The sequence below is a fragment of the Sphingopyxis sp. OAS728 genome, from assembly GCF_014873485.1.
GTDB lineage: Bacteria > Pseudomonadota > Alphaproteobacteria > Sphingomonadales > Sphingomonadaceae > Sphingopyxis.
On sequence record NZ_JADBDT010000001.1, the window covers coordinates 4,529,493 to 4,583,531 of the forward strand.

At 65.2% G+C, this 54,039-nt stretch carries 67 protein-coding genes and 1 pseudogene (2 of these 68 running past the window's edge); 50 read left to right on the plus strand and 18 right to left on the minus strand.

Going from position 1 to position 54,039, the window contains the following annotated elements:
- The 4 genes from GGC65_RS21425 to GGC65_RS21440 form a co-directional block, all read left to right on the plus strand.
- On the plus strand, positions 1-526 hold the end of the coding sequence (locus GGC65_RS21425) for an MFS transporter (protein WP_192649001.1). 971 nt of this gene lie to the left of the window's left edge; 526 of the gene's 1,497 nt are visible here — the last part of the coding sequence; the start codon falls outside the window, past its left edge; its stop codon occupies positions 524-526.
- A gap of 424 nt (positions 527-950) precedes the next feature.
- Positions 951-1,775, plus strand: coding sequence for an oxidoreductase (locus tag GGC65_RS21430; RefSeq protein ID WP_192649002.1), 825 nt, complete (start codon positions 951-953; stop codon positions 1,773-1,775).
- A gap of 51 nt (positions 1,776-1,826) precedes the next feature.
- Positions 1,827-2,675: an alpha/beta fold hydrolase gene (locus GGC65_RS21435; RefSeq protein WP_192649003.1), complete on the plus strand. Its 849-nt coding sequence runs from the start codon at positions 1,827-1,829 to the stop codon at positions 2,673-2,675.
- 63 nt (positions 2,676-2,738) lie between these two features.
- Positions 2,739-3,269 (plus strand): VOC family protein, encoded by a 531-nt coding sequence (locus tag GGC65_RS21440; protein WP_192649671.1) that lies wholly within the window; start codon positions 2,739-2,741, stop codon positions 3,267-3,269.
- Positions 3,270-3,327: 58 nt separating this feature from the next.
- On the opposite strand, the gene GGC65_RS21445 is transcribed toward GGC65_RS21440, so the two are convergent.
- Both GGC65_RS21445 and GGC65_RS21450 read right to left on the minus strand, forming a co-directional pair.
- The gene (locus GGC65_RS21445) at positions 3,328-4,188 is read right to left on the minus strand and encodes a LysR family transcriptional regulator (protein ID WP_192649004.1); all 861 of its coding nucleotides are present in this window, start codon (positions 4,186-4,188) and stop codon (positions 3,328-3,330) included.
- Positions 4,189-4,260: 72 nt separating this feature from the next.
- Positions 4,261-4,875 carry a TetR/AcrR family transcriptional regulator gene (locus GGC65_RS21450; protein ID WP_192649005.1) on the minus strand — a complete coding sequence of 205 codons (615 nt, stop codon included), beginning with the start codon at positions 4,873-4,875 and terminating at the stop codon, positions 4,261-4,263.
- A gap of 53 nt (positions 4,876-4,928) precedes the next feature.
- Between GGC65_RS21450 and GGC65_RS21455 the strand changes: the two genes are divergently transcribed.
- The 11 genes from GGC65_RS21455 to GGC65_RS21505 all read left to right on the plus strand — a co-directional run bounded on the left by GGC65_RS21455 (position 4,929) and on the right by GGC65_RS21505 (position 11,284).
- Positions 4,929-5,780 (plus strand): oxidoreductase, encoded by an 852-nt coding sequence (locus GGC65_RS21455; RefSeq protein WP_192649006.1) that lies wholly within the window; start codon positions 4,929-4,931, stop codon positions 5,778-5,780.
- Positions 5,735-6,493, plus strand: a complete 759-nt coding sequence (locus tag GGC65_RS21460; protein ID WP_225940950.1) for a DUF308 domain-containing protein — start codon at positions 5,735-5,737, stop codon at positions 6,491-6,493. The genes GGC65_RS21455 and GGC65_RS21460 overlap by 46 nt, the downstream gene beginning before the upstream one ends.
- A 659-nt stretch (positions 6,494-7,152) precedes the next feature.
- Positions 7,153-7,476: a DUF736 domain-containing protein gene (locus GGC65_RS21465; RefSeq protein ID WP_192649007.1), complete on the plus strand. Its 324-nt coding sequence runs from the start codon at positions 7,153-7,155 to the stop codon at positions 7,474-7,476.
- An 86-nt stretch (positions 7,477-7,562) separates the two neighbouring features.
- Positions 7,563-8,492, plus strand: coding sequence for a HEPN domain-containing protein (locus GGC65_RS21470; protein ID WP_192649008.1), 930 nt, complete (start codon positions 7,563-7,565; stop codon positions 8,490-8,492).
- A complete protein-coding gene (locus GGC65_RS21475) occupies positions 8,492-8,656 on the plus strand; it encodes a hypothetical protein (protein ID WP_192649009.1) in 165 nt (54 codons plus the stop codon). Before GGC65_RS21470 ends, GGC65_RS21475 begins: the two co-directional genes overlap by 1 nt.
- Before the next feature lie 80 nt (positions 8,657-8,736).
- Positions 8,737-9,012: an HU family DNA-binding protein gene (locus GGC65_RS21480; protein ID WP_192649010.1), complete on the plus strand. Its 276-nt coding sequence runs from the start codon at positions 8,737-8,739 to the stop codon at positions 9,010-9,012.
- A 626-nt stretch (positions 9,013-9,638) separates the two neighbouring features.
- Entirely contained in the window at positions 9,639-9,818 is a 180-nt protein-coding gene (locus tag GGC65_RS21485; protein WP_192649011.1) for a DUF3606 domain-containing protein, read from the plus strand.
- On the plus strand, positions 9,818-10,087 hold the full coding sequence (locus GGC65_RS21490) for a hypothetical protein (RefSeq protein ID WP_192649012.1): 270 nt from the start codon (positions 9,818-9,820) through the stop codon (positions 10,085-10,087). Before GGC65_RS21485 ends, GGC65_RS21490 begins: the two co-directional genes overlap by 1 nt.
- Positions 10,088-10,126: 39 nt before the next feature.
- Complete coding sequence (locus tag GGC65_RS21495; RefSeq protein WP_192649013.1) at positions 10,127-10,390, plus strand: DksA/TraR family C4-type zinc finger protein; 264 nt, start codon at positions 10,127-10,129, stop codon at positions 10,388-10,390.
- 45 nt (positions 10,391-10,435) lie between these two features.
- Entirely contained in the window at positions 10,436-10,693 is a 258-nt protein-coding gene (locus GGC65_RS21500) for a hypothetical protein (RefSeq protein WP_192649014.1), read from the plus strand.
- 135 nt (positions 10,694-10,828) lie between these two features.
- Positions 10,829-11,284, plus strand: a complete 456-nt coding sequence (locus GGC65_RS21505) for a PA2169 family four-helix-bundle protein (protein ID WP_192649015.1) — start codon at positions 10,829-10,831, stop codon at positions 11,282-11,284.
- A 53-nt stretch (positions 11,285-11,337) separates the two neighbouring features.
- On the opposite strand, the gene GGC65_RS21510 is transcribed toward GGC65_RS21505, so the two are convergent.
- The 9 genes from GGC65_RS21510 to GGC65_RS21550 all read right to left on the minus strand — a co-directional run bounded on the left by GGC65_RS21510 (position 11,338) and on the right by GGC65_RS21550 (position 20,570).
- Entirely contained in the window at positions 11,338-11,784 is a 447-nt protein-coding gene (locus GGC65_RS21510) for a DUF1810 domain-containing protein (protein ID WP_192649016.1), read from the minus strand.
- Between the two features lie 345 nt (positions 11,785-12,129).
- Positions 12,130-12,726 (minus strand): alpha-ketoglutarate-dependent dioxygenase AlkB, encoded by a 597-nt coding sequence (locus GGC65_RS21515; RefSeq protein WP_192649017.1) that lies wholly within the window; start codon positions 12,724-12,726, stop codon positions 12,130-12,132.
- Complete coding sequence (locus GGC65_RS21520) at positions 12,723-12,905, minus strand: DUF6961 family protein (protein WP_192649018.1); 183 nt, start codon at positions 12,903-12,905, stop codon at positions 12,723-12,725. Before GGC65_RS21520 ends, GGC65_RS21515 begins: the two co-directional genes overlap by 4 nt.
- A 9-nt stretch (positions 12,906-12,914) precedes the next feature.
- Positions 12,915-13,568: an SOS response-associated peptidase gene (locus GGC65_RS21525; protein WP_192649019.1), complete on the minus strand. Its 654-nt coding sequence runs from the start codon at positions 13,566-13,568 to the stop codon at positions 12,915-12,917.
- Positions 13,569-13,607: 39 nt separating this feature from the next.
- A complete protein-coding gene (locus tag GGC65_RS21530; protein ID WP_192649020.1) occupies positions 13,608-14,267 on the minus strand; it encodes an SOS response-associated peptidase family protein in 660 nt (219 codons plus the stop codon).
- Between the two features lie 6 nt (positions 14,268-14,273).
- Positions 14,274-14,699 carry a hypothetical protein gene (locus tag GGC65_RS21535; RefSeq protein WP_192649021.1) on the minus strand — a complete coding sequence of 142 codons (426 nt, stop codon included), beginning with the start codon at positions 14,697-14,699 and terminating at the stop codon, positions 14,274-14,276.
- Positions 14,700-15,041: 342 nt separating this feature from the next.
- Positions 15,042-18,371 carry an error-prone DNA polymerase gene (locus GGC65_RS21540; RefSeq protein WP_192649022.1) on the minus strand — a complete coding sequence of 1,110 codons (3,330 nt, stop codon included), beginning with the start codon at positions 18,369-18,371 and terminating at the stop codon, positions 15,042-15,044.
- Positions 18,368-19,918, minus strand: a complete 1,551-nt coding sequence (locus GGC65_RS21545; protein WP_192649023.1) for a Y-family DNA polymerase — start codon at positions 19,916-19,918, stop codon at positions 18,368-18,370. The genes GGC65_RS21540 and GGC65_RS21545 overlap by 4 nt, the downstream gene beginning before the upstream one ends.
- Entirely contained in the window at positions 19,839-20,570 is a 732-nt protein-coding gene (locus GGC65_RS21550; protein ID WP_192649024.1) for an ImuA family protein, read from the minus strand. The genes GGC65_RS21545 and GGC65_RS21550 overlap by 80 nt, the downstream gene beginning before the upstream one ends.
- A 346-nt stretch (positions 20,571-20,916) precedes the next feature.
- On the opposite strand from GGC65_RS21550, the gene GGC65_RS21555 reads away from it, so the two are divergent.
- From GGC65_RS21555 to GGC65_RS21625, 16 genes are all read left to right on the plus strand, one after another.
- Positions 20,917-21,237 carry a DUF736 domain-containing protein gene (locus GGC65_RS21555; RefSeq protein ID WP_192649025.1) on the plus strand — a complete coding sequence of 107 codons (321 nt, stop codon included), beginning with the start codon at positions 20,917-20,919 and terminating at the stop codon, positions 21,235-21,237.
- A 125-nt stretch (positions 21,238-21,362) separates the two neighbouring features.
- Positions 21,363-22,046 carry a DMT family transporter gene (locus GGC65_RS21560; RefSeq protein ID WP_318780208.1) on the plus strand — a complete coding sequence of 228 codons (684 nt, stop codon included), beginning with the start codon at positions 21,363-21,365 and terminating at the stop codon, positions 22,044-22,046.
- 41 nt (positions 22,047-22,087) lie between these two features.
- Entirely contained in the window at positions 22,088-22,249 is a 162-nt protein-coding gene (locus GGC65_RS23515) for a hypothetical protein (protein WP_225940951.1), read from the plus strand.
- 261 nt (positions 22,250-22,510) lie between these two features.
- The gene (locus GGC65_RS21565) at positions 22,511-22,675 is read left to right on the plus strand and encodes a hypothetical protein (RefSeq protein WP_192649026.1); all 165 of its coding nucleotides are present in this window, start codon (positions 22,511-22,513) and stop codon (positions 22,673-22,675) included.
- Between the two features lie 120 nt (positions 22,676-22,795).
- Positions 22,796-23,230 carry a hypothetical protein gene (locus tag GGC65_RS21570; RefSeq protein ID WP_192649027.1) on the plus strand — a complete coding sequence of 145 codons (435 nt, stop codon included), beginning with the start codon at positions 22,796-22,798 and terminating at the stop codon, positions 23,228-23,230.
- Between the two features lie 325 nt (positions 23,231-23,555).
- Positions 23,556-23,873, plus strand: a complete 318-nt coding sequence (locus GGC65_RS21575; protein ID WP_192649028.1) for a DUF736 domain-containing protein — start codon at positions 23,556-23,558, stop codon at positions 23,871-23,873.
- A gap of 182 nt (positions 23,874-24,055) precedes the next feature.
- Positions 24,056-24,265, plus strand: coding sequence for a transcriptional regulator domain-containing protein (locus tag GGC65_RS21580; protein ID WP_192649029.1), 210 nt, complete (start codon positions 24,056-24,058; stop codon positions 24,263-24,265).
- Positions 24,266-24,278: 13 nt separating this feature from the next.
- Entirely contained in the window at positions 24,279-24,836 is a 558-nt protein-coding gene (locus tag GGC65_RS23520) for a DUF2285 domain-containing protein (RefSeq protein ID WP_318780209.1), read from the plus strand.
- A gap of 117 nt (positions 24,837-24,953) precedes the next feature.
- Positions 24,954-25,205 carry a helix-turn-helix transcriptional regulator gene (locus tag GGC65_RS21590; RefSeq protein ID WP_192649031.1) on the plus strand — a complete coding sequence of 84 codons (252 nt, stop codon included), beginning with the start codon at positions 24,954-24,956 and terminating at the stop codon, positions 25,203-25,205.
- A complete protein-coding gene (locus tag GGC65_RS21595) occupies positions 25,205-25,747 on the plus strand; it encodes a DUF2840 domain-containing protein (RefSeq protein ID WP_192649032.1) in 543 nt (180 codons plus the stop codon). Before GGC65_RS21590 ends, GGC65_RS21595 begins: the two co-directional genes overlap by 1 nt.
- On the plus strand, positions 25,744-26,331 hold the full coding sequence (locus GGC65_RS21600; protein ID WP_192649033.1) for a S26 family signal peptidase: 588 nt from the start codon (positions 25,744-25,746) through the stop codon (positions 26,329-26,331). The genes GGC65_RS21595 and GGC65_RS21600 overlap by 4 nt, the downstream gene beginning before the upstream one ends.
- Positions 26,331-26,663, plus strand: a complete 333-nt coding sequence (locus tag GGC65_RS21605) for a DUF736 domain-containing protein (protein WP_192649034.1) — start codon at positions 26,331-26,333, stop codon at positions 26,661-26,663. Before GGC65_RS21600 ends, GGC65_RS21605 begins: the two co-directional genes overlap by 1 nt.
- A gap of 3 nt (positions 26,664-26,666) precedes the next feature.
- Positions 26,667-27,392: a lytic transglycosylase domain-containing protein gene (locus GGC65_RS21610; RefSeq protein WP_192649035.1), complete on the plus strand. Its 726-nt coding sequence runs from the start codon at positions 26,667-26,669 to the stop codon at positions 27,390-27,392.
- Positions 27,393-27,615: 223 nt separating this feature from the next.
- The gene (locus tag GGC65_RS21615) at positions 27,616-29,358 is read left to right on the plus strand and encodes a relaxase/mobilization nuclease domain-containing protein (protein WP_192649036.1); all 1,743 of its coding nucleotides are present in this window, start codon (positions 27,616-27,618) and stop codon (positions 29,356-29,358) included.
- A gap of 15 nt (positions 29,359-29,373) precedes the next feature.
- The gene (locus tag GGC65_RS21620; protein WP_192649037.1) at positions 29,374-31,347 is read left to right on the plus strand and encodes a conjugal transfer protein TraG; all 1,974 of its coding nucleotides are present in this window, start codon (positions 29,374-29,376) and stop codon (positions 31,345-31,347) included.
- Positions 31,344-31,784, plus strand: coding sequence for a ribbon-helix-helix protein, CopG family (locus GGC65_RS21625; protein ID WP_192649038.1), 441 nt, complete (start codon positions 31,344-31,346; stop codon positions 31,782-31,784). The genes GGC65_RS21620 and GGC65_RS21625 overlap by 4 nt, the downstream gene beginning before the upstream one ends.
- Here GGC65_RS21625 and GGC65_RS21630 read toward each other — a convergent pair.
- From GGC65_RS21630 to GGC65_RS21645, 4 genes are read right to left on the minus strand one after another with little or no spacing between them, the layout of a single operon-like run.
- The gene (locus GGC65_RS21630; RefSeq protein ID WP_192649039.1) at positions 31,760-32,785 is read right to left on the minus strand and encodes a JAB domain-containing protein; all 1,026 of its coding nucleotides are present in this window, start codon (positions 32,783-32,785) and stop codon (positions 31,760-31,762) included. The genes GGC65_RS21625 and GGC65_RS21630 overlap by 25 nt on opposite strands.
- Complete coding sequence (locus tag GGC65_RS21635; protein ID WP_192649040.1) at positions 32,692-33,165, minus strand: hypothetical protein; 474 nt, start codon at positions 33,163-33,165, stop codon at positions 32,692-32,694. The genes GGC65_RS21630 and GGC65_RS21635 overlap by 94 nt, the downstream gene beginning before the upstream one ends.
- 41 nt (positions 33,166-33,206) lie before the next feature.
- Positions 33,207-33,536: a hypothetical protein gene (locus tag GGC65_RS21640; protein WP_192649041.1), complete on the minus strand. Its 330-nt coding sequence runs from the start codon at positions 33,534-33,536 to the stop codon at positions 33,207-33,209.
- A gap of 60 nt (positions 33,537-33,596) precedes the next feature.
- Positions 33,597-34,115: a helix-turn-helix transcriptional regulator gene (locus GGC65_RS21645; protein ID WP_192649042.1), complete on the minus strand. Its 519-nt coding sequence runs from the start codon at positions 34,113-34,115 to the stop codon at positions 33,597-33,599.
- Positions 34,116-34,382: 267 nt separating this feature from the next.
- On the opposite strand from GGC65_RS21645, the gene trbB reads away from it, so the two are divergent.
- The 15 genes and pseudogenes from trbB to GGC65_RS21720 all read left to right on the plus strand — a co-directional run bounded on the left by trbB (position 34,383) and on the right by GGC65_RS21720 (position 47,009).
- A complete protein-coding gene (gene trbB / locus GGC65_RS21650) occupies positions 34,383-35,318 on the plus strand; it encodes a P-type conjugative transfer ATPase TrbB (protein ID WP_413052745.1) in 936 nt (311 codons plus the stop codon).
- The gene (locus GGC65_RS21655; protein WP_192649044.1) at positions 35,315-35,647 is read left to right on the plus strand and encodes a TrbC/VirB2 family protein; all 333 of its coding nucleotides are present in this window, start codon (positions 35,315-35,317) and stop codon (positions 35,645-35,647) included. The genes trbB and GGC65_RS21655 overlap by 4 nt, the downstream gene beginning before the upstream one ends.
- Positions 35,647-35,916, plus strand: coding sequence for a VirB3 family type IV secretion system protein (locus GGC65_RS21660; RefSeq protein ID WP_192649045.1), 270 nt, complete (start codon positions 35,647-35,649; stop codon positions 35,914-35,916). The genes GGC65_RS21655 and GGC65_RS21660 overlap by 1 nt, the downstream gene beginning before the upstream one ends.
- Positions 35,913-38,354, plus strand: coding sequence for a conjugal transfer protein TrbE (gene trbE / locus GGC65_RS21665; RefSeq protein WP_192649046.1), 2,442 nt, complete (start codon positions 35,913-35,915; stop codon positions 38,352-38,354). The genes GGC65_RS21660 and trbE overlap by 4 nt, the downstream gene beginning before the upstream one ends.
- A complete protein-coding gene (trbJ, locus tag GGC65_RS21670) occupies positions 38,351-39,067 on the plus strand; it encodes a P-type conjugative transfer protein TrbJ (RefSeq protein ID WP_192649047.1) in 717 nt (238 codons plus the stop codon). The genes trbE and trbJ overlap by 4 nt, the downstream gene beginning before the upstream one ends.
- A 25-nt stretch (positions 39,068-39,092) precedes the next feature.
- Positions 39,093-39,320 carry a putative entry exclusion protein TrbK-alt gene (gene trbK-alt, locus GGC65_RS23790; RefSeq protein WP_192649048.1) on the plus strand — a complete coding sequence of 76 codons (228 nt, stop codon included), beginning with the start codon at positions 39,093-39,095 and terminating at the stop codon, positions 39,318-39,320.
- Positions 39,317-40,608: pseudogene (gene trbL, locus GGC65_RS21680) on the plus strand (P-type conjugative transfer protein TrbL). Before trbK-alt ends, trbL begins: the two are co-directional and overlap by 4 nt.
- Positions 40,609-40,612: 4 nt before the next feature.
- A complete protein-coding gene (gene trbF / locus GGC65_RS21685) occupies positions 40,613-41,296 on the plus strand; it encodes a conjugal transfer protein TrbF (RefSeq protein ID WP_192649049.1) in 684 nt (227 codons plus the stop codon).
- Positions 41,293-42,129 carry a P-type conjugative transfer protein TrbG gene (trbG, locus tag GGC65_RS21690; protein ID WP_318780210.1) on the plus strand — a complete coding sequence of 279 codons (837 nt, stop codon included), beginning with the start codon at positions 41,293-41,295 and terminating at the stop codon, positions 42,127-42,129. The genes trbF and trbG overlap by 4 nt, the downstream gene beginning before the upstream one ends.
- The gene (locus GGC65_RS21695) at positions 42,126-43,355 is read left to right on the plus strand and encodes a TrbI/VirB10 family protein (RefSeq protein WP_318780211.1); all 1,230 of its coding nucleotides are present in this window, start codon (positions 42,126-42,128) and stop codon (positions 43,353-43,355) included. Before trbG ends, GGC65_RS21695 begins: the two co-directional genes overlap by 4 nt.
- Positions 43,352-43,573, plus strand: a complete 222-nt coding sequence (locus tag GGC65_RS21700) for a DUF2274 domain-containing protein (protein ID WP_192649051.1) — start codon at positions 43,352-43,354, stop codon at positions 43,571-43,573. The genes GGC65_RS21695 and GGC65_RS21700 overlap by 4 nt, the downstream gene beginning before the upstream one ends.
- Before the next feature lie 26 nt (positions 43,574-43,599).
- Positions 43,600-43,827 carry a helix-turn-helix domain-containing protein gene (locus GGC65_RS21705; RefSeq protein WP_192649052.1) on the plus strand — a complete coding sequence of 76 codons (228 nt, stop codon included), beginning with the start codon at positions 43,600-43,602 and terminating at the stop codon, positions 43,825-43,827.
- 170 nt (positions 43,828-43,997) lie between these two features.
- Entirely contained in the window at positions 43,998-45,500 is a 1,503-nt protein-coding gene (locus tag GGC65_RS21710; protein ID WP_192649053.1) for a sensor histidine kinase, read from the plus strand.
- Positions 45,493-45,939, plus strand: coding sequence for a response regulator (locus tag GGC65_RS21715; RefSeq protein WP_192649054.1), 447 nt, complete (start codon positions 45,493-45,495; stop codon positions 45,937-45,939). Before GGC65_RS21710 ends, GGC65_RS21715 begins: the two co-directional genes overlap by 8 nt.
- The gene (locus GGC65_RS21720) at positions 45,936-47,009 is read left to right on the plus strand and encodes a sensor histidine kinase (protein ID WP_225940952.1); all 1,074 of its coding nucleotides are present in this window, start codon (positions 45,936-45,938) and stop codon (positions 47,007-47,009) included. Before GGC65_RS21715 ends, GGC65_RS21720 begins: the two co-directional genes overlap by 4 nt.
- On the opposite strand, the gene GGC65_RS21725 is transcribed toward GGC65_RS21720, so the two are convergent.
- Genes GGC65_RS21725 through GGC65_RS21735 form a run of 3 tightly spaced genes read right to left on the minus strand, consistent with a single transcriptional unit; the run spans position 46,999 to position 49,519 of the window.
- Positions 46,999-48,018, minus strand: coding sequence for a cation diffusion facilitator family transporter (locus GGC65_RS21725; RefSeq protein ID WP_192649055.1), 1,020 nt, complete (start codon positions 48,016-48,018; stop codon positions 46,999-47,001). The genes GGC65_RS21720 and GGC65_RS21725 overlap by 11 nt on opposite strands.
- The gene (locus GGC65_RS21730) at positions 48,018-48,974 is read right to left on the minus strand and encodes a cation transporter (protein WP_192649056.1); all 957 of its coding nucleotides are present in this window, start codon (positions 48,972-48,974) and stop codon (positions 48,018-48,020) included. The genes GGC65_RS21725 and GGC65_RS21730 overlap by 1 nt, the downstream gene beginning before the upstream one ends.
- Positions 48,971-49,519: a hypothetical protein gene (locus tag GGC65_RS21735; RefSeq protein ID WP_192649057.1), complete on the minus strand. Its 549-nt coding sequence runs from the start codon at positions 49,517-49,519 to the stop codon at positions 48,971-48,973. Before GGC65_RS21735 ends, GGC65_RS21730 begins: the two co-directional genes overlap by 4 nt.
- Before the next feature lie 183 nt (positions 49,520-49,702).
- On the opposite strand from GGC65_RS21735, the gene GGC65_RS21740 reads away from it, so the two are divergent.
- The 4 genes from GGC65_RS21740 to GGC65_RS21755 form a co-directional block, all read left to right on the plus strand.
- Positions 49,703-50,821, plus strand: a complete 1,119-nt coding sequence (locus GGC65_RS21740; RefSeq protein WP_192649058.1) for a glycosidase — start codon at positions 49,703-49,705, stop codon at positions 50,819-50,821.
- Between the two features lie 340 nt (positions 50,822-51,161).
- The gene (locus tag GGC65_RS21745) at positions 51,162-52,358 is read left to right on the plus strand and encodes a glycoside hydrolase family 130 protein (RefSeq protein ID WP_318780212.1); all 1,197 of its coding nucleotides are present in this window, start codon (positions 51,162-51,164) and stop codon (positions 52,356-52,358) included.
- A 229-nt stretch (positions 52,359-52,587) separates the two neighbouring features.
- On the plus strand, positions 52,588-53,178 hold the full coding sequence (locus GGC65_RS21750; RefSeq protein WP_192649060.1) for a DUF4142 domain-containing protein: 591 nt from the start codon (positions 52,588-52,590) through the stop codon (positions 53,176-53,178).
- A gap of 470 nt (positions 53,179-53,648) precedes the next feature.
- A protein-coding gene (locus GGC65_RS21755) for a DUF72 domain-containing protein (protein ID WP_318780213.1) crosses the window boundary here: on the plus strand, positions 53,649-54,039 show its 5' portion. The gene runs 332 nt beyond the window's last position; 391 of the gene's 723 nt are visible here — the first part of the coding sequence; it begins with the start codon at positions 53,649-53,651; its stop codon lies beyond the right edge, outside the window.

Here is a 54,039-nt window from a genome sequence, read left to right on the forward strand (position 1 = left end):
ATACGGGCCGGGCGTAGTCATCCCGTCCGGCCTTGTCGCGATCGGCCTCGGTTTTATCGCAATGAAGGTCGGGAGCGTCGCGGCACAGCCGGGCTGGCTGACGATGTTGCCCGGCCTGCTGCTCGCCGGCATCGGGATCGGCATCACCAATACGCCGGTGACCAACACCACGACGGCGTCGGTCCCGCCGAGCCGGGCGGGAATGGCGTCGGGCATCGACATGAGCGCGCGGCTGATCACCCTGGCGGTGAATATCGCGCTCATGGGCATATTGCTGGTCGAGGGAACCGTCGACGCGCTGCGAGGCGTCGCCTCCGCGGGCGTCGGGCTCACGGAGTTGCGCGCTGCGGCCGAAGCGGTCGCCGCCGGGCATGTGGCGATCGACAAGCTGCCGGAGGGAGCCGTGCAGCATGGGCTCGTCTCCGGCTCAGGATTTATTATGATCTATGGTGGGTTAGGGGCGCTAGCCCTTGCGGCGGCGAGCCGCGCCCTGTTTCGGCTGGGCCAAGACATGACAAAGACTTGAGGTCCATCTCTGCTTCTCCATCCTGATACCACAAAGCTGCCCGTCTGCTACCGGCCAGAACCGGCAGCCTTGGCAATGCTACCCGTCCCCGAGTGACTTCTGCTGGTCACGGCTGCTCCGAGTTCACGACCCTGCGGACGTGAAAGCTGCCGAGCGCGGCGCTTACAAAATTGAACGGCGAGAATTCGATCTTGTGAGTTTGCGATCGTTGTTGATCGGTCCAAAAGCTTGGACCGACGCCGCTACGAGCTTGGCGCTCCATCTTGCCGAACCACGGTCCTCAGGATCGTGGGCGCAACGCAAATGATCGACCGCCGCTTCGCCGCTCGGATTTTGGGGGGAAGAGATGGCTGATTATTGCCGATGTGACGGCTCGTCGCGCTGACCGCTTTGCGTCGGCCGCACGGATTGAGGAGACGAAGAAATGAAAACCTGGCTCATTACAGGCTGCTCGAGCGGTTTCGGCCAGCGGCTCGCGGTCGCTGCAGCCCGGCGCGGCGATCGCGTCATCGCGACGGCGCGCAACGTCAAGGCGATCGAGGAAATGGCCAAGCCGTTCGCCGGCCGAATGATCGCTCTGCCGCTCGACGTGACCGATGCGGCGGCGGCCAAGGCAACCGTCGCGAAGGCGGTCGAGACCTTCGGCGGGATTGACGTACTCGTGAACAACGCGGGCTACGCCCTTTTCGGCGCGATCGAGGAAGGCACGCCCGACGAATATCGGCCGATGTTTGATGTGAATGTCTTCGGTCTGATCGAAACCACCCGCGCCGCGCTGCCCGTGCTGCGCCGTTCGGGTGGCACAATCGTCAACATGTCGTCCGGCGCAGGCATCGAGGGCCGCGGCGGCGGCGGTTATTACCACGCCGCCAAATTTGCCGTGGAAGGGATTTCCGAAGCGCTCGCCGGCGAGTTGAAGCCTTTCGGGGTTCGCGTGCTGATCGTCGAGCCCGGGCCGTTTCGTACCGATTTCCTGGGGCGATCGATCAGAATGGCGGCGGGCGAGATGCCGGAATATGCCGCGAGCTCGCGAAAAAACTACCGCGACACCAACGACGGCAATCAGGCAGGCGATCCCGACAAGGCGGTCGCGGTAATCTTGCGCGCCGTCGATGCCGATGACGCCCCGCTCCATCTGCCGCTCGGCCCGGCCGCGCATGCGATCGCCGAGCGAAAGCTGGCGGCCTTTCGCAGCGACATCGACGCCTGGCGCGACATCACGATCGCCACTGATTTCGACGCGCCCTGAGCGCCGGCAGCAATCTCTGTTTGAACGCCAACATCGGGCTGGAGAGCGATCATGGTCGCAAAGTTGAAGGGTTTTACCCAGCAGATCGTGCCGGCAAATGGTATCAGGATCAATGCCGTCACGGGCGGTTCGGGCCCGCCAATCCTTCTGCTCCACGGCTGGCCCGAAACATGGTGGGAATGGCACAAAGTGATGCCGCTGCTGGCCGGGCATTTCAGCGTGGTCGCCATCGATCTGCGCGGCGCGGGCTTTTCCGACTGTCCGCAGGGTGGCTATGACAAGGCGACGATGGCGCGCGATGCGCACGAAGTGATGATGGCCCTCGGGCATCGGCGCTACGCTGTGTGCGGCCATGACATCGGCGGAATGGTCGCCTTGCCGCAGGCCGCCATTTATCGGGAAGCTGTGACCCATCTAGCCGTTCTCGACGTTCCGCTTCCCGGCTGGACCGGATGGGAGGCGACGACCGCAAGGCTCTGGCACTTCGGCTTCCACATGAACCGCGATCTGCCCGAGCGCCTGATTCATGGCCGCGAATATGACTATATCTCGGCCTTCATGGCAGAGCGGTTCTACGATCACGGCAACTTCGATCCGGCAGACATCGACATCTACGCCAAGGCGATGGCGCTTCCCGGCCGGACCCGCGGCGGCATGGAATGGTATCGGACCCTCGCCGCCGATCATGCGGCCGCGCTCGACTGCAAGAAGCAGCCGCTCGAGATACCGGTGCTTGGCCTGGGCGGGGACCAGCGGTTCGGTGCGCAGATGGTGCCGATGCTCAAGGAGTTCGCAGCCCATGTGGCGGGCGGCTCGATCGCGCGGTGCAGCCACTATGTTGCGGACGAGCGGCCGGATGAAGTCGCGGCCGCGCTGATTGCGTTCGTCAAGGCCAATTGAAACTAGGCGCCCGCATCATGCCGGGCGTTGCGATCAAGTGAATATACGGAAAAGGAGACTGTCATGACCGCACCTCTCATCCGCGGCGTCAATCATATCGGCATCACAGTGCCCGACATCGAAGCCGCAAAATCATTCCTCGTGGAAGCTTTCGGTGGTCAGCTGATCTATCAGTCCTTCGGACCGGAGGATCCGCCGCGGCAAGGACCTGAGTTCGAGCGCGCCGTTGGCGCTTTCCCTGGAACGGTCGTGCGCGCGCAGGCGATGGTCAAGATCGGAAGCGGACCCGATATCGAGCTCTTCGAAATGCACGGCCCTGAACAGGCTCAGCCGATCCGGGCGAGCGATTTCGGTATCACGCACTTCGCTCTCTATACCGACGATATCGATGCATCGGTCGAGCGCTTCGAAAAGGCCGGCGGCACATCGCTGACGGCGCCCCGCGCCATTCCTTATGCAACCGAGAAAGGTGCCGGAAACAAGGTCTGCTACTGTCGCATGCCTTGGGGCACGACGATGGAATTCATCACGACGCCGGATCGAATGCCCTATCATGACCTGACGGATCTGCGCCGGTGGCAGGACGAAGACTGACGAGGACCGGGACGCTGTCCTCGCGCCAATATCGGCGTGCATACCCCGGGACCTCGGGTCAGGGCAGCACCTCCCGCAGGTGATCTTCCACCACCCCAATGAAAGCGCGCAGGCGCTGCAGGTGCTTCAGATCGCGATGATAGCCCATCCATATATCGCGACTTGGCGGAGCCGATGGAAGGTCGAGTCGGCGCAGTCCCGGGATGTGATTGCCGACTGCGCGGGGAAGGACGGCGATGCCGACACCCTCTTTGCACATGCGTGCCTGGACGTTGCGATTGTTGGAAAGCATGGCCGGCGCTGCGTTCGGGAAGCTCTCGATCAGCCAGGCGATATCAGGGAACTGCCCCGTCGACGTGTCGTGCGTGATAAGTCGGAAGCCCGTCCCGTCGCCGAAGACCGGCTCGGGTCCGTCTGCGGCAACATATACGCTGTAGTTCAACCGGGCGAGCCGCCGTTGCACGATGTCGGCGGTGTCGAAGGGGACGATCCGGAAGGCGATGTCCGACTCACGCTGGGCAAGGCTGAAGAGGCGGGTCCCCGTGAGGATCTCGACATCGATGCCCGGATAGGCGCTCGTATATTCGGCGATGATCGGGGGCAGGACGTAGGCGCCGAACCAATCGGCCGAGGATATGCGCAAGGAGCCACGAAGCTGCTGCTCGTGTCCCGCAAGCCGCCTTTCCATGGCAAGCGCGCCCTCTTCCATCTGTTCCGCCAGAGCGACGATGGCGCGTCCCTCCTCCGTGAGGACGTGTCCGTCCGCGGTTCTCTGGAACAGCGTTTGGCCTGTCGCCTCCTCAAGCGCGCGGAGGCGCCGGCCGACTGTGGGATGGCTGAGCCGCAGCGAGCGCGCGGCGCCGCCGAGCGTACCGGTCCGCAGCACGGCCAGAAAGATGCGGACGTCGCTCCACTCCATGTCATGTCCTCACATGTCGTATTGGCGGGGTAGAGCCCGGCATCTCTTCGATCGCTTATCGATCTTTCCGCCTCATAATCGGTCCGGATTTGCGGCGAAGCCCTGCAGCAGGCCGCTCGCCACGTCCTGGGCATTTGCTGTGAGCTCTTCATCAGGGAGTTCGCCTGCCGTCCAGAAGGACAGAGTTCCGCGGAAAGCAAAGGCGAGCTGCCTCGGCAATGTCCGTAGCGCTTCGTCTCTGCTCGCGGCAACCAAGCCGTTGCCGTCGCCGAGGGCCAGCCGCCACAGACCCGTCGATAATTCCAGTGCCCGGCCGGGAGCCGGGCCTGCGGTTCCGATCCAGCCCATCACCGCCCGATTGACCCGCGGCTCTTCGAGCATGCCCTCTGCCGCTATGCGGATGGCGAGCAGCACCCGGTCGGTCGCATTCGCGAGGGTCGGATGTTCGGAGAAACGCTTCGCCATTAGCTCGATGCGCCGTTCGGCCAGCGCGTGCATGATCGCCGCTTTGCTCCCGAACTGGTTGAAAGGCGTCGCAAAGCTGACGCCGGCCTCGGAGGCGAGGTCGCGCATCGAGAATTCGGCCTTGCCTTCGCGAAGCAGTCGTTCCGCCGCGTCGATGACGCGCTGGCGGACGGGTTCGCCGCGCGTAGCGGTGGCGTCAGATGGGGTCTTGATACGTGCCATGTCACTATCTATATCATGATATAGTTACTGATCCTATCCACTGGAGTTAGACCATGGCCGCAGTTCTCCCCAAGACCTTTCTCATTACCGGTGTCAGTTCAGGCCTGGGGCGCGCCTTTGCGACCGGCGCCCTCGAAGCGGGGCATCATGTTATCGGGACGGTCCGACATGAGGAGGCCGCCGAAGCCTTCGCAGCGCAGGATCCGGTTCGTGCACACCCGGTAATACTCGATGTCACGAGGTTCGAAGAGATTCCGGCAGTGGTGTCCCAGGTCGAACGGGATTTCGGCCCGGTCGACGTGCTGGTGAACAATGCCGGCTATGGTCATGAGGGCGCGCTGGAGGAATCCTCGATGGACGACCTGCAGCGGCAATTTGCGGCGAATGTCTTTGGCCCCGTCGCGATGATCCAGGCGGTCCTTCCCGCTATGCGGGCGCGCCGGAGCGGCCACATCGTCAACGTGACCTCGATGGGCGGCTTCATCACGATGCCGGGGATCAGCTTTTACTGCGGCAGCAAATTCGCGCTCGAAGGCATTTCTGAATCGCTGGGCAAGGAACTGGCGGGTTTCGGAATCCGGGTGACCGCGCTCGCGCCCGGGCAATTCAGGACCGATTGGGCCGGAAGGTCGATGGACCGCACGCCCCGCAGCATAGCCGATTATGATAGCGTGATGGACCCGATCCGTGCCGCCCGCATGGCCAAGAGCGGGAACCAGCCCGGCGATCCCGCCGGCGCGGCGCAGGCCTTGCTGGCCTTGGTCGACGCGCCAACCCCGCCGACACGGCTGTTCCTCGGTACCGATGCGCTGATGCTCGTGGAACAAAAGCTCGACGCGATGCGCGCCGAGATCGCTCGTTGGAACGAGCTTTCGCGGTCCACCGACTTCGCGTCTGCCGCATAGGCTTATCGCCTGGACGGCGCCGTGAAGATGCGCCGGAACGGGCTTCAATCAACTCGGCATTCGTTCGCCGCGCTCGCGCGCGCCTGGTCTGCCTGCTCAAGAGGAAAATCGATATGACAATGGTTGACGAATCTTCGCCATCGAACAGCGAATGGCTGAAGCGCTATTTTGCGGCGCGCGCTTTCTTCTCGGCTTTGTGGGTGGCTTCGGCTCTGGTCGTCGGTAGCGCCCACCCGATCATCGGGATCGGACTGATCATTTCCTACCCGGCATGGGACAGCCTGGCCAATTATGTCGACGCGCAGCGCAGCGGCGGACTTCGCTCCAACCCGACGCAGATGCTCAACATGATCGTGAGCGCGATCGTTGTGCTGGCAGTTGCCGTTGCTGCGACGCGGAACTTTCATGCCGTGATCGCCGTGGTCGGTGTCTGGGCAACGCTCGCGGGCATTCTTCAGCTTTCGACGGCCGCGCGGCGGTGGCGCAGTGCGTCTGCCCAATGGCCGATGATCTTGAGCGGCGCGCAGTCGGCATTGGCGGGTCTGTTCTTCCTAGCGAAGGCGAACGATCCCGCTTCCAGTCCGGGCGTCGCCGATGTCGCGCCCTATGCGGCTTTTGGTGCATTTTATTTTGCCGTGGCAGCCATAATGCTCTTCCGGAAATCCGGAGTTCGCAACAGCGCAGTTGGCGATCCCGGTAGCGAGCGCGCCTGACTGCCCTAGGGCAACCGCTTTGAAAGTTCGAACGCCAAAAGCCGGCCGTTTCCAAACGGCCAAAAACTGCCTGCCGAGGCGGCTCGAATGCGTAACTGACCTGGCGGGTCACCGCAGCATCGATCATTGCGCGACAGATTGCGCCGAGGTCGCTATCGCCAGCCTTGGCGGCCTTCGCCGTCGCTGCGTTCAACATTGCCGTGTCGGGTTCGCGGAGTGTCATCGTTGCCGCCCACGCTTCTGGTGCATAGTCCTGCCAAAGCGGCTTTCCGTCCATCGTTGCCCCGGCGGATTGGCATCCAGCTCACATAATGCGCGGGCGACTCGTTCGAGGCCATTCGTATATCCGGAGAAGAGCACATAGTCGGTGCGGTCCGGACGCAGGTTCCGCCATTGGCACATGCGCTGTCCCTCCGTGATCGCCGACCGTCACACCTATCTCCTTCTCGAATTGCCGCGTCTCTGACGCGAGCGAAAGGGGCTCGATGTTGCACCAAGCCTGCGGGGCCAGTCCCGGGCCTTGTCTTGGCACGGTGCCGCGCGCCCGCAATGGGCTCCGCCCATCCTTCGCTCCGCTACGGCCTGCGGTGCGGGCACGCTGCCGGCGCCGTGCCCTGACCGTCGGCACGGGAATGTCCCGTGCAGGCAGGAGATGCATCATGGGCGCGATCGGCATGGTCAGCGGCACAATCGAAAAGGGTTACGTCGGCGAGATACGGACGCTCTCGATCCGGGCGAAGATCGAGATCAGGCCGAACCGCGGCAAGGGCGCGACGCTTCAGCCGGACTTTCGCGTCTGGTCTGACGACGTCGAGATCGGCGCAGGGTGGCTTCGCGTCGGACGTATGTCCGCCGAGCCCTATGTCTCGCTTGCGCTGGAAGCTCCCGAGTTTGGTCAGCGACGGCTTTATGCGAATCTCGGCCGAGCCGCAGGTCAGGACAATCCGGACTGCTACGCCATCATCTGGAACCCGATGGACTAAGCACTGTTGCTCCGCGACCGCCATCTCGTCCGGATTGGCGACAATCAGGGTGCAACCCGCGCGGCAGCTTGTTAGGGTGATTATCAATGCGCAGCAGTATCGATCATCTTCCCGCCCAGAAGCAGCGCGAACTCGAACGCGTCGTCGAGATCATCTTCGAGGAATTCGAGGATGCACTGGCGCTCGCGACGCAGGACTGGAAGCGGAAGGGCCGGATCTCGAAGGTCATCCTTTACGGCAGCTACGCGCGCGGCGGTTGGATCGATGAGCCCCACACGGCCAAAGGCTATCAGTCCGATTATGACCTGCTGATCATCGTCAACGACAAGCGGCTGACCGACCGCGTCGAATATTGGTCGAAGCTCGACGACCGGCTGATCCGCGAACTGACGATGACAAAGTCGGTACGTACCCCGGTGAATTTCATCGTTCACAGCATCGATGAGGTGAACCGCGGTCTCGCTGAAGGGCGTTACTTCTTCATGGACGTCGCGAAGGACGGGATCGCTCTCTATCAGGCGGTCAATGACGATCTTCCCGAACCGCATCCGAAGTCGCCTCACGCGGCGCTCGAGATGGCGCAGGAATATTTTGACGAGTGGCTTCCTGCGGCACAAGGAATGATCGAGACGGCTGAGTTTAGCCGGACGAAAAGACGGCTGAAAGATGCGGCGTTTCTCACACATCAAGCAACTGAGCGGCTTTATCATTGTGTGCTTCTGGTCTGCACATTCTACACCCCGCATGTGCACAACCTCGCTTTCTTGCGGACCCAAGCCGAGCGGGTCGACGACCGGCTGTTCGATGCGTGGCCGAGCCAGACTAAGGCCGATCGCGCTCGCTTCGAGAAGCTGAAGGACGCCTATGTGAAGGCCCGCTACTCGAAACATTATCGCATCACCGAGGAGGAACTGGCCTGGCTGGGCGAGCGGGTTTCGGTGCTTTCGGATATCGTCGAGACGATCTGCCGCGAGCGCATCGCGCAGCTCGAATCCACCGCGCGGAGTGCCGGCTGATGGCGGTCCCGCCCAGCGCCACCGACCTGTTCGCGGCCTTGCGTATCCTCGTGCTCATCGACGAGGAGCGGGGGCTCTTCGATCGCGGCGCCGAGGAGGGCGGCTACCGGTCCGAGGAACTGGAGAAGGCGCTCGAGGTCGTGCGGGCCGCAGTCGCCGAATGATCGCTCTGGCGGGGGCGTTCGCTGCCGACTATAGCGCCTGACCGGTCAGGGGAGGGCCCTGTCCGCTTCAGGAGAATATCATGAACCACGCCGATCTTTCGGACAATGTCGCAACCGCGCTCGGCCTCTCGAAGGCCGAAGGCAAGAAGGCCGTCGACGCCGTCTTCGCCGCGATCGCCGAGGCCGCCGCCAAGGGCGAAGAAGTCTCGGTCAACGGCTTCGGCAAGTTCAAGGTCAAGGAATCGGCTGCGCGCGAAGGCCGCAATCCCTCGACCGGCGCGACGATCCAGATCGCGGCATCGAAGAAGCTCGGCTTCTCGGCTGCCAAGGCGGTCAAGGATCGCCTGAACGGCTGATGCGTTCACCCCGCCGGCGTTGCCGGCGGGGATTGCGCGCGGCGCTGATGAGCGCGCACTGGCCTCGCAGGCTCGGCCAGGGGTCGCGCGTCTTCTCTCGGCCGCGCAGGCGCACTCGCCTCGCTTTCCTTGCAGCGCGGGCGCGCCCGGCTCCCGCGGGTAAACGGCGCTTCGCACCGTTCCGGCCTCCGCTTTGCTCCGGCCGACCCGCGCTCGCCGCGCGCACGCCGCGCCGCTGCGGGCTCGGCAAGAGCGCGGCTGGTCCGGCCCTACGGGCCTGCGTCTGGGCGGCTTGTGCTGTTGGTACGCCTATGTCCTCGGTCGTTCCTCGAACGTGCGGACGAAGCGGCAACTCTTCTGTTCGAAGCCCGGCGAGCCGAAGAAAATTTGCTCAGTTGGGACCATCATGCCGTGCATTGCCTCGATCATCTGCATCGATCTCATTTGAGCCGCTTCTCAGCCGCCGCGAGCATCGCGGCCCGCGATGCCGCCGCGGCGTTGGCTCTTCTTGAGGGTGTTGTGACCGACGGGACCGATCGGGAGAGCGTTCGTTCGTGCAGGCGTCGCTGCAACCCGGCGCGGGCGGCACGCGTTGCCCCGCTATGTGCGAAGCAGGAGTTTGAAGCATGTCGGACGACAAGAAGCAGACCGGTGCCTCCGACCGCGACCGGATCAGCCTTAGCGAGGATTATGAGATCCGCGACTGGACCGCATCGCTCGGCGTGAGCGAGGAGGAATTGCGCGAGGCGGTCGATGCCGTCGGCAATACCGCCGACGCGGTTCGCGCCTATCTGAAGAAAAGCTGATGCCGACGGACTTCGACCGCGCGATGACCTCGCCCATCGAGCGGGTGGCACGCGTGCTCGCGGGCCATGCGCTCAGCCGCAACGGCGAGGGCGATCTGGCCTCGGCGGGCGAAGCGGTGGACGCGCTATGGGGTGAATATAGCGACGCGGCGCTCGCCGTGCTGCGGACGCTTCGCGAACCGAGCGCGGCGATGCTTGCCGCCGGTGACGGCGAAATCTGGGATCGGATGATCCATGCCGCGATCGAGGAAGAGACGATATCCGATTAAGGCGGCGGCCGATGGGCGCCGCGATCTTGGGACAGGACAATGGCAAATGGTTGGGCGCGCGACGGCGCCGTACAGGATCAGATCGACGACACGGTAGCCGATGCGGTCAAGCTCGCCCGGCTCCGCCTCGCCGAGGGCGAAGGCTCCGACTATTGCGAGGATTGCGGCGAACGCATTCCGGAGGCCCGCCGCAAGGCGCTGCCTGCAAGCCGAACCTGCGTTGCGTGCCAGACGGCACGCGATGCGAAGCGGCGGCAAGCGGGCATCAACCGGCGCGGCAGCAAGGACAGCCAGCTTCGCTGAGGCCGATGGCTGCGCTGGATTGCCGGTTAAGCCGCAGGAGCGAATATGTCTTCCGAATATGAGCATGGGCGGAGGGACGGCCTCCGGCTGGCGCTCGCGGTCCTCGCGGCCGAAGAAGAGAAATGGGCGGCGCTTCTCGGCGAAAGCCGATCCTGGCGCACGAACAAGGATCGTGAGGTCCGTCACAAGGCGCTGAGGGTGGCGCAAACCCGCATTCGCACAGCGCTGAACAAGCTCGCTCCGGCCGATGGCGAGGCCAGCGACGCCGAACTCGCGGCCGCGCTCGCCAAGGCAGGGCTATGATGTCCGCGCCATGCCTCGGCCCGTCGCAAAACGAGCGCATGAGGATGTATTTCCGGGAAACTTTTGCCGCGATTGGCTCGTTGCTTGGACAGGTGCCGGCATGTCGCCGGCACGCTCTCCCGAAAGGATCTGCTCATGTTCGATGACAAGAATATCGCGACGCTGAACTCGCTGATCGCAACGACGCTCGACAGCGTCGACGGCTATCGCAAAGCCGCCGAAGAAGCCAATGCCGCGCAGTTCCGCGAGATTTTCCTCAGCCGTGCCAATGAGCGGCAGTCGGTCGTCTCCGACTTCCAGGCAAAGGTGCGCGAGCTCGGCGGCAATCCCGAAGATGACGGCACCATCCTCGCGTCGGCGCACCGCGCCTTCCTCGGCCTTCGCGACAAGCTCACCGGACCTCGCGACGACGATGCAGTGATCGCAGAAGTCGAACGCGGCGAGGATCATATCAAGTCGAAGTTCGAAAGCGCGCTCGGCGATACCGATCTCGATCCCGCCGTGCGCCAGCTTATTGAAACCGGCTATGCCTCCGTCCGGCAGGGCCACGACCAGATGTCGGCTCTCAAACATGGTCTCGGCGCCAGCTGATCACTCCCGCCAGCTGGCGACATGGTGGCGGCCCCGGACGACCGGGGCCGCCTTCATGTTGGTGAGGGTTCGATTGCCGTAGCTGCCAACAGCTTTAGCGTCTTCTCGTCGCGCTTGCCCGCGAACCAGCGATCGAGCGCGGCGGAGATCAGCGGTTTGGCGCCGGCGGCCTCGAAGAGGGTGAGCGAGGACTGGAGCTTCTTCGCATCCGTTTCGCCGAAGACCGGGACCGGATCGCTGCTGCCGAGATCCTGCAGGGCTTCCACGCAGGCGATGTAGCGCGCGCCGAGTATCGGGTGTTCGAGATAGGCGCGCGCCTCTTCGAGTGAGGCGATCGCATAAAGCTGCGCTGTGGCGCTCCGCCCGAGACCGCTGAGCTGCGGGAAGATGAACCACATCCAGTGGCTGCGCTTGGCGCCGCGGCGGATCTCCTCGAGCGCGCGCGCGAAGACGGGCTCCTGCGCGTCGATGAAACGCTCGAGTGCCCCTGCCTGATCCATGACTTCGCTCCCTCACGCGCGCTTACGCCAACGGTTCTTGCCCGCTGCCCCCCGACAGTTTTTTCGCCTTGGGTGACCGCCGCGAGTCGGGTCAAGACGCGCATCGCTTCGATGCGACGGGCTGCGGGAACTTGTGCGATCGCATTTCGTTCAATCGAGGCACGGGCCTCGCGGCGATCATCGGTCGACCGGAACCATGTGCAAGACGCCGCGCCGGTCGCTGGTCCCTCCGGCGTGGCGGAACTTTCGGGCCGCGGCGGCCAGGATGTCCGCTAACCGTCCCCGGTACCCGCCGGGTCTTTCGACCCTTGCAAGTCCCGGCGGGTCGTCCCTTTTCAGCTGGGTTCAAGGTCCGTAGCGGTCGCGCAGCGTTCGGAGTGTGATCGACCAGCGCGGCTCCTCCATCGCAGCAATGCTATGCTCCCAATCGGCGCGCGCTTCGCCATCGAGGTGATAGATAGAGCGCGGTGCGAGCGGCAGCGCGAAACGCTCGAATTTCTCGCCGCTCCGACGCCGGAAACGCATCGTCGCCGCGGCACCGAGCGAGATCCCGATGACATGCTCGAAGACGGGTCGGTCGCGGTGCCAGCCGATCCCGGCACCGGGACCGTAGGAGATGAGCAGTGCCTGCGCGATATTCGCCGGCGCAATGCCCGCGAACCCCGCGGCGCGCCCCGCGATTGCGCGGAGCCAGGGTGGCAGCGGTTCGGCACGGCTGAACGCTCCGGCCTCGAAGTCATAATGCCAGCCATAGGAGCGGGTGAGCCTTTTGCCTTCCCATTGCTGGAAACGAAAGGGCGTGAGCTCGGCGGCTTCGATCCGGGCGATGAGCGACTGTTCCTCCTCGGGCGTGAGGAATTCGGGTGCTGCCGCGAGACCGGGCAGCAGGGCCGTGCCGAAGAGATCGTCCTGCACCCCCGATATCGTCTTGCCGCCGCTCATTGCGGCGCGAGCCGCGCCATGCGCGCGGCGATCGCCTTCCAGCGCGCGATCCCGGCGGCGTCGCCGGCAAGGGCGAGGGCGCCGATGCGTTCCGCCACGAATGTCGGTGCGCGAGCGCCATGCAGCCGCTCGATCGCGACGGCGCAGGCCCAAAGATGCTGTTCGTGTGAAAGCGGCATCGGGCTGGCTCAGATGAAGGTGGGCTGTTCGGGCGCGGGCTTCCGGCGGTTCCACGGTTCGCCGGTTCGCTCCATTTCGATCAGATCGTCGGGAAAGCAGCGGTCCTGGAACGCGATGACATCGTCGAGGCCGCCGCGGAGCCACCGATCATATTCGCCCGGCATGAGCAGCACCGGCATACGGTCGTGCACCGGCCGGATGGCTTCGTTGCAATCGGTCATGAGGCCTGAATAGACCGGACCCCATTCGTCGCTCGCCTTCCACATCCCGGCCCAGGCGAAGATCGGCTGGTTCTTCACACGAAACCAGGTCCGCGTTTTCGATCCTGCCTCGCCTTCGGCCTCGGCGAACTCGGTGACGGGGATGATGCAGCGGTTCTCGGGCTTGCCGGCGATGAATTTCCACATGAAGCTCGACAGGTCGGCGATATTGTTCACCGCCTTGGGCTTGATGGGCAGCCCGGTCTTTTTGCTTTTCTGCGGGAGCGGAAAGCCCCAGATCATCTTCTCGAGGAGGCGCCGGCCTTCGGCCTCGCGCACGACCATGCCGGGATAGCCGGGCAGCGTCTCCTCGGGGATGTTGAATTCGCCCGGCGCAAGATCCACGCCGAAGTGGGCGGCGACTTCGGCGGCGCTTTTTCGCTCGGTGTAGAGATTGCACATGGGCTGAAGCCTATCACGAAATGCGCGGGCGGGAAGCGCTCAAAGGAGCGACGCCTGGGGCTGCGCCGATGGCGGCAGCTTGCCGCTGCGCCAGAGGTCGTCGGTGTGCTCGACGGTAAAGGCGTCGGCAGGCGGGGGCGGGCGGAACTGCAACGCTATCACATCCTTGATCGTGCCATGGAGCCAGCGCTCATATTCATGGGGCTCGAGCAGCACCGGCATGCGGTCATTGTATGGCATCACCGCCGCGTTCGCGTCCATCGTCATGCCTGCATAGACCGGGCCGAACTCGGCCGTGTTCTTGCAAAAGCCCGCCCAGGCCATGATCGGCTGCCCTTCGAGCGAGAACCAACTTCGCGTCTTCTCGCCCGGCGTCCCGTTGGGGTTGGCGAAATGGGTGAGCGGAATGAGGCAGCGATATTTGGTCTCGACGACGAGCATCTCCCACATCGGGTTGGTGAGATCGGCGACGAGGCCGATGCGCCCCGGCGGATCTCCGCGCAGACGCATTTCGCGGGTCAGGCGCGGGAAGCCCCAGAGCATTTGACCCAGCACACGGCGGCTGTTCGCCTCGCGCACGACGAGGCCGGGGCAGGCCTCGATGGTCTCGGACGGCACCGCGATATCGACATCGCCGCGGGCCGCGAAATGATCGGCGATCTCGGTCGCTGTCGCTGCGAGGGCATAGAGCCGGCTCATGTCGCCCTAATAGGGGATTTCCGTGATGAACTGAATGAGTTCTGCAAATGGCGCGGGGTCGAAGCCAAGGCCTTCGTCGGTCCGTATCAGCTTCGCCCGCGCGCCCGCCTCGTAAAACGCATCGGCATCGGTCTCACCGAAGGGATCGTGAAGCTGGCACCAGCGGTCCATCGCGATGGCGCGGGCGTGCAGCGCCATTCCGGCATAGGGTGCGGGCGCAAAGCCATAGTCGCTCGCGAAGGCCGCGAGCCGGCGGCCATGCTCCGCGATATCGGCCTCGCTTCGGACCGGGACGGCCGCGATCGTCTCGATAGCGGCGCGCATCTGGGCGCCCGTAATATGGACGCTATTGAGCGAGCTGACGAAGCCTTCGGGCGCGAACAGGTCGACTAGGTCGGGTTCGGCCTCAATTTCCGTCGATGCGTCGCTCAAGCCGTGCCTGATTGGAACTACCTTGCTCACGCGAATATCCTTGTTCGAGTCGCGGATAATATAGGGAACAAAGGCGGAACATTCAACGTTGGCTGCCATGCGTGTGACCGGCCCGCGGAATACGCTCGGAACTCCGGAATGCCGCGCAAGTTACTCCGGCGAAAGGAGAAAGCGATGACCGTTCGATCATCATCATGGGTCGCAGAGCCCGCTCGCAACCGCCGTCCAATTCCCCTGATCCATCCGAGCTGGAAACATGGCGCCGATGAGCGCGAAGCGCCGCGGGCGAAGCTCAAGGCTGATGAATTCTGGGGCCGGCTCGGGCTCTGAGCGGCTGCTCGTTCAGCGAAAATCGCGCGGCTTGATCTTGATGCCTTTGGTCGGCTGACCCGGGACGATGCCCGAGCCGAGCCGAAGGTCGGGGATATAGATATCGCGGGGATTGCGGCCGAGCGGCCGCGTCTCGGGATCGCGCGGGTCCGGACTGACGGGGCTCTTCACGACGTCGGCGCGGCTGACACGGTAGATGTCCGAGACATCCTGCCGGTTGCCGACGCTCGCGAGCATTGGCGACATATCCTCGAGCCGCTGCGCGATGACATGGATGACATCGCCCTCGCGCTGCACCTGTCCGCGCACGCCCATCATCGAGGCCCCGAGCACGATGCGGCGATTGGCTTCGAAGACCTTGGTCCAGACCACGAGATTGGCGACATTGGTCTCATCTTCGAGGGTGATGAACATGACGCCCTTCGCCGAGCCCGGCTTCTGGCGCACAAGTACGACGCCCGCGAGGTTGACCCAGCGGCCGTCCTTCGTCGTCTGAAGCTCCTCGCAGGTGATGAATTTCCTGGCCCTGAGTTCGTCGCGGAGAAAGGCGAGGGGATGCGCGCGAAGCGACAGGCCCGACGCCCGGTAATCCTCGACCACCTCGGCGCCTTCGCCCATCGGCGCGAGCAATGTCTCGGGTTCCAGCGCTTCGCGCTGGAGACGTCCGGCGCGTTCGTCGGCAGCCTGAAAGAGGGGAAGGGCGGCATGGCCCAAGCCTTTCACCTCCCACAGCCCTTCCCGGCGCGAGCTTCCGAGCGAGGCGAAGCCGTCGGCGTCGCCGATGCGGTCGAGCGCTCCGCGCCCGACCCCCGCGCGGCGCTGGATCTCCTCGGCGCTCGTATAGGGTAGGCCCGCGCGGGCGGCGACGATCGCGGCGCCGTCCTCATTGGCGAGGCCGCGGACCATGCGGAGGCCAAGGCGGACCGCGAGATATTTGCCGTTTCCATGCCGCGCGTCGCCGGGCTCGAGCGAGCAGTCCCAGCGGCTCATGTTGACATCGATCGGGCGGACCTCGACGCCGTGCTGGCGCGCGTCGCGGACGATCTGCGCGGGCGCGTAGAATCCCATCGGCTGGGCGTTGAGGAGCGCGGCGCAGAAGGCGTCGGGATGATGGCATTTCATCCACGACGAGGCATAGGCGATGAGCGCGAAGCTCGCGGCATGGCTTTCGGGGAAGCCATAGGAGCCGAAGCCCTCGATCTGCTTGAAGGTCTTTTCGGCGAACTCGCGCTCATAGCCGCGGCGCACCATGCCATCGATCAGCTTGTCGCGAAAATGCGAGACCCCGCCGGTGAGTTTGAAGGTCGCCATCGCGCGGCGGAGCAAATCGGCCTCGCTCGCCGTGAATCCCGCGCATTCGATCGCGACGCGCATCGCCTGCTCCTGGAACAAAGGCACGCCCAAGGTCTTCTCGAGCACGCGGCGCAGCTCCGGCGTAGGATAAGTCACCGCCTCCTCGCCGTTGCGGCGGCGGCGGTAAGGATGGACCATGTCGCCCTGGATCGGGCCCGGCCGCACGATCGCGACCTGGATCACGAGATCGTAAAAGGTCTTCGGCGCCATGAGCGGGATCGAAGCCATCTGCGCGCGGCTCTCGATCTGGAAGACGCCGAGCGTGTCGGCCTTGCGGATCATCTTATAGGTCGCGGGATCCTCCGCAGGGATCGTAGAAAGATCGTGCGCGATCCTCTTGTCATTACGGAGGAATTCGAAGGCGCGGCGCATGCAGCTCAGCATCCCGAGCGCGAGGATGTCGACCTTCATGAACCCCAGCGCGTCGATATCGTCCTTGTCCCATTCGATGACCTGGCGATCCTCCATCGCCGCGGGCTCGATCGGCACGAGCTCGTCGAGCCGGTCGCGCGTCAGCACGAAGCCGCCCGGATGCTGCGACAAGTGCCGCGGCGTGTTGATCAGCGTGCGCGCGAGTTCGAGCGTCAGCGCGAGGCGCTTGTCGCTCATGTCGAGGTTCAGCTCTTCGGCATGCTTCTCCTCGACGCCGTCGCGGCTATAGCCCCAGACCGCGCCCGCGAGCCCGGCGGTCACATCTTCGCTGAGCCCCAGCGCCTTGCCGACCTCGCGCACCGCGCCGCGCGAGCGGTAGCGCGTGACGACGGCGGTGAGCGCGCTGCGCGTCCGGCCATAGGTCTCGTAGATCCACTGGATGATTTCCTCGCGCCGCTCATGTTCGAAATCGACATCGATATCGGGCGGCTCGCGCCGTTCGGCGCTGACGAACCGCTCGAACAATAGCTCCGATCGCACGGGATCGATCGAGGTGATGCCGAGCACATAGCAGACCGCGCTGTTCGCCGCGGAACCCCGGCCCTGGCAAAGAATCTCGCGGCGGCGTGCTTCGGCAACGATCGAGTGGACCGTTAGAAAATAGGGTGCGTAATCGAGCTGTCCGATCAATTGAAGTTCATGTTCGAGCTGGTCGCGGATCTTGCCGTCGATGCCCTCGGGATAGCGGGCGGGTGCTTTCTCCCAGGTCAGGCGCTCAAGCTCCTCTTGCGGCGTGCGGCCGCTGTCGCCGATTTCGTCGGGATATTGATATTTGAGTTCCTCGAGGCTGAAGGCGCAGCGCTCGGCGAATTCGAGCGTCCGCGCGACCGGCGAGGCATCCTTGAGGTAGCGGCGGAACAGCCGCTCCATCTCGGCCGCGGACTTCAGATAGCGATCGGCGAAGCGTTCGCGCCGGTCGCCAAGCTCGTCGATCGTGCATTTCTCGCGGATGCAGGTGACGACATCCTGGAGCAGGCGGCGCTCGGGCGCATGGTAAAGGACATCGTTCGTCGCGAGCGTCGGCACGCGCGCCTTTGCCGCGAGCGCCGCCAGATCGCGCAGCCGCACCGCGTCGCGCGGACGGCGGCGGATCGCGAGCGCCATATAGGCGCGGCTGCCGAAGATCCGCTTCGTCCGCGCGAGCGCCGCCTCGCTCGCCGCGTCGGCGCGATCGGGAAGGAATATCGCGAGAAGCCCCTCATTCCATTCCGCGACATCGGCCCAATCGAGGTGACACGCGCCCTTGCCGGCGCGCGTCTTGCCCGCGCTGAGCAGACGGCACATGCGGCCATAGGCCGTCTTGTCGGTGGGATAAAGAAGCAGCGCGGTGCCGTCGGCCAGATCGAGCCGCGTGCCGGTGATCGCGCGCACGCCGGTCGCCTTCTCGGCATCCCAGGCGCGCACGATTCCGGCGACGCTGTGGCGGTCGGCCACGCCGAGCGCGGGCAGGCCGAGCAGCGCCGCCGCCGCGAACAGCTCGCCCGGCGACGAGGCGCCGCGCAGGAAGCTGAAATGGGTGGTGACCTGGAGTTCGACATAGGCGGGCTCGCCCGTCACGCAAAAGCTCCGTGGACGAACCAGCGCATAGACCCGGTCGAGGCATGGACGCCGTCGCCAAGGCGGAAAAGCCAATAGCGTCCGCCGCCCTCCGTCTCGACCTGATAATAGTCGCGAACGCTGAGCGGCGTTTCTCCCTCGATGCCGCCATCGCGCCACCATTCGCCATGGAGGCGCTCGGGACCGTCGCCCTGCGTCACCCGGTAGCGCTTGCGGCGCCAGACGAACATGCGCGGCGCATCGTCGGGCAGCAGCGCGATCACGTCGATCGGCTCGGGCCGAGCGAGCATCCGCGAGGGGCGGGGGAGATCGTCGGCGAAGGGCTGGCTCTCGCCGCCCTGCAGCGCCGGCACGAGCGCCACGGACCGCTCGGGCATTATGCTTGGACAAGCCTCGGCGCGGTGAAGGCCGCGCTGGCCGAACCGGTTGGCGAGCGCATCGACGAGCGCGGCAAGATCGGGGCCGCGGCGGGCAAGGCTTTCTAGCCCTTCACCTTGCCGGGCGCCCTGGTCCTCGATCAGCGGCGCAACGAGCGTCATCGCCTCGATCCCGAGACCGGGCTCGATACTCTCGATCTTCGCGGCGAGCAGCTTCGCGAGATGCGCCGGATCGCGCGACGGCGCGGCGGTGCCGATGCGGATCGCCTGGGTGTGGCCATCGACCCGGTGGAAAAAGCAGTCGAGGCGCCGCGCCCCCTTGCCGGCGCGGCCGAGCTGGCTCGCGACGTCCCCCGCAAGATCGCCGATGACCTGCGCGAAGGCCTCGGCCGTCGCGATCGGCTCCATGAAGCCGCGCCGCGCGCGCGGCAATTGCTCGGGGAATATCGGCTCGATCGGCTCGGGCAGGGTGCCCAGCGCCTGGTCGAGCCGGCGATGGAGCGCGCACCCGAAGCGCTTCGCGAGCGGGCCGCGCGGGGCGCCGATCAGCTGCTCGATGCGTTCGAACCCGAGTTTGCGCAAGGCCTCGACGTCGGCGGGGGGCAGGCGCAGCGCCGCGATCGGCAGCAATGCGATCGCCTTGCGATGCGCGCCGGGCTCGACGGTCACCGGGCGGCCCGCCGGCACATAGCGGGCCGCGGCATGCGCGCAGCCCGCCGTGTCGGCGACCGCGATCTGGAGCGACAGCCCGAATGCGGCGGTGCGCCGGTGGAGATCCTTCAGCAGCGCGCGCTCGCTCCCGAACAGCGCCGCGCAGCCGGTGACGTCGAGCCAAATGCCGTTCGGAGGATCGGGTGCAACCATCGGCGAATAGCGCCGGCCCGCCCAGAGGGCGAGGCGGCGCAGGCCCTCGGCGTCGGCTTCGGGATCGGCATCGACGACGTCGAGCTCGGGCGCGAACGCCCTCGCTTTCGTGATCGTCATGCCGGGCGATATGCCGAGGGCGCGCGCCTCTTGGCACGTCGCCGCGACGATCCGCCGGCCATGGTCGGGGACCGCGGTAACGAGCGGGCGCGCAGAGGTCGCGGCGTCAGGCCGAGGCTTGCTGGTCTTCCTGCGCAGCCGGTCGGTCGACCAGTGCGGCAGGAAGAGCGATACGACCCGTCGCATCGCACCCCTCCAATATCCATTGATGCGGATTGCCGCCGCGCACCCGTTCGAGATCGACGCGCCAGCGCGGACGTCCGAGGCTCGGGATCCCGAGATCCTCGCTCGGGATGGCGGTCACCCGCCAGCGCGTCAGCGCGGCCGTCCCTTCGACCGCCGGCCCGGTCTTCGAGGCGCGGCGGAACAGAAAGGCGGGAACGCCCGAGGTCTCGGCGGCGAGCTGGAGCCGCTTGGACGCGGTGACCGTATATTTGGCGACCTCGCCGACTACCCCGGCGAGACCCTGGTGGCGGAGGCATTCCTCCATTGCGAGCAGGACATTGGTGTCGCTGCCCGCCTCGACATGGATCAGTCGGTCCGGATGAAGGCCCGCAAGATGGAGGGCAGGGGCGAAGAGGTCGCGCCAGCGCAGGCACCAGAAGACGGGGCCTTCGGTTCGGGCGAGAATGCCCGCAAGGAAGATCGTCGCGCTCGCATCGTCGGCGAGTTCGGGACTGCCCGCGACCTCGTGGAGCGCGCCTGTCGCCAGCCCGCCGCCGGGCAGGCGCGAGTCGACGGCATCAAGTTCGAACGGGATGACGTCATGACGCGCGGCCACGCCTTCGATTCGCGCAATTTTGGCGCGAAGATCGGCGAGGACGGCGGATTGGCGCATGACATCATAAGTTCCGGTGGCGGCAGTTCGTTCCCTCTTTGTTCCTTTCCGCCTTTTCGAGTCAAGCGGCTGCTGTTCCTTCTGCGACGGGTGGAGGAGGGGCACGAGGTCGGGAGGGGCCACAAGGGCCTTCGTTTCCCGGCCTTTTTTTCGCGTGGCCGCAGTGGCCGGAATTTCTCCGGTTGCCGCAGGGCCAATCCCTCTTCGGGCGCCTTCTGCGGTCCCGGCTCGCCTTCGCCGTCAACCCCATGCGGGGTTCGCCCTCGCGTTCCGCTCGGTGACGGCAGCTCGCGGGCCCTTGGGTTGGCGCCATCGGGATGGTCCCGAGCAACCAAGGAGACTTCACATGGCCACTATCGCAAAACTCGTCGCCAAGGCCGACGGCAGCTTCGAAGGCACGCTTGCAACCCTCAGTGTTACCGCGCCGATCGCGATCCTGCCCAACGGCCGCAAGGTCAAGGACAGCGAGCCGGATTACCGGGTCATCAGCAAGAAAAACGGATTCGAACTGGGCGCCGGCTGGATCCGGACCTCGCAGACGACCGGCGCCGAATATGTCTCGGTCTCGCTCTCGGCCCCCGAACTCGGCACGATGTACTGCAACATCGCCAATGCGCCGGGCGACGACGCCTCACAGAAGGTTCTGATCTGGAACCCGCCCAGCTGACCGGACCCGGGCCCCGCCTCCTGGCGGGGCCTTTTCCGTCTTTTTGCGCCGCCGCAATTGCGGCAGCCGGGGCAAGGGGATAGGGGCAGCGTCGCGGCCGCGGGCCGCTCCGGAGGTTCCGTCCAGTGCGCGTGCGCGATTTTTTCCTTCTCACATTGGTCTGCCTGATCTGGGCCTTCAACAATGTGCTGAGCAAGATCATCGTCGACAATTGGGCGATCCCGCCGCTTTTCTATGCGGCGCTCCGCTTCGCCGTCGTCGCGCTGGTCATGCTGCCCTGGCTCTGGCCGATCCCGCGCCCGGCATGGCGGATCCTGCTGATCGCGCTGTTGATGGGCGGCGGCAATTTCGCGCTGCTGTTCATCGCGCTCCAGACCGCGTCACCCTCGGCGACCGCGATCATCCTCCAGCTCGGGGTGCCCTTCACGATCCTGCTCTCCGTGCTGATGCTCGGCGAGCGGATCCACTGGCGCCGCGGGCTCGGCATCGGCCTGACCCTGCTCGGCGTGCTCATCGTCACCTGGCGCCCGGAGGGATTTTCCCTGTCGGCGGGGCTAGGCTTCGTGGTGGCTGCCGCCTTCGCTGGCTCCGCCGGCGCGGTGCTGATGAAGCAGGTCGAGGATGTCACGCCATTTCGTTTTCAGGCCTGGGTGGGTTTTGTCTCGATCATCGTGCTGGGGATCGGATCCGCATTGTTCGAAGAAGGACATATCGCGGCGGCGACGGCGGTCGGATGGCCTTTTGCGATCGCGGTGCTGTTTACCGGCTTGTCGTATCGGTCGGCGCTCACTCGGCCTATTATCATCTGATACGCCAATATGAGGCCAATCTTCTTGCGCCTCTGACCCTGATGACGCCGCTCGCGACCATCGGCTTTGGCGTTCTCATCACCAATGACGCGTTCGATACGCGAATGGCCATCGGAGCGACGCTCGCCCTCGGGGGCGTGCTGATCGTGGCGTTGCGGCGCAAACCCGCCACCGCCTTGCTGGTCGACCGCGAACAACGATAGCGCCGTCCGGCTAGCAATCCGTCATCGCCCGGCATGGATTGGGCCGGGAGAGGGCAGGCGCGCAGGACCGGCTCCGGCGCGTTCCATCCCCGCACGCAAGCCGCTGATCCCTTGGCCGAGGCCATCCCTCCGTCAATCAACCCGCGAGGGGTCCCTTCGCTACGCTTGGGCCGCAGCCTGCGGCCGCGGTGATTGCGGTCTGGCCCCGTCCGGCGGGGCGCCTGTCGAGCGGGAATGGCCCGCTCCCGCAGGAGCTTCGATATGCCGCTTTCAACTGCCCAATCGCTCGGCTGGAACCTCGCCCGCACGATGATGACCATCATCGTCCTCATCGAAACCTCGAACGGCTATACCGTGATGCCGCTCGACGAATTCGACGGTGATCCGGCGACGATCGTCAGCGAATATGACCCGTTCGGGCGCTGACCCCGAACTCGATCCGGGGTGGTTCCAGTTGCGGTTCCACCCTGCGATCCGGCCTGCTAATCTGCTCTTGCAGATTGCGCTGTGGTGGTGGTGGCAAGCGCGTCCTGAAGGAGGACGCTTGTGACCTTCATGATCATCCTTGGCGCTGCGGCAGCTGTCTATCTGACAGTGCTGATGTTCCGTTTGGCCGCCCTTGCACTGCCGCTCTACGCCGGGATCGGCGCGGGAATCTGGTTGCATACACATGGCTATGGTTATGGCGCGTCGATCGCCGCGGGGCTGCTCACGGGCTTGATCGTCTTGGGGACCGGGCGAATGATCAGCGCTGCGGCGCCGCCGCTGCTTGGCACCGTTGTGGCACTCACCTTTGCTCTTCCGGCAGGTGTCGCCGGATATCAGGCAGCAAAGGGGCTCGCGGGACTCCTGCTCGCCGAGGGCGCACTTCTGGAATGTCTCGGGGCTGCGGGCGCGGTGACCGCCGCGGTTTCCGCCTGGCGGAGTCTCGTGGGAACGCAGCGATATCGATCCGAGGAAGGCGTCCCGCTAGGGGCCTGACCGCGAACGAACGGCGACGCGATTTCGCTCGAGATTATCGCACCGTCGCCATCGCTCTCCGTTTGCGTGGGTGCCGCACCGGTCCGGCCTCTCGATTTGCGCGATCTGCCGGCAAGCCGCTGACGCTGGATCGCTGGCCGCAACGGCGGAGCCTGCGACTTTCTTCCCCCGGCGTGCCGCCGTTCCTCGCGAAACAAGAAAATCTTAGCGCCGCCATCCTCCGCTTCGCTCCGGGCCCGAGGGCTGCGGCACGATCCCTTGCCGCCTGCCGATGCGCATCGAGGCCGCGCTGGTGCGACCACGACATGCAGCAAAGGAAATCGTCATGAGCAAGATCGGAAGCTTCAAACTGGTGTCGGGCGAATATCTCGGCGAGATCGTAACGCTCTCGGTGCAGGCGAGGCCGGTCCGCATCGTTCCGGAAAAGAATTCCACCGGCAATGCGCCGAGCCACCGCGTCTTCGTCAGCGATGCCGAAGTGGGCGCCGCCTGGCAAAAGACGAGCCAGGACAACAGGCCCTATCTCTCGGTCAAGCTCGACGATCCGAGCTTCATCGCGCCGATTTTCGCGCAGCTCTTCCCGGGCGAGGAGGGCGAGCATGATCTCGTCTGGAACCGCCAGCAGCGCCGCGGCGACAATTGATCCTGCGACATCGCCCGGTTCCGACCGGGCGATGTTACCACCAGATTGAGGATGTTAGCGTGCGGGATTGAGACGAATTTGCGCTAAGCATCGTCGCTTGCGCGCCGGTAACCAGGTCGCCGCCAGCGACGGAACCGGCTCTATTTCGCGGTTTATTCTCCTCAAACGGGACGGAGGTGCGAATGGAACAGGCAGCCGGGTGGCAGTCGCCATATTTTCAGAAAATATTCGAGCAATATGATCGCGCCGATTTCGCGCAGGAGTTCCTGCGGCGAAATCCGGCCTATCGCCGTGCCTATGCGGCCGCCGCCGCGGCGCGGGGCGCCGAGCGGCGCCGGCGCTTGCGGCGGCTCGCCAGCCGCTGGGGGTTGGTTTTTCGCCCTGGACCCTGACCTGTCGGCCGACGTGGCACCCGCCCTGTGGCAGCCGCAATCATGCGCCTTCGTCACCATCGCCCGCCCCGCGCCGAAGGGCTTCGCGGCGCTGCGCCTCGCTGAAATATTCGATGGACCCGAAGTGTCGGCAGAACTTCTTGCCTACCGCGACTGGCATGTCGTGCTGCGTGCGGGGGGACGTCGCTACCGGCTGTTGATCCGGCGCTGCCTTGCGAACGAGCGTCTTGCCTTCCTCGCCCCGGCCGACGCCGAGACCGAGCTTCGTGCCTCGTTGATCATGTCCCTGCACCGGGAACTGCTCCACATCGGCGGCGGTGCGCCGCCGACCGGGAGCGCGCCCGGGCCGACCGAGCGCTGGCGGCTCGTCCAGTGGCTGCGTCTTCTCGACGCGCTGGACGAAGGCGCGCCGGCTCGCGAGATCGCCGCGGCGCTGCTGCTTGCCGATGCCGGCGGCTATTCGGCTTCCGAATGGGATGCCTCGAGCGAACGGCGGCGTATCGCACGCTGGCAGCGTGCTGCCATTGCGATGCGCGACGGCGGCTTCAGCGCCCTGCTTCGCTCGGCCTGATCGGGACATTCCGCACGCCGCCTGTTTGTCCGTTCCGAATCCTTCCTCTGATTTCCCAATGTCGCCTTTCGGTTCCTGGAGCCTTCGGTTGGTTCCGGTTGCTGGCAGGAGGCAAGATTGTCCGACCGTCCCGTGCCCGTCGCACCGCGCTATTTGAGGACGCCGGAGGCGGCGGTTCATCTCAGCCTCTCGCCGACGACGCTCGAAAAGCATCGCTGCTACGGAACCGGCCCGCGCTACCATAAGCTCGGCGGCCGCATCGTCTATGCGATCGCCGATCTCGACGCGTGGGCGGCGATCGGGCGCAAGACCTCGACCTCCGATCCCGGCGCCGGAACCATCTCGCCGCTTCGCCCGGGGCGCCGCTGATGCGCGCGCTTCAGGCCGCGCAGCCATCCGCCGCGACGGCTGCCTGCCGCGCCGATGGCGCCGCCAAGCCGTCGTCGGCCTCCGGCCTGACTGACGTCGAGCTGACATGGATTGCAGGCCGTCTCGAGCAATGGATACGCTTCGGACGCGTCGCGGCGGACCGCATTGTCAATCGCCGGACGCGTATCGCCTCCTTCCGGCCCGGCGCCATCTTCGCGTTCATACGCTGGACCTCGAACGATTTCGGAACGATCCATTCGAGCATCGCGATCGTCGAGGCCGTCACGCCGGGGTCGCCGTACGCGACCTATCCGTTCATCCGGCCCGGCGGCGACCTGCTGCTCCGTCTCGATGGCTGGCCGAAGGTCGAGCAGGTCCTGAAGGCCATCGATGCGATCGAAGCGGCGGACGTCGATCCGTGCGACGTCGCGCCCGATCACTGGCGCCATATCGGTAGCCAGCTTTCCGCCGGACTGCCGTTCCGGCCCTATGGGGCCGACCGCCACGCCGCATGGCTGCGGCGCAAGGCGATCGGTTCATGAGGCGGCGCCGGCTCCGCGCGGCGCTCGTTCCGGGGGTAATCTTCGCCGGGCTGTTCGGCGCGGTCGCTGCGCTCGCGCCGCAGCCCCGGCTCGTCTGGAACGCGAGCGCGAGCATGCCCATCGGCCTTTACGGCGTCGAGGTCGGGCGCCGGCCGCAGGCCGGCGAGCTTGCGCTGATCGACCCGCCCGAGCGTGTCGCGGCGTTGCTCGCGGAGCGCGGTTATCTGCCACGCGGCGTGCCGCTGCTGAAACGCGTCGCTGCCAGCGACGGTGCGCTCGTCTGCCGGAGCGGCAGCTTTGTGACGGTCGATGGCAGAGGGGCCGCGAGAGCCCATGCGCGCGACCGATCGGGCCGGCCGCTGCCGCGCTGGCTCGGCTGCCGCCGCCTTCAGCGCGGCGAATATTTTGTCCTCGGTGCCGCGCCGGGCAGCTTCGACAGCCGCTATTTCGGGCCGCTGCCTGCAGCGGCCGTGATCGGCACCGCCCATCCGCTGTTCACCCGCGATGCCCCCGGCACGCCGCTGCGCTGGCGCACGGGCGCTCCGCATCCCCCTTCCACCGCGTATGAAAAGGAACCCCAGTGATGATTATCGGCAATTTTCAATCCGCAGACGACGGCTTCGCGGGGCAGATCCGCACGCTTCTTCTCGATGCGATGATCGCGATCGTTCCGGCGCAGCCGTCCGACACCGAGAACGCGCCCGCATGGCGCGTTCTCCTGGTCGAGGCCGACAATGGCATAGAGATCGGGGCGGGATGGGAACGGCGCAGCGAGCGCGCCGGATCCTATGTCGCGCTGCAGATCGACGACCCCGTGCTCGGTGCACCGATCCGCGCCAACCTGCTGCGCTCGGCGCAGAATGAAGACGAATACCATCTTCTCTGGTCGCGGCCTATGCCGCGCGACAAGGCCTGAGCGGTGACGCGTCCGGCTCGCTCTGCGCGCGTCCGCGCCGCGCGCATCGCCGCCGCGCTGTTCTTCCTCGCACCGCTGTGCGGTGCCGCAGGGAATGCGTTGGCGGCACCGGCTCCGCCGGGCGCGCCGCATCCCTATGCTGCGCATGTTGCCGAGGCCTCGCTTCGCTTCGGCATCCCGGAGAACTGGATCTGGCGCGTGATGCACGTCGAAAGCCGCGGCAATGCCCGCGCTGTTTCTCCTGTCGGCGCGATGGGTGTAATGCAGATCATGCCCGCGACCTGGGCGATGCTCAGCGCACGCCATGGCCTCGGGCGTGACCCCTTCGATGTGCGCGCAAATATCCTCGGCGGTGCGGCCTATTTGCGCGCGATGTGGGATCGCTACGGCGATGTCCGCCTGATGCTTGCGGCCTATAATGCAGGACCCGGCCGCGCCGACGCCTACGCGGCGGGGCGGCGCGGTCTGCCTGCCGAGACGGTCGCCTACGTCGCAGCGATCGCGCCCGCGATCGGCGCATCGAGCTTCGCTCCGCTCGCTCCCGCGCCGTCCGCAGGCGCGCCCGCCTGGCGCAGCGCGTCGCTCTTTGCCGGTCGCGGTGGAAGCAACCAGCCGGGCAGCTCCGCTGCACCGGCGCTGCAGGCCGAGCGCGCGCCGGCGGCAGCTTCGCTGCCCGCCGCGCGTCCTCTCCCGTCGATGTTCGTTCCGCTTTCCGGTAGCGACCGTTGAGCGTGATGCATGGCTACCGCCACCCTCTGATCGAAGCCGATTTTAGCGGACGACGGGTTGGAATATGCCGGTGGGAGCGAGGGCAAGATAAAAGACCTGCCAGCTCGCTGGCGGTATGTGGTTGGTTTCGCTGGGGTATTCCATATGGCACGCCTCTGCTGCGGCCAGTCCCCGCATATATTTTTTCTTCTGTTACAATGGCTTGCGCGCTGGCATTGGCGACATGATGGGCGACGACCAGGATTTCCGGATACGGCCCGGAAAGGGAAGGGATGCAGGCGCCGGCGCGGGGCAGCGGGGCAAGCGGCTCGCCGCGCAGGTGAAGCGCGCCGCCGCCCGTTCGGGATTTGCGCGCTCGCGGCCCGGCGGCGGGCGCCGCGGGAGCTCGGGGCGGCACGGCCGCGGCCGCCGGGCTCTCGCAGCGCTGCGTCATGGTCCGGCGCAGCGCCGCGTCACCGTGATGGTGCGGATCGTGCGGCACCGGGGCGCGGCGTTTCGCTCGGCGCCGCTCGGGCGGCACATCGCATACCTCGAGCGCGACGGCGTGACGCGCGACGGGCGTGATGCTTCGATGTTCGATGCGTCTCGCGATGACGCCGATCGCTCCGCTTTCGCCGAGCGCTGCGGCGACGACCGGCACCACTTCCGGTTGATCGTGAGCCCCGAGGATGCGGCCGAGCTCGGCGACCTCCGGCGTTTTACGCGTGACCTCGTGTTGCAGATGGAGCGCGATCTCGAAACGCCGCTCGACTGGATCGCGGTCGATCATTGGAACACCGACAATCCGCATGTCCACATCCTCGTGCGCGGCGTCGCGGCCGACGGCTCGGACCTGGTGATCGACCGCGATTATGTCGCCGAGGGCATCCGCGGGCGCGCTTCGGAAATCGCGACACTCGGGCTTGGCCCGCGCACCGAGCGTCAGATCGACAAGGCCCGTGCGCGCGAGGTCGATGCCGATCGCTGGACCGGGCTCGACGCCGAGCTGCTGGCGAGAGGGCGCGAGACCGGCGTCGTCAATCTGCGCCCCGAGCGCGGGGCCGCCGATGCCGATCGCCATTTGCGCGGCCGCGCCGCACGGCTCGAGGCGATGGGGCTCGCAGCGGCGCTATCGCCCGGGATCTACGTGATCGACCCCGACGCCGAGACTATGCTCCGCAGGATCGGCGAGCGCGGCGACATCATCAGGACGATGCACCGTGAAATGCGATCGCTGGGCCTGGCGTTCGATACGGCAGCGCTCTCAATTCATGAGGGGCAGGGCGAAGGCCCGCTCGTCGGTCGTCTCGTCGCGCGCGGCCTCGACGACGAGCTCGCGGGATCGGCCTTCGCGATCGTCGATGCCACCGACGGCCGAACGCATCATCTCCGCTTCGCCGACCTCGAATGGACAGGCGATGCGGCCAGCGGCGCGATCGTCGAATTGCGCCGCTGGGACGGGCGCGACGGCGAACAGCGGCTGTCGCTCGCCGTTCGTTCGGACCTTCCGCTGGCCGATCAGATTTCCGCGCGCGGAGCGACCTGGCTCGACCGGCAATTGCTCGCGCGGGATCCTGTTGCGGGCTCGGGCTTCGGTCTCGAACTTCACGCAGCGATGAAGGCGCGCGCTGAATTCCTCGAAGGCGAAGGCCTGGCGCGCCGGCAAGGGACACGGCTCCGGCTCGAGCCGGGACTGATCGAGACCCTGCGCCGCCGCGATCTCGAGGCCGCTGGCGAGGCCATCGCCCAACGCACGGGACTTGCGCGCCGGCCAGCGGGACCGGGCGAGCATATGGCCGGGATTTACCGTGAGCGCGTCTCGCTCGCTTCGGGCCGCTTCGCGATGATCGACGACGGGCTTGGTTTTCAGCTCGTGCCGTGGCGCCCCGCGCTCGACCGGCATCTCGGCAAACATATCGCGGGGACCATGAACGCGGCGGGCGGGATCGACTGGGCGCTCGGCCGCAGCCGCGGGATCGGCATCTGACACAAGGAGCAGGACATGAATGACCGGATTTTATGGGGGCAGATCGTCATAGTCCTCGCCGTCGCGACCGGGGCGGTCTGGGCGGCGACGCAGTGGACGGCGGGCGCGCTCGGCTTTCAGCCGGCACTCGGCGCGCCATGGTTTCGGGTAGACGGCTATCCGGTCTATCCGCCGCCCGCCTTCTTCTGGTGGTGGTTCGCCTACGATGCCTATGCGCCGCCGATCTTTTACAAAGGCGCGGCGATCGCCGCGTCTGGCGGATTTCTTTCGATCATCACCGCCATCGCCATGTCGGTATGGCGCGCCCGCGAGCGGCGGCGCGCCGAGACCTATGGGTCGGCGCGCTGGGCAGGCGAACGCGAGATCCGCAAGGCCGGCATGCTGGGCAAGGATGGCGTGATCCTCGGCCGCTTCGCTAGGCAATATCTACGCCACGATGGTGCCGAGCATATCCTCTGCTTCGCGCCGACGCGCTCGGGGAAGGGCGTCGGGCTCGTCGTCCCGACGCTGCTGAGCTGGCCGGGAAGCTGTATCGTCCATGACATCAAGGGCGAAAACTGGCAGCTCACCGCCGGCTTTCGCGCGCGCCACGGGCGCGTCCTGCTTTTCGATCCGACCAATGCCGGATCCGCCGCCTATAATCCGCTGCTCGAGGTACGGAGGGGCGAGCGGGAAGTGCGCGACGTGCAGAATGTTGCCGACGTGCTCGTCGATCCCGAGGGGAGCCTCGAGAAGCGCAATCACTGGGAGAAAACGAGCCACGCTCTGCTCGTCGGTGCCATCCTCCATGTGCTCTACGCCGAGGAGGACAAGACACTGGCGGGTGTGGCCGCCTTCCTATCCGATCCGCGCCGACCGATCGAGGCGACGCTGCACCGGATGAAAAAGGCGCGGCATCTCGGCGACCGCGTCCATCCCGTCGTGGCTGCCTCGGCGCAGGAGCTTTTGAACAAGAGCGAGAATGAGCGCTCGGGTGTGCTTTCGACCGCCATGTCGTTCCTCGGCCTCTACCGCGATCCGGTCATTGCCAAAGTGACGGGCAGATCACAGTGGCGGATCGCCGACCTGATGGAGGGGGATACACCGGTATCGCTCTACCTCGTCGTTCCGCCGGGCGACATCAGCCGCACCAAGCCGCTCATGCGCCTGATCCTCAACCAGATCGGGCGTCGGCTCACCGAAGAGCTCAATCCCGCCGCCCGGCCGCAGCGGCTTCTTCTCATGCTCGACGAGTTTCCGGCGCTCGGACGCCTCGACTTCTTCGAAAGCGCGCTCGCTTTCATGGCGGGCTACGGCATCAAGGCCTTCCTGATCGCGCAATCGCTGAACCAGATCGAGAAGGCCTACGGAATGAACAATGCCATCCTCGATAATTGCCATGTCCGGGTCAGTTTCGCGACAAATGACGAGCGAACGGCGAAGCGGATTTCGGATGCGCTCGGCACGGCCACCGAGCAGCGCGCGATGAAGAATTACGCAGGGCACCGGCTTTCACCCTGGCTAGGCCACCTGATGGTATCGCGCACCGAGACCGCGCGTCCGCTGCTTACGCCCGGCGAGGTGATGCAGCTTCCGCCAAGCGACGAGCTTGTCATGGTTTCGGGTTTGCCGCCGATCCGCGCTGAGAAGGCACGCTATTTCGCCGACGCGTGCTTTGCCCGCCGAATATTGCCGCCTCCGGTGACCGCGGCCGTGCACGTCGATCGCGCCGACGACTGGACGAAACGGGTGCTGCCCGAAGCCGGCCCCGAGCCCGTCGAGGAGGAGGATCTTGACGAGGACGGCGCGAACGGCGGCATAAGGCAGGAGCCGGAGCTTCCGCTGCACGAGGACATCGCGCCGCCCGCGCTAGTTTTCACCAGCGAGTTCGATTTCAGCGATGATGGCGCGCAGGCGGACGCCGCCCGGCTTCGCTCCGCAGCCGACCGGCGCCTCGCGCGTAACGCGCGGGCGGCGTCACTCGACCCCGATGACGGGATCGAGCTGTGAGACGGGGACACATCAAACAGACCTTCAGGCTTGATGCCGAACTTGTTCGCCTCGTCGCCGAGCGGGCGCAGCAGCGGCGCCTGACGCGGACCGAGATAGTCGAAGCGGCGCTCGCGTCGCTCCTGACCCCCGATCATGAGGAACGCATGGAGGCGATGGTCACGCGGCGGCTCGACCGGATGTCGCGCCAGCTCGACCGGATCGAGTGGCATGGCGAATTGGTGAGCGAGACATTGGCGCTTCTCGTTCGCCATTGGCTCACCAACACGCCGCCCTTGCCCGAGGCGGCGCTGCCAGCGGCACAGTCGGTCGGGAAGCGAAGATGGGAAGCCTTTGTCGCCGCGCTGGCGCGGCGCATGAACGCCGGCCCCAAACTGGCTGCCGAACTATCGCGGGATTTGTCGGGCGACCTTCAATCGGAACCCTCAGCAAAATAGGCGCGGAGGCGATGGCTTGTAGCCGCCTCCAGCCTGATGATGCTGCGGCGCCCATCGAAGGGATCCGGTACACGGCGAACGAGGCCGGCGTCGCAGAGCTTCTGGGCAAGGCGGAGCGCGCTGCTGAGCGGCATGCTCGGCGTGATGCTGAGCGAGCTGATCGACAGCTCCTTGCCCTCGCATTCATGGATGAAAAGATCGATCAGCATCTCCCATGCCGGGTCGCCGAACAGCTCGGGAGACCCGAGCAATTGCTCGCGCAGCAGGCGGCGATGAAGCGCCGTCCGTGCATTTCCGAGGGCGACGGCGAGATCGCTTGCGGGTGGTGCAGGGGCCCGCAAGGTGAAAGCGGCTGACGCGGCCGTCGGTCCGGAGTGGCGTTCGTCGCGGACGATGTGATGGGTGTGGCTGGACGTCACGATGATGTGATCGATGATCGCGACATCGAGCGAGCGCCCGATCTGGTCCAGCCGTCTTGTCGTCTCGACGTCATCCGCGCTCGGTGCGGGATCGCCGCTCGGATGATTGTGGACGAGGATGAGGCCCGCCGCATTATGCTCGAGGGCGCGGCGGAATATCGTCCGCGGATAGAGAGCCAGTTGCCTTAGCGATCCCTGCTGCAACATTTCGTCGGCGATTAGCCGGCCTGAGGCGTCGAGGAAGAATATCCGAAGCATTTCGTCCGGCAGCGATCCCATCGAGGCGATGAGGTAACTGCGGATCTCCGGGCAGAACGTATCGATCACGGCGCCCCGCATGTGGCTCCCCATCGTCGCCAGCGCGGCGTCGCGCGCGACAAGGATGAGTGCGATTATCGCGGAATCGGGGCCGAGAATTCGGCTCAAGGCTTCCGGGGTTTCGGACCATATCCGCCCGATCGTCTGGAATTCTTCGAGTAGCAGCCCGGCTAGCCGCTCGCCGTCATCGGGTGCGATGGCGGAGATGAGCCGCGCCAGGATCGATCGCTGCCGTGCCGCATCAGCCGCTGCCGATGATGCCATGTGCCAGCGATGAGCAGCGGAGGAAGACACCATGACGAGGCCACCTGCATCGTGAGATAGACTGCCGGGTGCATCGACATGTCCACCACCCGGCTGAAATGGGCGAGCAACGGCAGCGTATGGAGCACCGCCGCCATCATCGGCCAGAAGCGATACGCCGTCATCGCCAGGGTGATCGTCGCCAGCGACCCGAACAGGTCGAGCGCCAGATAACCGATGTCGAGCGAGCTGTAGACAAAGGTCCCCGACGTCACCAGCAACCGATCCCAGGCGACGATGGTGACCGCAATCGCTGCCATCGCACGCTCCGGTCCGCCGCCGCGCCAGAGCGCGTAGGCAAGAGCGATCAGCAGGAAGGCGGCGAAGAGGGCAGTGCGCATGCACGCCACTATCCATGCCCATCGCTCCCGGTCAATTCGCCTCAGGCCGCCGCTGCCGCACCGACCGCATTGGGGGCGCCCACCTCGGGGCACTCGCGAAGGTCATAGCCCGCCGTTTCCCGCCCGATCTCGACGAGCTCGCCGTGGGCGCGGAGGATCTGGCCGCTCACTTTGACAAGCGAGGCCTGCGCCTCCACGAGCCGGGCGATCGTACCGTGCCCGGTCTTGGCAGGCACGCCAGTCTCGCGGCGCGCGGTTACGACGCTTGTCGTCAGCGACAAGAGCGCGATCAGCGCATCGTCGATGCTCGTCTCGGCGTTCGGCACATCGCGCTGCAGGCGTGCCGCCATTGCGGAAATATTCTGAGGCATGACTTCTCCTTCGCCGAAACCTGAAAGGCTTCAGCCAATTGTGACGGTAGAAATGAGAGGTCAGCCGGAGATCAGCTGATTGAGCGCTTGCGCAATCCCGAGCCCGGCGAGAAGTACAAGGAGCGTGACAACGAGCATCGCCGTCATGATCCAGACCCGCGCCGGAGAATTATGGTCGCGCCTCCATAGACCCCTGAACGAAAAGCGGTTGCTCGAGGGCCGACCCAGATCCGCGGCCTTGTCGTGCAAGTCCATCAGATTGGGCGGGCTTCCGTTCGGGAACTTGGATCGCACCAAAGCCGGGCGGCGGGGAACCTCCACCGCGTCGTATGTCACCCGGTCGTATATCTGCTTGAGCTGGCGGTAGATGAACGCGGTCTCGTTTCGGTCCTGGGCGCCGAGGGAATCGCGCGCGGCGTTCAGGCGTTGGTCGACGGTATGCTTCGAAATGTCGAGCAGCCGCGCAATCTCCTTCGAGGTTCTATGATCGATGAGCAGGTCGAGGCACGCGCGCTGCTTCTCGGTCAGGCGGTTCCAGCGATCTTCGTCATGGCGTGGGTGCGACCCCGAATCGTTCATGGGTCCCACTCTTGTCACAAAGGCGGCGAGCGCAAGCATCAACGCGGTAACACACGGTGATTCCGTTCCGAATTGAACAGGTCGCCTTTCGTTTCGCCGGTTATTCTTTCCTGTTGTTGGACGCGCGTAAATCGCTGTTGAAGCGCGGAGGTTTCTGCGTCTCTTAATCGACCCCGTCGAGCCGGGCGCTGTTGCCCGGCCCATGAACCGGGATCTTCAATGGGCACAGAATCGATCCGGACGGAACCGCAGGCGCGCGGCGCACGCATGCTCCGGACTGCCCTTGGCGGTGCCATCTCGGAATGGCTGGCCGACCCGGCGATCATCGAGATCATGCTCAATCCCGACGGTCGTCTGTGGATCGATCGGCTGGGAGTAGGGATCACCGATAGCGGCATTCTTCTTGCCGCGGCGGACGGCGAGCGCATTATTCGGCTGGTCGCGCATCATGTCGGCGCGGAGGTCCATGGCGGTGCGCCGCGCGTCTCGGCCGAACTGCCGGATGGCGGCGAGCGCTTCGAGGGACTCCTCCCGCCCGTCGTGGTGGCACCGACGTTCGCGATCCGCAAACCCGCCGTCGCGGTCTTCACGCTCGGCGATTATGTCGCATCGGGCATCATCGAGATGAGCGCTGCCGAAGCCTTGCGGCGCGGGGTCGCCGCGCGGCGGAACATCCTGGTCGCGGGCGGCACCGGAACAGGAAAAACGACGCTCGCCAACGCATTGCTTGCCGAAGTTGCGAAGACGTCAGATCGCATCGTCCTCATCGAGGACACCCGCGAGCTTCAATGTACGGCGCCTAACCTCGTCTCTATGCGCACGAAGGACGGCGTGGCTTCGCTCTCGGACCTCCTCCGCGCGTCGCTTCGCCTTCGTCCCGATCGGATCCCGATCGGCGAGGTCCGGGGCGCCGAGGCCCTCGACCTCCTGAAGGCGTGGGGCACAGGCCATCCGGGAGGGATCGGCACGATCCACGCCGGAAGCGCGCTCGGTGCGCTGCGCCGTATGGAGCAGCTCATTCAGGAGGCGGTGATCACAGTGCCTCGCTCGCTCCTTGCCGAGACTATCGATCTGGTGGCCGTGCTGGTCCGCGACGGCGCCGGGCGCCGTCTTTCCGAACTCGCCCGCGTCGAAGGACTCGACCCGGTGACCGGCGATTACCGCCTCACGCCGCTCATCACCCCTGAAGGAGACATAAGATGATCAAAGCTTTTCGCCGCGGTGCGTGCCGTGCCGCTCTGTCCGCCACCGCGCTCGCCGTTTCCCTGTTTGTTGCGGCTCCTGCTTGGGCCGGCGGCTCGTCGATGCCGTGGGAAGCTCCGCTCCAGTCGATCCTCGAGAGCATCGAGGGGCCGGTGGCCAAGATCGTTGCGGTGATCATCATCATCGTGACCGGGCTCAGCCTCGCGTTTGGCGACACGTCGGGCGGCTTCCGCCGGCTCGTCCAGATCGTGTTTGGCCTGTCGATCGCCTTCGCGGCGTCGAGCTTCTTCCTGTCCTTCTTCTCCTTCGGCGGCGGGGCGCTGGTCTGATGGCAGCCGAGGCGGAGATCTCCGGCTTCTTCGCGCCCGTCCACCGCGCGCTTGCAGAACCGATCCTGCTCGGCGGCGCGCCGCGCAGCCTCGCGATCGTCAACGGCACGCTCGCCGGCGCGATTGGCCTCGGCCTCCGCCTCTGGATCGCCGGAATCGCGATCTGGGCCATCGGTCACGCGCTGTCGGTGTGGGCGGCGCGGCGCGATCCGCACTTCGTTGACGTCGCCCGGCGTCACCTCAAATATCCTGTCTGGATGCGGCCATGATGAATCTCGCCGAATACCGCTCGAAATCCGCCTGTCTCGCCGACTTCATTCCCTGGGTCGCGCTCGTGGGCGAGGGCGTGGTGCTGAACAAGGACGGGTCGTATCAGCGCAGCGCACGCTTCCGCGGTCCCGATCTCGAAAGCGCGACGCCCGCCGAACTCGTCGCAGTAACGTCGCGGCTAAACAATGCGCTCCGCCGCCTCGGCTCGGGCTGGGCGGTGTTCGTCGAAGCGCAGCGTGTTCCGTCGAACGCCTATCCGCAGTCCGAATTTCCCGATCCGGCATCGGCGCTGGTCGACATGGAACGCCGCGAGCAATTCCGGGAGGAGGGCACGCATTACGAGAGCGGCTATTTCCTTACCCTCCTGTGGATGCCGCCGGCTGAGGACGCTTCGCGCGCCGAGGCGTGGCTCTATGAGGGCATGGAGCGGAGCAGCGTCGATCCGAGGGAATATCTGAAAAGCTTCATCGATCGCACCAACCGTATTCTCCACCTCGTCGAAGGCTTCATGCCCGAGGCCGGATGGCTCGACGATGGCGAGACGCTGACCTTTTTGCACAGCACGGTATCGACCAAGCGGCAACGCGTTCGCATTCCCGAGACACCCGTCTATCTCGACGCGCTCCTTACCGACCAGCCGCTCACCGGCGGTCTCGAGCCGCGGCTGGGCGGATCGCATTTGCGCACCCTCACGATCACCGGCTTTCCGACCGCGACCTGGCCGGGGCTGCTCGATGAACTCAATCGTCTGGCCTTCGACTATCGCTGGTCCACCCGCGCGATCATGCTCGACAAGACCGACGCTGCCAAGCTGCTGACGAAGATCCGGCGGCAATGGTTCGCCAAGCGCAAGTCGATCGCGGCGATCCTCAGGGAGGTAATGACCAACGAGCAATCGGTGCTCCTGGACAGCGACGCGTCGAACAAGGCCGCCGACGCCGACATGGCATTGCAGGAACTCGGCGCCGATCATTCGGGCATCGCCTATGTGACCGCGACGGTCACCGTCTGGGACGCGGACCCTGCTCTCGCGGCGGAGAAGCTGCGGCTGGTCGAGAAGGTCATCCAGAGCCGCGACTTCACCTGCACGATCGAGGGCATGAACGCCATCGAGGCCTGGCTCGGAAGCCTCCCCGGCCATGTTTACGCCAATGTCCGTCAGCCTCCCATTTCCACGCTCAATCTCGCCCACCTGATTCCCCTCTCAGCTGTATGGGCGGGGGCGGAACGGGACGAGCATTTCGGTGACGCCCCCTTGCTTTACGGCAAGACCGAAGGCTCGACCCCGTTCCGCCTTTCGCTTCACGTCGGCGACGTCGGCCACTGCCTCGTCGTCGGCCCGACCGGCGCCGGCAAGTCGGTGCTGCTCGCCACGATGGCAATGCAGTTTCGCCGTTACGTCGGCGCACAGCTCTTTGCGTTCGACTTCGGGGGCTCGATCCGCGCGGCGGCGCTCGCGATGGGCGGCGATTGGCAGGATCTCGGAGGCGCGCTCCACGCGGGAGACGGCGGTGTCGCCCTGCAGCCGCTGGCCCGTATCGACGAGGCGGCCGAACGCAGCTGGGCTGCCGAATGGCTCGCAACTCTCCTCGCAAGCGAGGGCGTCGCGGTCGATCCCGCGGCGAAGGAGCATCTATGGTCGGCGCTCACCTCGCTCGCGACGGCTCCGGTTCCGGAGCGGACGATCACCGGTCTCGCGGTCCTCCTCCAGTCGCAGCCGCTCAAGCTGGCGCTCGCGCCCTATTGCATCGGCGGCCCATGGGGACGGCTCCTCGATGCCGACGAGGAACGGCTCGGCGCGACCCGCGTGCAGATATTCGAGACCGAAGGGCTGGTCGGCGCGGCGTCGGCTAGCGCTGTCCTCTCCTATCTCTTCCACCGTCTCGCCGGGCGGCTCGACGGCTCGCCGACGTTCATCATCATCGACGAAGGCTGGCTCGTCCTCGACAGCCCGGCCTTTGCAGCGCAACTGCGCGAATGGCTGAAGACGCTTCGCAAGAAGAATGCGAGCGTCGTGTTCGCAACGCAGAGCCTCGCCGACATCGAGACGTCGAGCATCGCGCCCGCCATCATCGAGAGCTGCCCGACACGCATATTCCTGCCGAACGAACGTGCCGCCGAGCCGCAGATTGCGCGCATCTACGAACGCTTCGGGCTCAATGACCGGCAGATCGAGATTTTGAGCCGGGCGACCCCCAAGCGCGACTATTATTGCCAGTCGCGGCGCGGCAACCGCCTGTTCGACCTCGGACTTGGCGAAGTCGCGCTGGCCTTCACGGCCGCCTCCTCGAAAATCGACCAGACGCGCATCGGCGAGATTTTCGCCGAACACGGCCCGGACGGCTTTGCTGCCGCCTGGCTCTCTCACCGCAAGCTCGAATGGGCGGCCGAGCTGCTCCCCGCCATTGCCGTCTCTACTGAGGAGTCTCCCCGATGAAGAAGAAACTTGTCCGCACGATGGTCGCCGCAGCACTCGCTGCGCTCACGGCGGCGGGCTCCATGCTGGCGATGCCGGCGCAGGGTCAGGTCGGCGGTATCGTCCACGACCCGCGCAACTATTCGCAAAATATCCTGACCGCGGCGCGCACGCTCGAGCAGATCAACAACCAGATCAAGCAGCTCCAGAACCAGGCGACCTCGCTGCTCAACGAGGCCCGCAATCTCCAGAGCCTGCCGGTTTCGACGCTCGGCGAGCTGCAGGCACAGGTCGACCAGACACGCCGGCTGCTCGGCGAAGCCGAGGGTATCGCATTCGATGTGACCGATATCCGGAAGGGCTTCGAGCAGCGCTACAAGGGCGGTGCGCTGACCGGCTCGGCCGCCGATATGGTCGCCAATGCAGAGGCGCGCTGGAAGGACAGCGTCGGCGCATTCGAAGACGCGATGAAAGTGCAGGCCGGCATAGTCTCGAACATGGGCGGAACGCGTACGTCGATTTCTGCGATCGTCGGGGCGAGCCAGTCGGCCACCGGGGCGCTGCAGGCTGCGCAAGCGGGTAACCAGCTACTCGCGATCCAGTCGCAGCAAATAACCGACCTCGCGGCCGTCATGAGCGCGCAGGGCCGAGCGCAAATGCTCGCCGCTGCTCGCGCCGCTGCCGCCGAGGCGGAAGGACGCGAACGCTTTCGCCGTTTCCGAAAGGGTAATTGAGATGGGCCGGGCGGGCGGACTGGTGATGGGAGCAATCGTTCTGGGGCTTGCGCTAGCCCTTGCTCTCGTCGCTGCGCTTGATCCGCCCGCGCCCGGTGCGTCCGCTCCCCGGATCTCCGGAGCGGACGCGCCACCTGAATATGCCGGCACACTTCGCCGCTGCCGCACCGTCACTGCAGCCGACGCCGAATGCACGGCGGCGTGGGAGGCGAAGCGGCGCCACTTCTTCGGTTCCAGAAAGAGCGACCAATGAACGACACAGGCGTCATCGACAATTTCCTGTCGGTCTTCTCGACCTACATCGACAGCGGCTTTGGGCTAGTCGGCGGCGAGGTCGGTTTCCTGTCGTCGACGCTCATCGTCATCGACGTGACGATCGCGGCGCTTTTCTGGGCGTGGGGCACGGACGAAGATGTGCTGCAACGGCTCGTCAAAAAGACACTCTACATCGGTGTGTTTGCGTTCATCATCGGTAATTTTCAGACGCTTGCGACCATTCTTTTGGAAAGCTTCGCAGGTCTTGGGCTGAAGCGAGCGGCGGGGCGATGGCGATCGGGGATTTCATGCGCCCCGGCATGGTCGCCGCGACGGGCCTCGACGCCGCGGAGCCGCTGCTCGACGCGACGGCCGATCTTGTGGGCCCCGTCGGGCTGTTCACCAACTTTGTTCAGATCATGATCCTGCTGATCGCCTGGGTGATCGTGGTCATCGCCTTCTTCATCCTCGCGGTACAGATCTTCGTCACGATCTTGGAGTTCAAACTCGTGACGCTCGCGGGCTTTGTCCTGCTGCCTTTCGCCTTCTTCGCTCGGACCGCCTTCATGGCCGAGCGGGTGCTCGGGCATGTCATCTCATCAGGGATCAAGCTGCTCGTGCTTGCGGTGATCACCGGCATCGGCGCGACGCTGTTTCAGCGCTTCATGGACGCGGGTCTCGGGACCGATCCGGATATTCGCGAGGTCATGGCCATTGCGCTCGGGGCGTTGACGCTTCTCGGGCTTGGTATTTTCGGACCGAGCGTCGCGAACGGCATTGTCGCCGGCGGACCGCAACTCGGCGCCGGCGCGGCGGCGGGCACCACCCTTGCGGCGGGCGCAACGCTCGCCGCCGGTGCGGCGGGCGCAACGCTCGCAGCTGGCGCTGCGAGCAGCGCGCTGGGCCGAACTGCGCTCGGTGCCTCGCGCACGGCCGGCGGTGCAACGGCCTCCTATGCCCGCGGCGCGGCCGGAAAGAGCGGGATGCGGGCTTTCGGTGCCGGTCTTGCCAATGTGGCGCGCGGCGCCGCGAGCGGTGCGGCATCACCGCTGCGGCGCGCCGCAGCGAAGCTTGGCCAAAGCTTTTCGGAAGGACAGGGGAGGGCTCTTGCCTCCGCCCCTGCTGCCGCCGCGCAAGGCACGGCGCCCGGCGGCTCCCCGGCCTGGGCCGCGGCGATGAAGCGCCGACAGGCCATGACTTCCGGCGCGACCATTGCCTCGCAGACCCTCAAGTCCGGCGACAGTCACGGTGCCGGCTCCGCTCCCGATATCAGCGAGAAGGAATGATCCGATGTTTCGACGACCGAGCAAACATTATGGCAAGCCAGCCGAACCGGTGACGCCGTACCAACGCGCCGCCCAGGTGTGGGACGACCGCATCGGCGGGGCGCGTGTTCAGGCCAAAAACTGGCGGCTCGCCTTCTTCGGCTGCCTCCTATTATCGGGCGGCCTTGCCTCGGCGGTGGTCTGGCAAGCCTCGCGCGGCACGATCACGCCATGGGTCGTCGAGGTCGACAAGCTCGGCGAGGCGCGGTCGGTTTCGCCGGCCAGTGGCGACTTCGAGCCGACCGATCCGCAGATCGCCTTCCATCTCGCGCGCTTTATCGAGCATGTCCGCTCGATCCCCGCCGATCCCGTCGTGCTTCGGCGAGACTGGCTCAGCGCCTATGACTTCACGACCACGAGCGGCGCGCAGGCGCTCAATGATTATGCGCGAACGAACGATCCCTTCGCGGAGATCGGCAAGCGCCAGGTCGCGGTCGACGTGTCGAGCGTCGTCCGCGCCTCGAAGGACAGCTTTCGCATCGCCTGGGCCGAGCGCCGCTATCAGGATGGCAGCCTCCTCGAAACCTCGCGATGGTCGGCGATCGTGACCGTCGCGATCCAGCCGCCGCGCACGCCCGAAGCCTTGCGCGCCAACCCGCTGGGCGTTCGGATTTCCGCTCTAAATTGGTCGAAGGAGCTCAGCCAGTGAACCGTTTTCCTTTTCTGCTGGGCGCCCTCGCGCTTGGTCTTCCCGCGCACGCCGCGCCCGGCGATCCCAAGGTCCAGGTCGGCCGCGCCAATGATGCCGCGCGCGTCCAGCCGGAACGCGCGACCTTCCTGAATGCGATCCAGAAATATGCATGGGCGGACGGTGCACTTTTCCAGATCTACACGGCGCCCGGGCAGGTGACCGATATCGCGCTGCAGGAAGGCGAGGAACTGGTCGGACCGGGCCCGGTCGCCGCGGGCGACACGGTGCGCTGGATCATCGGCGACACGCTGAGCGGGACCGGCGCGTCGCGGCGCGTCCATATTTTAGTGAAACCAACGCGGCCCGACCTCGTGACGAACCTCGTTATCAACATCAGCCGTCGGACCTATCACCTCGAGCTGCGGGCGACGCCTGCTACCTATATGGCGGGCGTATCCTGGTCCTATCCGCAGGACGAACTCATCGCGCTCCGCGCCGCCGAGGCCGACCGTGCGAGGACCGCGCCAGTGGCGAGCGGCATCGACTTTGCCGCGCTCAATTTTGCTTACCGGGTCTCCGGCGACAAGGTCGCGTGGCGTCCGCAGCGGGTGTTCGACGACGGCCGGCAGATCTTCGTCGAATTCGGTGTCGGGGTCGCCACCGGCGAAATGCCGCCGCTTTTCATCCTCGGCGAAAAAGGTGTCGCGGAACTGGTGAACTACCGCGTCCACGGCCGCTTCATGATCGTCGATCGGCTCTTCGAGCGCGGCGAGCTTCGCCTCGGAAACGGAGGCGGCGCGAAATCGGTCCGCATCGAGCGCGATACGCCGCAGCGCCGGAGCAGCAAGTGAGCGCGCCCGACCGAGAGGCCGAAGAAGCGGGCCCGGAGGTGAAACTGGCGCCCGCGCCGGCCGCGCCGGTCGGCTCCGACGGCTTTCGTCTTCAAGGCGAGCTGCCGCGGGTCATGCGCTTGTCGCGCAAGACGCTGGCTTTTGCGGGCGGGGCGGCAGGCCTTGCGATCGGCGGCGCGCTGCTATGGGCGCTGCGAACACCGGATCCCAAAACTGCGCAGGAACACTACGAAGTCGCGAACCCGAACAAGTCCGAGACGATAACCGGCGGGCCCGCAGATTATAGCGCCGTCCCGAAACTCGGACCGCCGCTGCCGGGCGATCTCGGGCGACCGATCATATCCGCCCGGAATGCACGCGAAGCGGTCCCGGTCCCCGGCATGGCGCAGGCCCCCGTCGATCCCCGGATCGCGGCGGCAGAACAGGCGCGGCAGCGAGCGCATCAGCAACGCGATGCCGCGCAGGCGAGCCGGCTGTTCCTCGGGGGCGACGCGGGCACATTGCTTCACGAAGCGGCTAGCCGGATGACTGCCGCTCCGGCGCCGGACGTGGCAGTCGCCGAGAAGACGACCGCGATTTCGGCGAGGGGCCAATATCTTGCCGGGGGCAACCGCGCACCCATCGAGAGCAGCGAGCAGATCGTGGGGCCACGCTCGCCCTATGTGCTCCAGGCAGGCGCAGTCATTCCCGCGGCGCTGATCACCGGAATCCGATCGGATCTGCCCGGACAGATCAGCGCGCAGGTGACCCAGAATGTCTTCGACAGTCCCACGGGCCGCGTTTTGCTTGTTCCGCAGGGCAGCCGATTGGTCGGCGATTATGATAGCGAGGTCATCGCAGGTCAGAGCCGCGTCCTTCTGGCGTGGGAAAGGCTTATCCTTCCGGGTGGTCGCTCGATCCGGCTCGACCGGCAACCGGGCGCCGATGCCTCGGGAATGGCCGGGCTCGAAGACAAGGTCGACAACCACTGGGGGCGCATGCTTCGTGCCGCCTTGATTTCGTCGCTGCTTGGCGTCGGCACCGAATTCGCGTCGAGCGGTGACAGCGAGCTCGTTCGGGCGCTGCGCTCGGGCGCGCAGGACGGAACGAATGAAGCCGGGCGGCGCGTCGTCGAACGCGAGCTTTCGGTTGCGCCAACACTCACCATTCGTCCCGGCTTTGCATTCCGGGTGATCGTAACGCGAGATCTTGTGCTCGAGCCGATCGACAGCGGGGCCAGGCAGTGACGAAGCTTCGTCTTGGACCGCTCGCCGAAGAGAAACCGGTGAAACTCACGGTGGAGTTCCCCGGAGCTCTGCTGCGCGATCTCGCCGCCTATGCCGCGATACATGCGAAGCTGAACGGCCTTGCCGCCGCGCTGCCGCCCGAACGATTGATCCCCGCGATGGTCGAGCGGTTCATGGCAACCGACCGCGGGTTCGCCAGTGCGCGCAAGAGCCGGTGAAAAGGCGGGGGCAATTGGAGAGAAACATGGCGAACGGCTTTACCCAAGCGCACATGAGGCCCATCACGGTACGGATCCCCGATGTGATCGCCATGACCGGGCTGTGCCGTTCGACGGTCTACATACTGATCGCGAGCGGTGAAATTGAAGCCGCCAAGGTTGGCCGCTCGACCGTCGTGTTTCTCGACAGCGTGGAGCGGTTGCTCGACGCGAACCGCAAGATCCCCAAAGCGATCGGACCGGATCGAAAATGAGCCCGATGATGAGAGCGCGATCCCGGCTTCTGCGCATTCAGATTGATCTATGTTAATTCGCGTCACGCTCTAAGAGCTTAGCGCTTGACCGGCGCCATTTTGGCTGCTTGCACTGTCGTGCGCCGCGCACACCGCGTGGCCAGTGATCTATCGGCCGGGGAGCCATTCATATGGAGTCGGCCAGGATCTCGTCGCTCGGCCGCGACACGCGGGCCAGCCGCCTCATTATCGTACTGCTCTCGGTCGGATTCGCCGCGCTGCTCGCGGCGGCCCTGATTGCATTCTACGTACAGCGCCAGAATGAGGCCGACGCGGAGATGGTCGCGCATACTCTCGCGGTAGAGGCCAATCTTGGAGCCTTCGCCAGCGCCACCGAGCGGATGGAGACCGCAAGACGCGGCCTCATCCTGACGCAAAACCCTGCGTTCGCGACGATAATGGATGAAGCCGAAGGCCGCTCGCGGGCGCAGCTCGCCGGCCTCGAGGCAAATGTCGGCGATAATCCGCAGCAGGGGGCCCGCGTCGCGGAGCTTCGCGCGAAACTTGACGCTTATGCGCGCTACTATCGCGCAACCCTTGGCATGCGGGGCGCCGATCGCGAGGCGCTCATTGCGGGGTTCGCGAATGACGAGGGCGTGCTCACAGTGCGTTCGATGCGCGCGATTGTCGAGACGATGCTCGGCGACGAACTGTCGCTCCTTAAGCAGCGCGAGGCGCGCCAGCAGCGCACTCAGCGTCTTTTCACGCTGACCCTGATCGGAACCTTCATTCTCCTGCTTGTCGTCGCGGCCGCCACTCTCGCTTTGGTGCGCCGCAATCTCGTCGATCTTCGAGCTTCGCGACAGGAGCTTCGCCGCCTCAACGAGGGTCTTGAGGACTTGGTCGATGCGCGCACGGGCGAGCTCCAGCGCGCGAACGCGGAGATTCAGCGTTTCGCTTACATCGTCAGCCATGATCTGCGCTCGCCGCTCGTCAACGTCATGGGGTTCACTGCCGAACTCGAGACGGCGCGAAAATCTATCGCGTCTTATCTCGAAGCCGGCGACACGCAAGGCTGGCAGGCGCCGGATGCCGCGACCCGGCTCGCAATCGAAGAAGACCTTCCCGAATCGATCGGCTTCATCCGCACCTCGACGCAGAAGATGGACCGGTTGATCAACGCGATCCTCAACCTGTCGCGCCAGGGGCGCCGCACGCTTGCGCCCGAGACGCTCGACCTCTCGATCGTGGTCGGCGCAATCGTCGAGAGCCTTCAGCACCGCATCGACGAGACGGGTACCGAGGTGACGGTGGCCGATCTGCCGACCGTCATTAACGACCGGGTCGCTGTCGAGCAGATCCTCTCCAACCTCGTCGAGAATGCGCTCAAATATCTGAAGCCGGGGCTGACGGGCGTGATCACCATTTCGGGGGGCACCGATCTCGGCCGCGCCTGGGTGTCGGTCTGCGACAACGGCCGCGGCATCGAGGCGCGCGATCATCAGCGCATCTTCGATCTCTTCCGCCGATCGGGAGTCCAGGACCAGCAAGGCGAGGGGATCGGCCTTGCGCACGCCCGGGCGCTTGCCTACCGCCTTGGCGGCAATATCGAAGTCCAGTCCGAATTAGGTGTAGGGTCCACCTTCCGGCTGATCCTGCCGCTCGTGTGGCAAAGTGGAGAAGAAGATGTCTGACCAGCAACCCGTCAATATCGTCATGATCGAAGACGATGAGGGGCATGCCCGCCTCATCGAGAAGAATATCCGCCGCGCGGGTATCTCGAACAAGATCCACCATTTTCTCGACGGCACCTCGGCGCTCGAGTTTCTCTACGATGCGGCTGACGGCCCTGTCCGAAACGGACCTGCGCTCGTCCTCCTCGATCTCAACCTGCCTGATATGAGCGGCACCGATATTCTAGCCAAGCTCAAGGCCGACGGCAGCCCGCTCCGGCGCACGCCGGTCGTGGTGCTCACGACCACCGACGACAAGATCGAGATCCAGCGCTGCTACGATCTGGGCTGTAACGTCTACATCACCAAGCCCGTGAACTACGAGAATTTCGCCGACGCGATCCGGCAGCTCGGCCTGTTCCTTTCGGTGATCCAGGTCCCCGATCCCGATCCGGCTTGAGACAGACGCTGGCCCACATACTCTACATCGACGACGATGAAGGCATGCGCCGGCTTGCCTCGCGCGCGCTTGCCCGAAAGGGCTTCACCGTGAGCCTCGCTTCGGGCGGCGGCGAGGGCGTCGAGCAGGCAAAGACGGCCGACTTCGACCTCATCGCGGTCGATCATTATATGCCGGGGCTCGACGGGCTTGCGACGCTGGAAGCACTTCGCGCGCTGCCCGGATGCCCGCCTGTCGTATATGTGACCGGCTCGGAGGAAGGGCGTATCGCCGTCGCAGCGCTGAAGGCGGGCGCCGACGATTATGTCGTGAAGTCGGTCGGCGATGATTTCTTCGATCTGCTCGTCTCAAGCTTCGAACAGGTGCTCGAGCGCGCGCAGCTTCGCCGCGCACGAGTGGAGGCGGAGACCGAACTTCGTGCCAGCAATGCCCGCCTCGAGGCGTTGCTCAAGGAAGTGAACCACCGCGTCGCGAACAATCTGCAGATGGTCATGTCGTTCGTCGCGCTCCAGTCGAAAACGCTCGCCGATCCTGCCGCCCGCGAAGCCTTGCAGAAGACTCAGCAACGGATCGCGACGGTAGCTCAGGTCAACCGGCGCCTCTACACTACCGACGACGTCGAATATGTAGCGATGGACGATTATCTTGGCGGCCTTGCTGACGATCTGTCGGCAACCTGGTCGACGGGAGCGCGGGCGCGGCGGGTGATTGCCGATGTCGAGCCGCTTCGTGTCGCGACGGACAAGGCGGTGGCGCTCGGCATGATCGCCAATGAGTGGGTCAGCAATTCGTGCAAATATGCCTATGGCGAGGATGAAGACGGCGAGATCCGCATCTCGCTGCGCCGGAACGGCGCTTCATCGATCGAACTGGTGGTGGCCGACGAGGGAGCCGGCATGCCGGTCGACGGGGCTGCCCGTGGCACCGGCCTTGGAACCAGGCTGATCGAAGCGCTGGCGCGCACCCACAAGTCCGACGTGTCTTACGGATCGTTTGACCCATCAAGGAACAAGCCGGGCACCATTGCGACAATCGCCCTCCAATTGCGCCCGAGCGAAATCAAGGCCTAGCTGCCGGTGTCGCCAGCTGGGGGTCTGCGAGCATTGCAGGGCGCGACATGACCAGCGCATCCGCGCGTTTCTCCGGCCGGATATAGATCGAGCTGATGTCGCTCGACGCCGCCTTGAGCTCGGCTTCGATCGCCTCGATCAGCGTCTCGGCATCGCCCATGGCAAGGCCGTCCTCGAAATCGGCGCTCACCGCAACGAAGATCGCATCGGGAGCGGTGTGGATCGTGCGGACATGGTTGACCGACGTGATTTCCGGCCGGCGCTCGACGATCGTCCAGATGCAGGCGATCAGCTCCGGATCTGCCGCTTCGCCGATCAGAAGCTCCTTTGCCTCGCGCGCGAGAAGAATCGCGACGGCGGCGAGAATCGCCCCGATCGCCATCGACGCGATGCCGTCGATCCGCGCGTCCCCGGTGGCGTGGCTCAGCCAGATACCGAGTGCGGCAATGAGCAGTCCCGCAAGCGCTGCGCTGTCTTCGAAGAGAACGATGAACCCTGCGGGGTCTTTGGATCTCCGCACGGCCTGCCACCAGCCACGGCCGCGCCGGCGTGCGTCGAACTCGCGCACCGCTATGGTCCAGGACGCGCCCTCGAGCAGGAAGGCGATGCCCAGCACGATATAGTTGATCGTCGGGTCGCGAAGCGGCTCTGGATCGCGGTAGTGGATCCAGCCTTCATACACCGAAATTCCGGCCCCAACCGCAAAGATCAGGATCGCAACGACGAAGGCCCAGAAGTAGAGTTCTCGCCCATAGCCGAACGGATGGCGCGCGTCAGCCGGTCGCTTCGCCTTCTTCTGGCCGTACAGCAGAAGCGCCTGGTTCCCGCTGTCGACAAGCGAATGCACGCCCTCCGACAGCATCGACGAGGAGCCACTGATCGCTGCGGCGACGAACTTGGCGACGGCGATACCGAGATTGGCGAACAAGGCGCCATAAAGCACGATATCGGCCTTGAGATGCTGCAGCAGACCGGAGGCTTCTCCCGCTTTTTCAACTGGCTGTGCCATCAGCCCGTCGGTCCTTCGTGGTCCCGCTGTGCCGGTACGAAAGCGATTTGCGCAAGGCGCCAGTTCCTCTCTTCCTTGCCGGGCCAGTGCCCATCAAGGTCAAACGGTTCGCCTGGAAGGCAGCCGTGGATTTCCGCGCGGATCAATCGGCCCGTTTCGCGCAGTTTGACGGTCGCGCCCGGATACCGCCCCTGAAGCGCCGCTTCGAGCGCCTCCGCTTCTTCGGCGATCTCGGCGCTTGCCAGCGCACGCGGCGTGCCGTCGACCAATTCGGCGGTCGACGAGCGGATTGCCTTGAAGCCGTCGTGAAGGATATCGAACGAGATAAAGGCGGCTGCGAGCGAATCCGCCCACCACCAGCCGAGCCCGAGCCCGATGATACCGGCAACGCCTGCCGCGCCGGTCATCCAGTTCGCCTTGTTCATCAGTGCATCGGTGTGAAGCAGCTTGTCCGCAAGCTTTTCGGCTAGCGGCAACTCCTTGCGGCCGATAATCATCGGCGGGATCATCGCGTAGACCTGTGCTGCGATCATCAGCCAGCCGAGCCAGATGTAGTGCCCGAAAATGCGTACCGAACCGACGGTCGCATGTTCGGCGGCGATCAATGTCATGGCCGAGTCCCAGAGTAGCAGGGCGCCCGTCGCCGCGAGCGCGACCGCCGCGAGGAAAAAGCCGAGGCCATTGACCCGCTCGAAGCCGAAGGGAAATTTGCGCGAACTTTTGCCGCGCCGCTCCATGCGGGCGGCGATCAGGAAGGCGATTGGGGGAACGAGACCGAGCGTATCCTCGATCCACGCGGTCTTCATGGTCTGACTTTGCCCGAGAACCAGCCCCATCACGATGACGATCGTGATCGTCCAGAAGATATTCCACCATTCGAGACGCTCGGCGCGCTTTAACGTCGCGCGGACGTCGGGCGGCAGATTGTCGGCATGGGTTTGCGGTGCAACGGTCATGACGCGCTGGGAGCGCTAGAGGCACGGCGAGCGCTGGTCTCGACAAGCATGATCCAGCGGTTTTCGCCGGTGCGCATCGCGGCGCGCCATTCGGTCGCGCCTTTCCCGTTTCCGTCGATCCGGACAGGGGGTGAAAGCGCGGCTTCGGCCGCCCACGGCGTTTCCTTGCCGAACGGCGCGATCACCAGGTCGATCTCGCCTGCGCCGAGCTTCGTAAGCAAGGGTTCGACGCCGTTGCGGCTGATCACCGCCTTGGCGCCCGTCGCGCGCTCGATCTCGGCCAGCAATCGGCGCGCCTCGCGCGGGATTGGCTGTTCAACACCGACGCGGATGATGCGCTGCTCACGGATTCTGTCGACGGTATTTTCCGGATCCTGCGGAAATCGATCGCAGGCCATGAGCTGAATTGTGCACAATGCCGCCAAGCCTAACCGCGCGGTGCGCCAGCGCTGCTGTCTGCTTGTCGCCTCGCTGCAAGTCATTTGCGGAAAACGTTCTGGAGCCTTCTGCGGTTCCTCTCGCTTTGCGCGATCGTTCACGGTCATCCGGCTCGGCATCGACGTCAATTTCCTGTGAGCAACGCAGGAACGTCGAGGGCGGCGGTAAGTTATACAGGGCGCGGGGATGCCGCCGAGGTCGCTTCCGCTCTAATTCCATTTCGGGCCCCCGGCCCGTCCGACCTCCTTTTCCGCACGCTCCGATATCTGCGCCGTAGAGAAAGAAGCTGAATGAACTTCGAAATCGACCGTCTGATATTCGGCCCGGATGATGTCGATCTCGCGCGCTCGCCGCTTGCAGGTCATCTTGGCGCCGAAACCTTCATCCTTGGTGCCTTCAATCCTGGCCTGGCACGGCTGCCGAGCGGAAACCTCCTGATGCTCGTGCGTGTCGCCGAGGCACTGCGCCAGCCGGTGGAAAATGGTCATGTGCACAGTATCCGCTGGGACTGCGGCCGATATGTTCGCGACGCCTGGCCGCTCGAACTTTGCGATACCTCGGATCCGCGCAAATTCCTCGTGCATGGCGGTGCGTGGAACGTGATGGCGCTTACATCGCTCTCTTGGCTCCTCCCGGTTGAACTTACGCCCGACGGCCTGGAAGTCGTGGCGGTCCATTATGATCGGGCGGTGGCGCCGCATGCGACCTACCAATGCTATGGCGTCGAGGATGCGCGCATCAGCCATGTCGACGGCCGCTGGCTCATGACGAGTTGTTCGGTGAGTCCCGAGCGCCATTCGACGACACTCTACAGCTCGGCAAACGGCCTCGACTGGTCTTTCGAAGACATCGTTCTCGACCATCAAAACAAGGACATGCTGATCTTCGAGGGTAAAGTAGCGGGACATTATTGGGCACAGACGCGCCCGCTGGGTTCGCTTTATTTTGCCTACCCACCTGGGAGCGAATGGCGCGCGGGACCCTCGATCAACCTGGCATCCTCGCCCGATGCGCTGCACTGGAAACCGCGCCGCGAGCCTGGGCTACGGCCGCACGCAGACACGGTTGCGACAGCCCGGATGGGCGGCGGAACGCCTCCCATCCTGACGGACCGCGGCTGGCTGACGCTTTGGCATGGAGTGGAGCCGAAGGAAATCGTCGGCGTCTACCGCACCTACTGGTCGCTGCTCGATCCCGAAGACCCGTCGCGCGTTCTTCATACAGAGCACGCGCCGCTGCTTGAGGCCAGCCCGGAGCTCACTCGGCCGCTCGAAGACAAAATATATGTGCGCGATGTCGTTTTTACGACCGGGATCGCCGACGCCGGCGAATATTTCATCGTCGCATCGGGTGAGGGCGATCTTGCCTGCCGCGTGACGCACATACCCAAGACGCGCTTCGGATTGTGATCCGGTGGCTCCGATTTTTCGCGGCTGTTTCATGGCGCGCGATCGGGTGGCCCGAGACCACGCTGAGCCGCGCCACTGTTGGTCGCCGGCGCAATTGCGGCGGGGCGAGCTTGAGGAGCGCTGGTGCGAGTGACCGGGCAAAAGCGACGCCAGCTTTCCGCCTTGCCTATTGTTTGTTCAACATCCTATCCTTTCGAGGGGGACTAAAAAGAGGACACCAGCAGCACCGATGCTGAACTGCAGAGCCGACAAGTCGCCGCTTCATATCTTGAGCGAGAAACTCACTGCCGATCCGTCTCGGGTCGTGCTTCGACCATTCCATCTGGCCTGGCAAACGAATGTGTCCGAGCCGTCGCGCGCGCAGCAGCTCGTCGCCGACATCATGACCCTCGATGCCGATCAGGCCGAGCTTGAGCTCGGCCTGGTGTGGAAGGATTTTTCTGAACGGCACTGGCAGATCGGCAAGATTTTCGATGACCGCTTCGCCGAGATCGCTGAAGATCTGGGGTTGCGGGTGGAGGACGTTTCTCCTGTGCGTCGCCGCCTGATCGGTGCCTATTTCTGCCATGAATATAGCTACGCCGCCGCTGCCTTGATGAACCCCAGTGTCGTGCCGCATCCCGACCAGAGCGGACTGGACGGTGATCAACTGCGCTTCGTGATGTCGATGCGTGCGGTCGGCGAGGGGCACATCAGTTCGGTCGCTTTTCGCGAAGGCATCATCGGCCCGTCGGGCGACTTCCGTCTCTGGCCGCAATCGGGCCCTGCGATGGCGGCGGTTGCCGACGACCGTCACCACATCGGGTCCGACGAGACGGTCACGATCCATCGGCAGCCGGGCAGCATGATCTCCAACAGCGTACTGTTTCCGGTGACCGAAGCGCAGCGCAACGGGCTCGAGGATCTACGGCTCGTCCAGTTCACGCATGACGATGGCAGGCGCGAGTATATCGGCACCTACACGGCCTATTCGGGACGTGAAATCCGGTCTGAATTGTTACGGACGGACGATTTTGCGAGCTTTACGCTCGAGCCGTTGGTCGGACGCGCGGCCCGGAACAAGGGCATGGCGCTGTTCCCGCGAAAGATTGGCGGTCGCTATCTGATGGTGGGGCGCCAGGACGGGAAAAATGTGACGCTTCTGAGTTCGGACGACCTTATTCAATGGGACGACGAAGGGCGACCCCTGCTCCGGCCGCAATATCCGTGGGAACTTATCCAGATGGGCAACTGCGGCAGTCCCATCGAATGCGACGAGGGCTGGATCTTGCTGACGCATGGCGTAGGCGCGATGCGCAAATATAGTCTCGGAGCGGCGCTGCTCGATCGCGACGATCCCTCGATCGTCCTCGGGCGGACGCAATGCCCGATCCTCACCGCCGCCGAAAGCGACCGGGAAGGTTATGTTCCCAACGTGATTTACACTTGCGGAGCGATGGCCGTGGGGAACGAGCTCTTCATTCCCTACGGGATCTCGGACAGTGCGATCGGTTTCGCAACGACGTCGATCTACGATCTCCTGCGCGTCATGGAGTAGGGACGGCGGTCTGCGAATTTGCAGGAATTGCGGACGCTGTCCCAAACAAAGGCGCAAGGCTCTCGCTGTCGGTTCCAGTTTCTGGCCGACCACGCCTCGAATGACGCATCCCGAAGAAATTATCGCAGGTTAAGTAAATGCCGGAAATGCTGGGCGAGCGGCTACCCCGGCGGAACTTCGCGTGCCCTCGCACGTCGCTCATTCGGGGGCGGCCCAAGGGAGAAACTAGATGTTCAGATACAGCCTGCTAACCGCCGCCGCGCTGCTCAGCGCTTGTGGAAGCAATGACGATCGAGCGGCAACTGAAACGCAAGTTACCGAACCGCCGGCAACTGCAACAGCCCCGACTGCTCCCACTGCCGCGCCGGGCGCACCGACGGATGCCGCCGGCTACATCGCCAAGGCTGGCGCAGGAGATCTTTGGGAGATCGAATCTTCCAAAGCGCTGCTCGCCAAGTCGGCGCGCGCCGACGTCAAGAAATTCGCCGAAATGATGATCGATCATCACGGCAAGTCGACCGCCAAGGTGAAGGCCGCAGCCGCCGCCGCGTCGATTAAAGTCAATCCGCCGGTTCTCGACGCCAGCCAGCAGGCGAGCCTGAACGAGATCAAGAATGCCGATGCGACGACGATCGACAGCGTGTACCTGCGACATCAGCAGACCGCGCATGACGCCGCGCTCGCCTTGCACCGCGCCTATGCGACGAACGGAGACACTGCCAGCCTCAAGACCGCGGCCGGCGAAATCGCGCCGGTCGTCGAGCAGCACATTGCCGAGCTACAGAACCTTTCGGGAGCAGCGGCTAGCAACACTCGTTGAAACATAACTAAAGATCGGCTCCTGCCCGCGGCTCGGCATGAGGCTGGCCGCGGCTGGCGGTGACGCGCCTGTGCCAAGCTGACCAGCTAGCACGCCGAGCTGGAGCCAACACGCTTATGGCGTCAACTCAGGCGGGGCCTGGAGCCATGTACCCGCCGTCTTACCCGCCACCGCAAACGGAGATTCAGTTTGTCAGACCGGAAACTCGCGATCGTTACCGGGCTTTGAGCGGTATCGAGGCGCTCGAAACCGGTCTGTCGAAGTCGCATTAGGACGATCCGGCCGATGTTGCGGTAACCGGATGGGAAGCGCTGGAGAGCGGCGAACATTCGGTCGTCCATGGTCGCGAGAACAAGGCGCAGGTGCTCGCATCCGGGGTCCTCAGCGAAGCGACGACCGCTGAGATGCATCGCAAGCTCGCGGAGCCGGGGTCCGGCAAAGCGGACACATAGCAAAGGTCGGCAGCGCAAGTGAGGATCGGGACAGCCGGATGGAGCATTGCTTCGCAATATGCTGAAGACTTTCCGGTCGAGGGGATGACACTTGAGCGTTATGCGCATCGCCTGTCCTGTGCCGAGGTAAATTCGTCATTCTATCGCTCGCATCGCCCGTCGACATGGACGAGGTGGGCCGAACTCGTGCCGGCTGAATTTCGCTTTTCAGTCAAGGTTCCGAAGTTGATGACGCACGAACGCCGGCTGCGTGATTGCAGCGATTTGATCGACAAACTCGTGGAGGAAACTGGCGGGCTCGGCGAGAAGCTGGCGGTCTTTCTCGTCCAGCTGCCGCCAACGCTTATTTTCGACGCCGTCATGGCCGCCGAATTTTTCGAGGAACTTGGCGCTGCGACATCGGCGTGTC

Coding starts and splice junctions, on each gene's coding strand:
- GGC65_RS21615 (WP_192649036.1), top strand. CDS start 27,616: ATGATGGGCGACGACCAGGATTTCCGGATACGGCCCGGAAAGGGAAGG.
- GGC65_RS21490 (WP_192649012.1), top strand. CDS start 9,818: ATGCCGACGGACTTCGACCGCGCGATGACCTCGCCCATCGAGCGGGTG.
- GGC65_RS21555 (WP_192649025.1), top strand. CDS start 20,917: ATGGCCACTATCGCAAAACTCGTCGCCAAGGCCGACGGCAGCTTCGAA.
- GGC65_RS21455 (WP_192649006.1), top strand. CDS start 4,929: ATGGCCGCAGTTCTCCCCAAGACCTTTCTCATTACCGGTGTCAGTTCA.
- GGC65_RS21620 (WP_192649037.1), top strand. CDS start 29,374: ATGAATGACCGGATTTTATGGGGGCAGATCGTCATAGTCCTCGCCGTC.
- GGC65_RS21450 (WP_192649005.1), bottom strand. CDS start 4,875: ATGGCACGTATCAAGACCCCATCTGACGCCACCGCTACGCGCGGCGAA.
- GGC65_RS21550 (WP_192649024.1), bottom strand. CDS start 20,570: ATGCGCCAATCCGCCGTCCTCGCCGATCTTCGCGCCAAAATTGCGCGA.
- GGC65_RS21645 (WP_192649042.1), bottom strand. CDS start 34,115: ATGAACGATTCGGGGTCGCACCCACGCCATGACGAAGATCGCTGGAAC.
- GGC65_RS21430 (WP_192649002.1), top strand. CDS start 951: ATGAAAACCTGGCTCATTACAGGCTGCTCGAGCGGTTTCGGCCAGCGG.
- trbE (WP_192649046.1), top strand. CDS start 35,913: ATGATGAATCTCGCCGAATACCGCTCGAAATCCGCCTGTCTCGCCGAC.
- GGC65_RS21630 (WP_192649039.1), bottom strand. CDS start 32,785: ATGGCATCATCGGCAGCGGCTGATGCGGCACGGCAGCGATCGATCCTG.
- GGC65_RS21440 (WP_192649671.1), top strand. CDS start 2,739: ATGACCGCACCTCTCATCCGCGGCGTCAATCATATCGGCATCACAGTG.
- GGC65_RS21725 (WP_192649055.1), bottom strand. CDS start 48,018: ATGGCACAGCCAGTTGAAAAAGCGGGAGAAGCCTCCGGTCTGCTGCAG.
- GGC65_RS21655 (WP_192649044.1), top strand. CDS start 35,315: ATGATCAAAGCTTTTCGCCGCGGTGCGTGCCGTGCCGCTCTGTCCGCC.
- GGC65_RS21600 (WP_192649033.1), top strand. CDS start 25,744: ATGAGGCGGCGCCGGCTCCGCGCGGCGCTCGTTCCGGGGGTAATCTTC.
- GGC65_RS21510 (WP_192649016.1), bottom strand. CDS start 11,784: ATGGATCAGGCAGGGGCACTCGAGCGTTTCATCGACGCGCAGGAGCCC.
- GGC65_RS23515 (WP_225940951.1), top strand. CDS start 22,088: ATGACGCCGCTCGCGACCATCGGCTTTGGCGTTCTCATCACCAATGAC.
- GGC65_RS21660 (WP_192649045.1), top strand. CDS start 35,647: ATGGCAGCCGAGGCGGAGATCTCCGGCTTCTTCGCGCCCGTCCACCGC.
- GGC65_RS21505 (WP_192649015.1), top strand. CDS start 10,829: ATGTTCGATGACAAGAATATCGCGACGCTGAACTCGCTGATCGCAACG.
- GGC65_RS21710 (WP_192649053.1), top strand. CDS start 43,998: ATGGAGTCGGCCAGGATCTCGTCGCTCGGCCGCGACACGCGGGCCAGC.
- GGC65_RS21750 (WP_192649060.1), top strand. CDS start 52,588: ATGTTCAGATACAGCCTGCTAACCGCCGCCGCGCTGCTCAGCGCTTGT.
- GGC65_RS21435 (WP_192649003.1), top strand. CDS start 1,827: ATGGTCGCAAAGTTGAAGGGTTTTACCCAGCAGATCGTGCCGGCAAAT.
- trbF (WP_192649049.1), top strand. CDS start 40,613: ATGTTTCGACGACCGAGCAAACATTATGGCAAGCCAGCCGAACCGGTG.
- GGC65_RS21595 (WP_192649032.1), top strand. CDS start 25,205: ATGCGCGCGCTTCAGGCCGCGCAGCCATCCGCCGCGACGGCTGCCTGC.
- GGC65_RS21530 (WP_192649020.1), bottom strand. CDS start 14,267: ATGAGCCGGCTCTATGCCCTCGCAGCGACAGCGACCGAGATCGCCGAT.
- GGC65_RS21580 (WP_192649029.1), top strand. CDS start 24,056: ATGGAACAGGCAGCCGGGTGGCAGTCGCCATATTTTCAGAAAATATTC.
- GGC65_RS21735 (WP_192649057.1), bottom strand. CDS start 49,519: ATGACCGTGAACGATCGCGCAAAGCGAGAGGAACCGCAGAAGGCTCCA.
- GGC65_RS21445 (WP_192649004.1), bottom strand. CDS start 4,188: ATGGAGTGGAGCGACGTCCGCATCTTTCTGGCCGTGCTGCGGACCGGT.
- GGC65_RS21500 (WP_192649014.1), top strand. CDS start 10,436: ATGTCTTCCGAATATGAGCATGGGCGGAGGGACGGCCTCCGGCTGGCG.
- trbJ (WP_192649047.1), top strand. CDS start 38,351: ATGAAGAAGAAACTTGTCCGCACGATGGTCGCCGCAGCACTCGCTGCG.
- GGC65_RS21475 (WP_192649009.1), top strand. CDS start 8,492: ATGGCGGTCCCGCCCAGCGCCACCGACCTGTTCGCGGCCTTGCGTATC.
- GGC65_RS21485 (WP_192649011.1), top strand. CDS start 9,639: ATGTCGGACGACAAGAAGCAGACCGGTGCCTCCGACCGCGACCGGATC.
- trbK-alt (WP_192649048.1), top strand. CDS start 39,093: ATGGGAGCAATCGTTCTGGGGCTTGCGCTAGCCCTTGCTCTCGTCGCT.
- GGC65_RS21495 (WP_192649013.1), top strand. CDS start 10,127: ATGGCAAATGGTTGGGCGCGCGACGGCGCCGTACAGGATCAGATCGAC.
- trbB (WP_413052745.1), top strand. CDS start 34,383: ATGCTCCGGACTGCCCTTGGCGGTGCCATCTCGGAATGGCTGGCCGAC.
- GGC65_RS21520 (WP_192649018.1), bottom strand. CDS start 12,905: ATGCCGCTTTCACACGAACAGCATCTTTGGGCCTGCGCCGTCGCGATC.
- GGC65_RS21730 (WP_192649056.1), bottom strand. CDS start 48,974: ATGACCGTTGCACCGCAAACCCATGCCGACAATCTGCCGCCCGACGTC.
- GGC65_RS21470 (WP_192649008.1), top strand. CDS start 7,563: ATGCGCAGCAGTATCGATCATCTTCCCGCCCAGAAGCAGCGCGAACTC.
- GGC65_RS21565 (WP_192649026.1), top strand. CDS start 22,511: ATGCCGCTTTCAACTGCCCAATCGCTCGGCTGGAACCTCGCCCGCACG.
- GGC65_RS21525 (WP_192649019.1), bottom strand. CDS start 13,568: ATGTGCAATCTCTACACCGAGCGAAAAAGCGCCGCCGAAGTCGCCGCC.
- GGC65_RS21740 (WP_192649058.1), top strand. CDS start 49,703: ATGAACTTCGAAATCGACCGTCTGATATTCGGCCCGGATGATGTCGAT.
- GGC65_RS21640 (WP_192649041.1), bottom strand. CDS start 33,536: ATGCCTCAGAATATTTCCGCAATGGCGGCACGCCTGCAGCGCGATGTG.
- GGC65_RS21715 (WP_192649054.1), top strand. CDS start 45,493: ATGTCTGACCAGCAACCCGTCAATATCGTCATGATCGAAGACGATGAG.
- GGC65_RS21465 (WP_192649007.1), top strand. CDS start 7,153: ATGGGCGCGATCGGCATGGTCAGCGGCACAATCGAAAAGGGTTACGTC.
- GGC65_RS21575 (WP_192649028.1), top strand. CDS start 23,556: ATGAGCAAGATCGGAAGCTTCAAACTGGTGTCGGGCGAATATCTCGGC.
- GGC65_RS21480 (WP_192649010.1), top strand. CDS start 8,737: ATGAACCACGCCGATCTTTCGGACAATGTCGCAACCGCGCTCGGCCTC.
- GGC65_RS21635 (WP_192649040.1), bottom strand. CDS start 33,165: ATGCGCACTGCCCTCTTCGCCGCCTTCCTGCTGATCGCTCTTGCCTAC.
- GGC65_RS21515 (WP_192649017.1), bottom strand. CDS start 12,726: ATGAGCGGCGGCAAGACGATATCGGGGGTGCAGGACGATCTCTTCGGC.
- GGC65_RS21605 (WP_192649034.1), top strand. CDS start 26,331: ATGATTATCGGCAATTTTCAATCCGCAGACGACGGCTTCGCGGGGCAG.
- GGC65_RS21705 (WP_192649052.1), top strand. CDS start 43,600: ATGGCGAACGGCTTTACCCAAGCGCACATGAGGCCCATCACGGTACGG.
- GGC65_RS21545 (WP_192649023.1), bottom strand. CDS start 19,918: ATGCGACGGGTCGTATCGCTCTTCCTGCCGCACTGGTCGACCGACCGG.